Raw genomic sequence first — 47,499 nt, forward strand, 5'->3', positions numbered from 1 at the left:
GCCACCGGCCGGGGCAGCGGGTGGACGAGGCACAGCGGCGCACCGCGACGCCCGGCCTCGGCCGCGGCCCAGTCGGCGACGGCCGACGCGCCGGTCGATCCGTCGATCACGACCATCACGGGCAGCACCGCGGCGTCCACGGCGCCGACCCCCATCAGGCCGGGACGCCGAGCCGGACCTGGGCGTCGACCACGCCCGGCACACCTTTGACCAGGTGTTCGAGCAGCGCGGCCATCGCCGTGTCGGGGAGGCTGCCGGTCAGCGTGATCCGCCCGTCGTCGGCCTGCGCCTCGAGACCGGAGGCGTCCGCCGGGCGGAGGGCCGCGATCAGTTCGAAGCGGACCTGGCCGACCAGTTCCCCGTCCTCGCGCAGGTGGACCTTGAGCAGGTCCCCACGGCTGACGATGCCGACCAGGCAGTCCTCGGCGTCGACGACCGGCAGGCGCTTGAGGTGCATCCGGGCCATCGAGCGGCCGGCCTCGGCGATCGGGCTGTCCGGGTGGACGGTCACGGCGGGCGTGGTCATCATGGCGCCGGCGGTCATGCCCTGGAAGGTCCCGGGTTCGCGGTCCTGGGCGGTGAGCAGGTCGGCCTCGGAGACGACGCCGATCACCCTGCCGTCGCCGGTCAGCACCGGTACTGCGCTGACCTGCCACTGCTGCAGGGTGTCGGTGATCTCCCGGAAGTCGGCGTCCCGTCCCACCGCGACGACCGCGTGGGTCATCACGTCGCCGACGGTGCTCCAGGTGCTGTTCATGGCGTGGTCCTTTCGGGGGGCGGCGCGGCGGTCTCGTCGTGCAGGGTGCTCCGGGAGACCGGGCCGAGCAGGTCGGCGAGGTGCTGCAGGACGTCGAGGAAGAGGTCGTCGACGGTGATGACGCCGACCGGCTCGCCGTCCCGCAGTACGGGCAGGCGGCGCACGCCGGTGCGGCGGAACGCCCGGTAGGCGGCGGTGAGTTCGTCGTCGGCGTCGACGGTCAGCGGCGGGGCCGACATCAGCCTGGCCACCGACCTGTGCGGGTCCGCGTCCCCGGCCAGCACTCGGACGACGAGGTCGCGGTCGGTGAGGACGCCGAGCAGGGCCCGGCTGTCCGCCACCAGGACGCAGCCGATCGCCCGGTCGGCCATCAGCCGCGCGGCCTCGGCGGCGGTGCTGTCGGGCGCCACGGTCACTGGGGGCGAGATCATGAGGTCCGAGACGCGCACGGGTCGACCTCCCTCACCGCGACGGTCACCTCGGGCGGGTGGGCCGGCATGGGGTGGACCGTGCGGTGCGATGGCACATCGAGCAGCCCGGTCGCCCGCTCCTTCGGCAGCCGGGGGGCGATGACGGGGACGTCGGCCAAAGCGATCCGCGCGGGCCGGTCGGTCGCCATCCGGTGGTCCACCGTCACCCGCAACCCTTCGGGGTCGATGCTGTGCCGGGTCAGGTGCCGGCCCGCGCAGTGGGCGACGCAGCTGGCGACGGATGCGGTGAACAGTTCGAGCGGAGTCGGCGCCGTGTCGACCCCGCCGTCCGCCACCGGCTGGTCGACGGTGAGCACGTGGCCGCGGACGGAGACGGCGTACCGGTCGCCGCGCAGGTGGACCGCCCCGGTGTGTCGGGGTCCGTGCGGGCCTTCTGCGGCGGCCGCTTCGCGGAGCCGGGCCGCGGCCACGTCCCTGGCCTCAGCGCACGTCAGCGCCGCCCGTCCAACGCCCCCGAGGTCGAGCACCACCGGGCCCGGGTCGGCGGGGTCTGGGCGGGTGACGAGGACCGGTCCTCCGGACGCGGTGTTCATCGGGCGGGTCGGGGTCGCCATGACGATTCTCCGTGCTCCGCGCGGCGGCAGCGGGCGCGCGCTCCTGTTCCCAGGACAGCCCGTCCTGCGCGTGGCGGCCAGGGCCGACCGGATGTGACCCACCGGGGCCGTGGGTACCCCGTGGACAGGGCCGTTCGGCCCTGAGCGCCTTCCGGTCTGCGGTGGAACGCTGGCAAGGGGCCGCCCTTCGGCCGAGGAGGCACCATGTCGACGGCCAGGATCACCGACTTGTACGAGGTGACGATGGCTCACTCCTACCTCCGGGAGAGCATGACCGCCCCGGCGACGTTCAGCCTGTTCGTCCGGAACCTTCCGCCCGGGCGTGGCTTCCTCGTCGCCGCCGGGATCGAATCGGCTCTGGAATACCTTGCGGGCTTCCGCGTGGACGAGGAGGACGTGCGGGCGTTCGCCGCTGCGCTCGGCCGGCCGACTGCGGACCTGGCGCCGCTGTGCGGGCTGCGGTTCAGCGGCGAGGTGTGGGCGGTGCCCGAGGGGCGGATCGTGCTGGCCGGCGAGCCGTTGCTGGAGGTGACCGCGCCGCTGCCCGAAGCGCAATTGGTCGAGTCCTACCTGCTCAACCAGGTGTGCCACCAGACGGCGGTGGCGAGCAAGGCGGCCCGCTGCGTCATCGCCGCGGCAGGGCGGCCGGTCGTGGACTTCTCGCTGCGGCGCACCCACGGCCTGCAGGCGGGGGACCACGCCGCCCGGCTCGGCGGCCTGGTGGGCTTCGCGGGAACGAGCAACGTGGCCGCGGCCGGCAGGTACGGCTTGCGGGCGGTCGGCACCATGGCCCACTCGTACATCGAGGCGTTCGGCGACGAGGCAACGGCCTTCCGGGCCTTCGCCCGGGCGCACCCGGGGCCGGTGACCTTCCTGGTCGATACCTACGACACGCGGGCGGGGGTGACCACGGCCGCCCAGGTGCTGCGGGAACTCGACCTGCACGAGGGTTGCGCAGTCCGCCTGGACAGCGGTGACTTCCTGGAACTGTCCGTGGCTTCGCGACGGATCCTCGACGCCGCCGGGTTGCCGGATGTAAAGATCACGGTCAGTGGCGGCCTCGACGAATACGGCATCGCCGACCTGCTCACCGCAGGGGCACCGATCGACGTCTTCGCCGTCGGCACCCGTGTGGGTGTGGCAGCGGACGCCCCGTACCTGGACGCCGCCTACAAACTGGTCTCCTACGATGGCCAGCCGATGATGAAGCTCTCCGCGGGCAAGGCCACGGCGCCCGGTGCCAAGCAGGTCTTCCGCGGCCGGAACTTCTCCGACACGGTCGCTCTGAGGACGGAGACCGCTCCGCCGGGGACCGTCCCCGTGCTGCGCATAGTGATGACGGGCGGACAGCGGTTGGACGGGCCATATGCCCTTGAGGCGGCCCGGTCGGCGTTCGAATCCGACCTGGCTGCTCTCCCCGCGACCGCCCGGTATATCGCCGACCCGCGGCCGCCGACGACGGCGTGGTCCGACGGACTCGTCCGACTCACCAACGATGTCCGGCAGCGCATTGAGTCCGGCCAGCGGAGCACGAACAACGCGACCGCGGCGCTGCCCGGCCGCCGTGGCTGAGGCCGGTGGGCACTGCCAGGAGTGCGTACCGGCCCCGGCGGCGGGGCCGGTCGGCCCTCCCGGGCCGGCTGTCGCCGGCCGTAGCGTGGCAGCGAGACCCTGACCGCTCACGGGTGGAGGAAGCCATGCAACCCGCCGCACGCCGTCCGATCGTGCTGGGCGTCGACGCCCCGGCTCCTACTCCTATGGCCGTGGCCTGGGCCGCGGACGAGGCCGACCGTGCAGGCCGGACACTGCGACTGGTCCACGCCGTCTCTCCGCCGCCGTTCGGGTTCACCGGCGCCGAGTGGGTCGGCAGTCTGAAGGAGCAGCACCGGGAGGGCGGCGTGGTCCTCGACAGGGCGGCCCTGCTGGCCCGTGAACGCCACCCGGACCTGGAGATCACGTCCGACACGGTCGAGGGGGTCACGGATCAGGTCCTGTGCGAGGAGTCCCGGCACGCCGAGCTGGTGGTCGTCGGGTCGCGGCGCCTCAGCCATGTCGAGGAGTGGCTGAGCGCGTCGTCGGTCACCGTTCCGCTGAGCGCCCAGGCACGGTGCCCGGTCGTCGTGGTCGGCGCGCCGGAACACGTGACCGAGCAGCCGCCGTACGTGGTGGTGGGGGTGGACGGCAGCCGGTCGTCGGCGGCGGCCGTGGACTTCGCGTTCGACCTGGCGGCCCGCCGCGGGGCCCGGCTGCGGGCCGTGTGGGTGTGGCAGCGGCCCGTGATCTGGCCGGCCGACGACCACGACGCCGTGCAGACCCTCCGCCGGCAGCTGTCCGAGACCACGGCCGGACGGGGCGGTGACCATCCCGACGTCCGGGTGACCCACGACGTGCTGGTCGGGCACCCGGTCGAACAGTTGGCCGCCGCCTCGGCCCACGCCCTGGCCGTGGTGGTCGGCCGGCGGGGCCACGGGGGGTTCACCGGCATGCGCCTCGGCTCCGTCCCGCACGGGCTGCTGCACCACGCGCACTGCCCGGTCGTCACCGTCCCGCCGCCCGCCGACCACCGCCGCTGACGTGTCCGGCGAACGGACCGGGACCCTCCGGCCGCCTCGGGAGGACACCGGGGCGCCGGGGCCGGACCCGCGCGAGCCGGTCAAACTCCTCTTCCGCGACCTGCGGACCTCGCCGGACGGCCTGGCCGAGCGGGAGGCAAGCCGCAGGCTGACCGTCCACGGGCCGAACGCCCTGGCCCGGCGGGGCGGACGGCGCTGGCCCGGCGAGCTGGTGCAGCAGTTCACCCACCCGCTGGCCGTCCTGCTCGCACTGGCAGCCGTGCTCGCCCTGGTGAGCGGCGCCCCGGCACTGGCGGTGGCGATCGCCGCGGTGATCGTGCTGAACGCCCTGCTCGCCTTCGTGCAGGAACGGCAGGCCGAGCAGGCGGTGGAGGCACTGGCGGACTTCCTTCCGGACCGCGCCACCGTGGTCCGCGGCGGCGTGCGCAGCGAGGTCCCGGCCACGGATCTCGTGCCGGGCGACGTCCTGGTGGTCGAGGAGGGCGACCGGGTGTCCGCCGACGCCAGGCTGGTCTCGGGCGGCGTGGAGGTCGACCTCTCGGCGCTGACCGGCGAGTCCGTCCCGGTCTTCCGCTCCGCGGAGACGCTCGACGTCACCGGTCCGCTGCTGGACGCCCGCGACCTGGTGTTCTCCGGCTCGGCGTGCACCGGCGGGCAGGCCGTGGCGGTGGTGACGGCCACCGGCATGCACACCGAGCTCGGGCGCATCGCGGCCCTGAGCCAGCGCACCCGCCGCGAGGAGAGCCCGCTGGAGCACCAGGTCAAGCGGGTCGCCCGGCTGATCGCGGTGATCGCGGTGGGTGTCGGGCTCGCCTTCCTGCCGATGGGCCTGGCGGCCGGCCTCTCGTTGACCGCCGCGGTGACCTTCGCCGTCGGCCTGCTGGTCGCCAACGTGCCCGAGGGCCTGCTGCCGACCATCACGCTCGCCCTCGCCTCCGGTGTCCGCGACCTGGCCCGGCGCGGGGCGGTCGTCAAACGGCTGTCCGCGGTGGAGACCCTCGGGTCGACCACCGTCGTCTGCACCGACAAGACCGGCACCCTGACCGAGAACCGGATGCGGGTCACCACTGTGTGGACACCGGCCGGCGAGACGCAGGCGGACGGCCGGGCGGACGGCACCGGGATGCGCGACCTCGCCGAAGCGGCCGCGATCTGCACCACCGCCGACCCGGACACCGCACACGGCGATCCGACCGAGCTGGCCCTGCTCGACCTCGCCGACCGCCTCGGCGTGCCCTGCCGGGTCGGGCCCCGGGACGGCGGCCGGCTGGCCCTGTTCCGGTTCGACCCCCGGCTGAAGCTGATGACCACGGCCGACCGGCGCGGCGGCGGCACGGTGCTTCACACCAAGGGGGCACCGGAGGAGGTCCTCGCCCATGCCGCGTCCCTGCGCGACCACGGGGTCGAACGGGCCATGACCGCCGGGGACCGCGCGACCGTGGTGCACGAGGTCGGCCGGCTCGCGGCACGCGGCCTGCGGGTGCTGGCGGTCGCGGTGAAACCGCTCGATCACGGGCTGCCGCCGCCGGGGCGCCGGGAGGACGCCGAACGGGACCTGTGCCTGCTCGGCCTGGTCGCGATGGCGGACCCGCCCCGGCCGGAGGTCGCCGACGCGATCGCCCGGGCCCACCGCGCCGGCATCACCGTGCACGTCGTCACGGGCGACAACGGGCTCACCGCCGCGGCCGTCGCCGAACAGGTCGGCATCGGCCACCGCGGTATGCGGATCGTCACCGGCACCGAACTCGACGCCCTGGGCGACGACCGGCTCGACGCGCTGCTCGCCCGGGGCGAGGAGGTGGTGTTCGCCCGGACCTCGCCCGAGGCCAAGCTGCGGATCGCCGACGCCCTGCGCGCCGAGGGCAACACCGTGGCCATGACCGGGGACGGCGTCAACGACGCGCCCGCGCTGCGCCGGGCCGACATCGGCGTCGCCATGGGCCGGTCCGGCACCGAGGTCGCCCGCGAGTCGGCCACCATGGTGCTCACGGACGACGACTTCGCCACCATCGTCGCCGCCGTCGAGGAGGGACGGCGTACCTACGACAACATCCGCAAGTTCATCGTCTACATCTTCGCGCACGCCGTGCCCGAGGTTGTTCCCTTCCTGGTCTTCGCCCTGGCCGGAGGCGCCGTGCCGCTGCCGCTGACGGTGATGCAGATCCTCGCGGTCGACCTCGGCACCGACACCCTGCCCGCACTCGCCCTCGGCCGGGAACGCGCCGAACCGGGCCTGATGGACCGTCCGCCACGGCCTCGGGACGAGAAGGTGATCCGGCCCGCCATGCTGGCCAGGGCCTGGGGATTCCTCGGCTTGATCTCCGCCGCGCTCGTCATGGGCGGCTACTTCCTCACCCTGACCGCCGGCGGCTGGCACCCGGGCGATCCCACCGGCCCCGGCAGCCCTCTCCACCACCTGTACCAGCAGGCCACCACCGTCGCCTGGCTGGGCATCGTGGCCTGCCAGATCGGCACCGCCTTCGCCGCCCGCACCGACCGGGCCTCGCTGCGGTCGATCGGGCTGTTCAGCAACCGCCAGTTGCTCGGCGGCATCGCCTTCTCCCTGGCGTTCGCGGCCACGATCGTCTACGTCCCCGCACTGCACGGCCTGTTCGGCACGGCCGCCCTCGGCCCGGCACAGCTGGCCGTGCTGCTCCCCTTCCCGCTGGTGGTCTGGGGTGCGGACGAGCTCCGCAGGGCCGCCGTCCGCCGCAGGGCGGGCGCCGCGACCGTTCCGTCCGCGGTGCTGCCTTCGCCGCCCGTACCGGCGGGTGAGGAGACCGGCCACCATCCGCTGCCGGTGCTGCTCGCCCGGCACGGCTGGAGCGCCCACCGGCTGATCCACGCCCTGGGCGTCGGGGAGCACGCAGCGGCCGACATCGTGGCGCACGCCCAGCGCATCGGCGCGGGGCACGGGCGCCTTCCCGGAGGCGACCCGCACCGTCCCGGCTGACCGGGAACTGTGGGCCGGTTGGCCCACCGGTCCGGGGCACAGGGCCCTGGGAGCCGGCACCGGCCGGACGGATGGTGGAAGCACCGGCCCCCGCCGAAGGCTTCCGAGGAGGTGGCAGCCGTGCCTCAGACCAGGATCGCGAGGCGTCCCGGCCCCCCGTCCCGTCCGCTTCCGCCGCTCGGCCTGCGCACGCCGTCGGGCCGCCGGTTGCCCTACTGAATCCGTCCGGGGAGAGAAGCCATGCGCCGAGTGATCTGGTTCGCCAGCCTCGAACGGGGCGATGTCGGCCTGGTGGGCGGCAAGAACGCCTCCCTGGGCGAGCTGGTCGCGCACCTCGGGCCGGCCGGCGTCCGCGTTCCCGACGGCTTCGCGACGACGGCCGACGCCTTCCGCGAGTTCCTGGCACAGGGCAGTCTGCGGGACGAAATCGCCGCGCAGCTCGACCGGCTCCGAGCCGGTGATCCGCTCGCCGACGTGGGCGCCGCCGTGCGGACGGCGATCCTGGCGACGCCCCTGCCCGACACGCTGGCCGACGAGCTCGCGGACGGCTACGCGCGGCTGGGCCGCGAGGCCGGCAGGGCCGATCCGGACGTGGCCGTGCGCAGCAGCGCCACTGCCGAGGACCTGCCGGAGGCGAGCTTCGCCGGGCAGCAGGAGACCTTCCTCAACGTCCGTGGGCGCGAGGCCCTGCTGGACGCCTGCCGGCGCTGCTTCGCGTCGTTGTTCACCGACCGGGCGATCGACTACCGCGAGCGGCTCGGGTTCGACCACCTCGCCGTGGCCCTGTCGGTGGGCGTGCAGCTGATGGTCCGCTCGGACCTCGGCGGATCGGGCGTGATGTTCACTCTGGACCCGGAGAGCGGGTTTCCCGGTGCGGTGGTGGTGAGTGCCGCATGGGGGCTCGGGGAGACGGTGGTCAGCGGCCGGGTCGATCCCGATGAGTACCTGGTGTTCAAGCCGCTGCTGAAGGACCCGGGGCTCGACCCGGTGCTGCAGAGCGTGTGCGGGCCCAAGCGGCACAAGTCGGTGTACGGCGAGGAGGGCCTCACCCGGATCGTCGAGACCTCGGAGGAGGAGCGTGCCGCTCTGGTGCTGGACCGCGCGGAGGTGCGGCGGCTGGCCGAGTGGGCGGTCGCCGTCGAGGGGCACTACGGCTGCCCGATGGACCTGGAGTGGGCGAAGGACGGCCGCAGCGGCGAGCTGTTCGTCGTGCAGGCCCGGCCGGAGACCGTGCAGTCCCGGCGCAGTGGGGCCGTGCTGCGGCGGTACCGGCTGACCGGCACCGGGCAGCGGCTGGTCGATGGCATCGCCGTGGGTGAGGCGATCGGTGCCGGCCCGGTCAGCCGGTTGCGCAGCCCGGTCGAGATCGACCTCTTCCCCGCCGGGGCCGTCCTGGTCACCGCGATCACCGACCCCGACTGGGAGCCGCTGATGAAGAAGGCGTCGGCGATCGTCACCGACCACGGGGGACGCACCTCGCACGCGGCGATCGTCAGCCGTGAACTCGGCGTGCCGGCCGTGGTGGGCACCGGTCGGGCGACCGAGGTCCTGGCCGACGGGCTGCCGGTCACCGTCTCCTGCGCGGAGGGTGCCGAGGGCCATGTCTACCGGGGGAACGTCGACTTCGAGGAATCGGAGACCGACCTCGACTCGCTGCCCGCCACCCGCACCAAAATCATGCTGAACCTGGCCGACCCGGCAGCGGCATTCCGCTGGTGGCGTCTGCCCGCGGACGGGGTGGGGCTCGCACGGACCGAATTCCTGGTGGCCCATCAGATCCGTGTCCACCCGATGGCACTGCTCCACCCCGAGCGGCTGTCCGACGAGGACCGGCGGCAGGTGGACACGCTGGCCGACGGATACCCCGACCACGCCGACTACTTCGTCGACCGGCTGGCCCAGGGTGTGGCGAGGATCGCCGCCTCCCGCTGGCCGGACCCGGTGGTCGTGCGCACCAGCGACTTCAAGACCAACGAGTACGCGCGGCTGGTAGGCGGCGCACCGTTCGAGCCCGTGGAGGCCAACCCGATGATCGGGTGGCGCGGTGCGAGCCGCTACTACGACGACCGCTACCGGGAGGGCTTCGCCCTCGAGTGCCGGGCCCTGCGCCGGGTCCGCGACGAGACGGGGCTGACCAACCTGGTGGTCATGATCCCCTTCTGCCGCACCCCCGAGGAGGCCGACCGCGTGCTCGCCGTCATGGCGGACAACGGCCTCCACCGGGGCCGCAACGGGCTCCGGGTCTTCGTGATGGCCGAGATCCCGGCGAACATCCTGCTCGCCGAGGAGTTCGCCGAACGGTTCGACGGCTTCTCCATCGGCAGCAACGACCTCACCCAGCTCACCCTCGGCGTCGACCGCGACTCCGACCTGCTCGCCCACCTCTTCGACGAGAGCAACCCGGCGGTCACCCGCAGCATCGCGACACTGATCGCCACCGCCCACGCGGCCGGCCGCCATGTCGGCCTCTGCGGCCAACGCCCCAGCAACGACCCCGCGTTCACCCGCTTCCTGGTCGACGTCGGCATCGACTCGATCTCGGTCACCCCGGACAGCTTCGCCGCCGTCAAGCAGCAGGTCGCGGCGGCGGAGCACGGCCGGCACCGCACGGAGTGAGGACCGCCGTGAACACCGCACCGAACACCCCGAGCCCTGCGCCCCGGCCGGGCCTGCTCACTTTCCTCGGCGGCGTCAGCACCGTCACCGGCAGCAAGTTCCTGGTCGAGACCGACCACGCACGGCTCATGGTCGACTGCGGGCTCTTCCAGGGCCTCGCCGAACTGCGCCGCCGCAACCGCCGTCCGCTGCCGCTCGACCCGGCCGACGTCGACGCCGTCGTGCTGACCCACGCCCACCTCGACCACTGCGGCTACCTGCCCCGACTGGTCCGCGACGGCTTCCGCGGCCCCGTCCTGACCACCCCGGACACCGCACGGCTCGCCGAACTGATCCTCCGCGACAGCGCCCACCTGCTCCGCGAGGACGCCGACCACGCGAACGAGCACGGCTGGTCCAAGCACCACCCCGCCGAACCGCTGTACGACGAGAAGGACGTCGAGAACACCCTGCGCATGTTCGACCCCGTCCCGCAGGACACGGACGTCGAGATCACGGCCGGTACCGTCCTGCACCTGCACCGGGCCGGGCACATCCTCGGCTCCGCCTGGGCCCACCTCACCCTGGAGGACGGCCACACCCTCGCCGCCAGCGGCGACCTCGGCCGCCCGGTCCACCCCCTGCTGCGCCCGCCGGAGCCCTTCAGCGGGGCGGACGTGCTGCTGATGGAGTCGACCTACGGCAACCGCCGCCACGAGGAGACCGCCGCCCGCGAATGGTTCGCCCGCGCGGTCGAGCGCGTCCTGATCGGCTGACGGGGGGCGGGACCGGCGCGGCCGAGCAGCAGGGGCGCCGCCGGGTGCGGCCATGGGCTGGAACACCATGCCGGCCGTCCGCTCGCCGAAGCGGGCGCGGAAGTCCCGGTAGCACTCCCGTGCCCGGGTCTCGCTGCCGATGCCGAGGCGGACGGCGCCCTCGGCACTCTTGTGCACCTGGGGTCGAGCCAGCCTCCGCCGGGGTGGGCGGCGAGGAACGCGTCGACCCGTCGGCGGGCGCCCGCTGTGTCGGCGGCCGGCGGGGCCACCGGGGCGGAGGGCGGTTCGGCCAGCCACCCCGCGCCGTACCGGGCGTGGGCGAGGGCCCGTGCGGCGGCGGCCGGGTCCGAGTAGGACGGGAGCTGTCCACCGTCCGCGCAGGTCCGGTACTGGACGGGCACCTCCTGGTCCAGCAGGACAGCCGCGACCGGCAGGTGTCGGCGGCCCGGGCCGTCCAGCAGCGCGCGGAGCGGCCGGTCGGCGTCCTCCTGGCAGGCTCCGAGGGCCAGGACCTTGGCCCGACCGGGTCCGCACAGCCGGTCGGCGACCATCCCGGCAGCCCGGCGGCTCGTACCGAGGAACCTCATCCGGCGGCTCTCCTCGGACATCCCGTGCTCGTGCAGGTCCAGGACAGCGGCGCGGTCGCCGGCCTCGACGACCCTCACGAGGACGGCTGTCCCGTCGGCGAGCAATGCCTCGGCCGCGGACACCGGCGGTTCGGTGACGGACATGGCGACTCCCTCCACCGCCCTCCGGCGCGGGTGGCACGGCCAGGGCCGATGGGCCCGGCGGCCGGTCCGACCGGGCAGGGCCCGGGCACGGTGACTGCCTGACGCTGGCGTGCTAGGGCTTGCCGGGCCGGTCGGTGCGGCCGGACCAGAGCGGTTCGACGAGCTTCCAGTCGTCCTCCCAGGTGTCGGCGGTCCGGTGGTCGAGCACGCCGCGGCGCAGGACGAAGGCGGCGGTGGACACGGTGCCCGCGGCGGCCAGCGCCATCAGGCCGTAGCTGGCTGCCGACACGGCCAACTGACTGTCGGCCGGGGCCGGTTCGGCGACTGCTCCGGCGTCGTCCACCCAGATCGGCACCTTCGTGCCCTGTGGTGTGCCGCTCGGCACCGCGACGGTGCCCGTCCGGTCCGCGCCAGCGACCGTCCAGGTGGCCGGGGCGCCGACCGTGTCGAGCGGGCGGCCCGGGATGTCCGCGGCCGCCGCGAGGGTCGTGGCCGTTGCCGGGTGGCGGTGCACGGCCATCCGGCGGGCGTCGGCGCGCATGTCATGCAGCAGGACCTGGGCGGTCACCAGGGCAGCAGCGACCGACAGCACGGCGAGCAGGACGGCGCCGACGAGCAGTCGGCTGCGGGCGCGGTCGGCCCTGCGGCAGAGCGGGTTGTGGTCGAGGCCGACGGCCCGGCGGAGGTGGCGGCGGACCGAACGGCCTGTCTCGGGCGGGCCGGGCCCGGTGGATGCGGCGGGCATGGCACGCCTCCTCTGTCTCCTGGCGGAGCGCCGTCTTGACGGACTGTCAGCCGTCGGCCGGGGCGGCCTCGTCCGCACGGAGTTCGGCGCCGATCTCCCGGGCCCAGCGCCGGATGTGCTCGGAGCTCCGGAAGTCGCCGCCCTTGTCGTGCCGGACCATGCTGCGGGCGACGAAGCCGGGCGTTTCGGCGGTCACGCTGCCGCCGAAGGTGACGTGCCCGCGCGCGTGCAGGCGCTCCATCTCGTCGGCCACCTGGGCGACCGGCGGGATCTCGTGCTGTTCCGCGGAGCTGTCGACCGGCCCGCTGCTGAACAGCCAGACGGGCCGCCGCGCCAGCTCGTCCGCGTGGCGGTGGGCGCAGCGGAGCGCGTCGTGCTGCCAGTGGTTCATGTAGATCGCGCTGCCGAGGACGACGGCGTCGAAGTCCGCCACGGTAGTGACCTCGGCGGCGGGGAGGACCTCAGTCGTGAAGCCTTCCTCGTCGAGCACCCGGCCGATCTCCCTGGCGATGCCGGCCGTTGCGCCGTGCTTGGTTCCGTAGGCCACGAGGACTCGCTGCTTCGTCATGGTGCGCCTCCCGCGGAATCGGCTCCCGGAGCGAGCCCGGTTCGGCTTGCGCTTCCAGCTTCGTCCCGGCCCGGACGCTGGCGACAGGGCCTGGTGTCCCGATCCGAGGGCCGAACGGTCCCTGCTGGTCGGCGACGCACGGGCGTGTGATGGAGGGACCGGATGAATCGGACGAGGAGTGGCGGCGTGCAGATCTTTGTCGGTTACGCGAGTACGCACGGTTCGACGCGTCACATTGCCGAGCGGATCGCCGGTCGTCTGCAGTCGTACGGCCACCGCACGGTCCTCGGCCCGCTGGAGCCGGCCGCCGGTCTCCCGGACTGCGACGCGGCGGTACTGGGCAGCGCCGTCCACGACGGCAGGTGGCTGCCCGAGGCGGTCGAGTTCGTCCGGCGGGGTGCCAGGGCGCTCGCCGGGCGGCCGGTCCGGCTGTTCAGTGTGAGTCTCGTCGGGGAGCGGAGCAGCGCCTTCCCTCCGGTCGTGGCCCGGTGCCTGCGGCGGCTCAGGGCGCGTTCCGGCCCGGAGCTACCTGCCGATCTCCTGGCCGCGGTCGCACCCGGCGGCCGGCACGACTTCGCGGGGACGGTGGCGCCGGAGCACTGGCCGGCGACCGGTCGGCTGGTCTTCCGGCTGATGGGCGGACGTTACGGCGAGTGCACGGACTGGGACGAGGTGGACGCATGGGCGGCGGCCGTCGCGGCGGAGTTCGGGGCCACGTCGGACAGCTGAACGCGGTCGATCGGACGGTCAGTCCGGGAGGCGGACGGCGAGGGCGGGCCTGATTCGCGCGGCGCGACGGGCCGGGCCCGCGGCGGTCAGGAGGGAGGCGGCGAGGGTGAGGGCGGCGAGTACCCCGATCTGGGCCCACTCGACGGGGAAGCCGCCGTCGAGGCCGGTGAAGGCGGAGCTCTTCTGGTACATCAGCCAGGTGGTGAGCACGCCGATGGTGCGCCGGCTGGGCGAGCAGGCCGTCCGCACTTCGGCGCCGCGCGGCCGGTCACCGGGTCGGTGAGGACGAGGGTGTCACCGGGGGCGTAGAACCGGCCGCTGGGGCCGTCGGTGTGGCCGAAGAAGTTGTCCAGCACGACGTAGCCGGGATGGGTGGCGAGGGCGTTCCAGACGGCCCTGTCGTCGGGCAGGCCGGGCAGCCGGTCGCGGAAGGCGATGCCGCTCGTCGCGCAGTCGGGCTCCCCGACGACGGCGGTCGCTGGGTGGGACGGTTCATCAGGCGGCGCAGCGGCCGCAGCACGGCGTGCTGGTTCTCGCTGACCAGGACCACGGCGGAGAAGGCGGCGAGGATACCGAGGATGACGTAGACCGCAATGGGACGGGGTGTCGAAGGTCCCGCAGGGCGGCCACTTCGACGGTACCGGCCTGGTAGACCTAGCGGACACCGGTGGCGGCCAGCAGCGGCTGCGGTGCGTCGCTCGTCCGGGTGGCCATGGCCGTCTCCTCCGTGCGGGCGGTCCCCAGCCTCGTGCGGGCTCCGGCCGGTCCCTAGCGCCGACCGGCCGCGATGCCCGGGCGGACGGATCTCAGGTCGCCGGGGCCGTTCGGCCCGGGCGTGGGGCCCGACCGGCCCTGGTGGCACCGGCGGACTCCTGCTGGTGTGGACCCGAGGAGGGGCCCGGGCGCGCCCGGGAGGTTCGAGGACACGCCGGGGCTGTGCGAGGACGGAGGCCCGTCATGAAGGCCGACATCGGGGATCGGGTCATCGTGAACGCCACCCGGCCCGGCGCCGCACGGCGTGACGGGGAGATCGTGGCCCTGCACCATCCGGACGGCAGCCCGCCCTGGGACGTGTGCTGGTCGGAGACCGGCCGGGTGTCCATGTTCTTCCCCGGCCCGGACACTCAGCTGCACCACTTCGAGCACCTCGGGCAGGGCGAGCGGGTGGCGGGTGTGCTCCACACCTTCGCCGACTGAGGCCTCCGCCGCGCCAGGTGCGTGCGGCCGGCCGGCCGCGCTTCCGGCGAGTGTGGCCATGCACGGACGCTCGTCTCCGGCGGTCCTGCAACCGGCTCGCGTGGACTGCCGCCCCACCGGCGTCAGGAGGTCCGTGGGGCCGGACTCCGGCCGCCTGGGGTCCCCGGGTCGCACACGCAGGCGTGTCGGCTCCGCGTCAGAGCAGGGCTGCCACGATGCGGTCGGCCCAGCCGGGACCAGCGGTACGACCGGCGAGGTAGTCGGCGCAGAAGACGCCCAGCAGGGCGGAGGCGAGCGACTCGGCGTCCAGGTCAATGGCGGCAGTGCCCGCGGCACGGGCCTGGTCGAGGACGCGTACGAGGCCGGCGCGGCGCGGAATCACCGCGTGTTCACGCAGCAGTTCCAGCAAATCGGGAGTGTGGTCCTCCTCGGCGAGGCAGGTGCCGATCAGGGCCATGCCGCCGGTGCGGGTGAGGACGGCTGCGAGGTCGGCGAGCTGGGCGGCGAGGTCGGCGCGCACGTCACCCGTGGTGTGCGGCGCGGCGCACGGGCGCAGCGTGGCGAGGGCGGCGGCGGCCAGTTCGGTCTTGGTCCTCCAGCGCAGGTGGATGGTGGCCTTGCTCACCCCGGCGGCTCGGGCGACGTTGTCCAGCGTCATCCGGGTGAAGCCATGCCGGGTCAGCAGGGTGAGTGCCGCGGCGAGGATGGCGGTTTCCTTGTCCGGGCAGCGCGGCCGACCGGCGGCGCCCGGACAGCCCTTCCGCGTCTTCTCCATGCGGCCAGCATAGGCGCTTGCAATACCGAACGACTCGGTTTAGATTCAAGTAGGCGCCGGACACCGGACAGCCCGGCAGAAGCGTCCGCCCCCGGAAGGACCCCCACATGCGTTACGCAGTTCTCGGCACCGGCTCCGTCGGCCGGGTCATCGCCGCCAAGCTCGCCTCCCTCGGCCACGAGGTCACGGTCGGCACCCGCGACCCGGAGGCCACCCTCGCCCGGACCGAAACCGATGCCATGGGCACGGCGCCGTTCGCCCAGTGGCACCGGGCCAACCCCGCGGTCCTCCTGGCCACCTACACCGACGCCGCCTCCGGCGCCGACGCCGTCGTCAACGCCACCTCCGGCGCTGGTGCCCTGGAGGCGCTGGCCCTCGCGGGCGCAGAGAACCTCGCCGGCAAGGTGCTGCTGGACATCGCCAACCCGCTCGACTTCTCCCAGGGCATGCCCCCGTCGCTGAACCCGGTCAACACCGACAGCCTCGGCGAGCAGATCCAGCGCGCCTTCCCCGAGGCAGAGGTCGTCAAGACGCTCAACACCATGAACGCCGAGATCATGGTCGACCCGGCCAAGGTCCCCGGCGAGCACCACGTCTTCGTCTCCGGCAACGACGCCGACGCCAAGAAGGCCGTCACCGAACTCCTGGTCTCCATCGGCTGGCCCGCCACCAGCGTCCTGGACCTCGGTGACATCACCACCGCCCGCGGCACCGAGATGCTGCTGCCGATCTGGCTGCGTCTGTGGGGCGCGCTCGGCCACGCCGACTTCAACTTCCACATCGCCGGCGCCCGCACCGGCGCCTGACCGGCGCCGGCACCGGCCGGTCGGCGGGAACCTCCGGCAGCGGCACCCCGAACCGGCGGGCCTCACGGCGGTGCGGCCCACCACTCCCCGCCCTGCACCGCCGAGCAGGACCGGTCCCATGGGCGGCAGGATCCTGCACGGCGTCACGAACGCCGAGGACCTCGGGTTGCCGATCGCCGAAGAGCCCGCGGTCCGCGCCTGCGTCGTCCATGCCGAGGACGGCGTAGTGACGGCCCCGGCTCGATCGGCGGCCGAGGACCCGGCCACCGTCCAGCTCGCCCCGTGAAAGGACGCCCCCGGTGAAGACCGGCATCCACCTCGTCTCGTACGACGTACCCGGCGGCGCCCCGGCCATCGCGCCGGTGCTCGCCGAGACCGCTGCCCTCGCCGAGGACGGCGGCATCGCCACGCTCTCGCTGATGGACCACTACCTGCAGATCGGCGGCATGGGCCTAGGCGAGATCGACGCGCCGATGCTGGAGGGCTACACCACCCTCGGCTATCTCGCCGCGCACACCAGCACCGTCCGGCTCCAGTTGCTGGTCACCGGCACGACCTATCGCCACCCCGGCCTGCTCGCCAAGATCGTCTCCACCCTGGACGTCCTCTCCGGCGGCCGGGCCGCCCTCGGACTCGGCGCAGCCTGGTACGAACGCGAGCACCACGCCCTGGGCGTGCCGTTCCCACCGCTCGCGGAGCGCTTCGAGCGGCTGGAGGAGACCCTGCAGATCGTCCGCCGGATGTGGAGCGACGACAGCAGCCGCTACGAAGGCCGCCACTACCGGCTCGCCGAGACGGTCAACTCGCCGCAGCCCCTGCGCACGCCCCGTCCGCCCGTCATGATCGGCGGAGGCGGGGAGAAGAAGACCCTGCGCCTGGTCGCCAAGTACGCCGACGCCTGGAACCTCCCCGTCCGGCCGGGCGACGGCGTCGAAACCTTCCGCACCAAGCTCGCGGTGCTGCACGACCACTGCAAGCGCGAGGACCGCGACCCGGCCACCATCTCGACCAGTGTCATGTACGTCGGCGGCCCGCCCTCCGACTCCGCCTCCACCGGGACCTTCCTCCGGGAGATGGAGGCCTACGCCGCGATGGGCGTGCAGGAGGTTCACCTCATGCCGTTCGGACCCGACCCCCGCCCCGTCGTCTCCCGGCTCGGCGAGCAGATCGTCCCGCTCCTGGCACCCCTGTGAGAAAGCCGGCACCGCCACCCCGCCCCACCACCGGAGAACCGCACCCCATGCCCACCCGGCGCACCCTGGTCGTCGTCGCCCACCCCGACCTGGCCTCCTCCCGCGTCACGGCCCACCTCGCCGACGCGATAGGCGACCTGGAGCACGTCACCGTCCACAACATCGCCGCCACCTACCCCGACGGCCGGATCGACGTCGCCCGCGAGCAGCAGCTGCTGCGCGAACACGACGTCATCGTCTGGCAGTTCCCCTGGCACTGGTACTCCGTCCCCGCCGTCCTCAAGTCGTGGATCGACCAGGTCCTGGAATTCGGCTTCGCGTACGGCCCCGGCGGCACCGCCCTGCACGGCAAGACCCTCCAGCTCGTCACCTCCGCCGGCGGCCCCGCCCACTCCTACCGCACCGACGGCCACAACCGCTTCACCATCGCCGAGTTGCTGCGCCCGATCGATGCCACCGCGCACCTCACCGGCATGCGCCTGGCCACGCCCCTGGTCCTCTTCGGCGCCCGGACCGCCTCCGACGAGGACCTCTCGCTGCACGCCAAGCAGTACCGCGCCCTGCTCACCCCCTGAACGGGCACCCCAGCGCCTCCGTCCCGAAAGGCGAACTTCGATGAACGGCCCCATGACCGGTAAGACCGTCCTGATCACCGGCGCCACCGCGGGCATCGGCAAGGCCACCGCCCTCGAACTGGCCCGCCGGGGCGCCCAGGTGGCCGTCGTCGGCCGCGACGCGGACAAGACCCGGGCCGTCGCCGACGAGCTGCGGGCCGCCACCGGGAACCCGTCCGTCGATCCGTGGACCGCCGACCTGTCCTCCCAGGCCGAGATCCGGCGCCTGGCCCGGGAGTTCGGCGAGAAGCACACCACGCTCGACGTCCTGGTCAACAACGTCGGCGGCTTCTGGGCCACCCGCCGCACCACCGTCGACGGGATCGAGCACACCTTCGCGCTCAACCATCTCGCCCCGTTCCTGCTGACCGGCCTCCTCCTCGACCGGCTGAAGGCCGCCGGACACGCCCGGATCGTCACGGTCAGCTCCGGCGCCCAGGCCATGGGACGGATCGACTTCGACGACCTCCAGGGCGCACGGCGGTACTCGGGCCAGCGCGCCTACAACCAGTCCAAGCTCGCCAACGTCCTGTTCACCTACGAGCTCGCCCGCCGTCTCGCCGGCACCGGGGTGACCGCCAACGTCCTCCACCCCGGCGTGGTGCGCACCGACTTCGGCAAGGACGACGCCTCGTTCGCCTTCCGGATCCTCACCCCACTGGTACGCCCGTTCATGCTCAGCCCCGCCAGGGGCGCCGCCACTTCGGTGTACCTCGCCGCCTCGCCGGAGGTGGCCGACACCACCGGCTGCTACTTCGCCGACAGCAAGCCCCGGCGCTCCAGCAAGGTCTCGTACGACACCGCTCTTGCGGCCCGCCTGTGGCAGGTCAGCGCCGAACTCACCGCCCACACCTCCTCGGCTGCCGTCTGACACGACCCGCGCGGCGAACGGCTCGTCCCGCTCGCGCCCCGGCCCCGCCGGGCCCGGCGCGCGTCCGCCGACCACCGTCGCGGGGCGGTGAGGCGCGGTGCTGCGCGTAGCGTCGGTCAGAGCGTCGGGGGCCGCAGTCCCGCCAGGGTCAGCTCGACCGCGTCCACGGCCCAGTTCGTGCGGTCGGTGCGGCCGGCCATGTAATCCGCGTAGAACGGACCCAGCAGTGCCGAGACCGCGGCCTCCAGGTCGGTGTCGTGGCGGATCTCGCGGCGGTCGCGGGCCTGTTCCAGCAGCCCGCGCAGCAGAGCGCGGCGCGGCAGCACGGTGCGCTCGCGCAGCATCGCCAGCAACTCCGGGGTGTGGGCCTCCTCGGCCAGGCAGGTCCCGATCAGCGCCATTCCCCGCACCTGCCGCACGGTGGCGGCGAAGTCCTCCAGTACGGCCACCAGGTCCGCCCTGGTGTCACCGGTGGCCGGCGGTGCCTCCGCCATCCGGGCCGACTCCAGGGCGGCCGTGACCAGGTTCCCCTTGCTCTTCCACCGCAGGTGGATCGTCGACTTGCTCACCCCGGCCGCCGCGGCCACCTGGTCCAGCGTCATCCGCACGAAACCCTGCGACGCCAGCAGTTCGAGCGCCGCCCGCAGGATCGCCGCGTCCTTCTCCGCAGACCGCGGACGTCCCGCGCTCTTCACCTCGCCCATCCCCGCAGGATAGCCAATCCCGTCCCGAACCGTTCGGTGCCGGTTATGCGCCGGCCGGCAGCGCCGCGGTCAACCGGCAGTCACCTGCGTTCCGGACCCCGCAGACCGTGGAGCAGGCGGTCGACGTGCCGGTCGACCAGTGCGGGATCGAGCGGGGCGTGGTGGTGCACGACGCCGAAGAGCTGAGCCGCGAATGCGGAGAGGTCCTCGCGCACGTCGCCCGTGTTCTGGGCCTCCAGGTGCGCTTCGAGGAGCTCACCGGCGACCGGACGGCCGAGGCGCTGCGCGGCATCGGCCACCTGCCTGAGATGCTCGTGCCGTCCGTGCTGGAAGCACTCGGGCCCGACACCGCGGTCCTGCCGGTCACCGGGGACGTCGAACGGCTCACCGGCCACCCGGCCCGTACGTTCCGCCAGTGGGTCCACGACAACGCCGACCGGTTCTGATCCGGGCCCACGCCTGCAGCCTGCCTCCGGTCGCCCCGGCAGCCGACTTCCCACCGCAGCTGACGCAGCCGGGCCGTCCGGCCCCGGGCCGGTCTCGACACATCCGCCGCTGAACGCCGAGAGGCGCCCCTCGGGGTGCCTCCCGGCGCCGCTCGTTCCGGCCCGCGAGTTCCGCGGGCGGGGTCAGTTCTTCCTGAAGACGGTCACCGCGAGGCTCTCGCAGGCCGTGTCGCCGGCGGAGGTGCTGCCGGTGGTGTCGAGGACCTTCGTCCAGGTGCCCGCGGGCAGGCCGACGTTGTAGGTGCTGCCGGTGGGGTTGTAGACCACGACGGTGTCCTAGCTCGTGGGCGCGGCACCGTTGGAGCTGAGGCGGCCGACCACCACGGACCCGTCGACCTGGGCGGAAATCTGGTTGTGGACGGCGTCCAGTCGGTGAGGCGCAGGGCCGGGGAGGCCTTTCTGAGCGCGATGGCGTCCTTGTAGTAGCGGAAGATGCCGGCGTTGGCGGTTGTCGCCCCAGTGGACGGCGTTGACGGCGTCAGAGGCGTTGTAGGAGTTCTTCGCCGTGGTGTAGTCGCCGCCCACGACCTTGGAGCGGAGGAACTCGTCGCCTTCGGCGATGACGGGGATGCCCTGGGAGGTGAGGACCATGCCGACGGCGAAGCGGTCGATGCGTCCTGCCGTACCGGCGGCCCCGCCACTCGCCCCGGAGTAGGTGATCTTGTCGTAAAGGTTCAGGTTGTCGTGGATGGAGGCATGGTTGAGGGTCTGCTCGGGGTCGAAGGCGTACGCCGGGCTCCACAGGTTGGACAGCGGCGCGGTGCTCTTGACGTCGGTCGGTGAGCCGCGCATACCGAAGGCGATGGCGCCGGGATTGCCCGAACCGCCCATGTAGGCCATGACGTTGCCATCGGTGCCGCCACGGATGGCGTCGCGGTACACGCCGTTGAACACGCCGAAGTGCGCCGGTGCGAGGGCCGGGACGTTGCCGTAGCGGACCTTCTGCGCCTCCTGGGGGTCGGCGGAGGCGCTCCACGGCTCGCCGTAGAGAAGGAGGTTGCGGTCCGGGTACATGGTGTTGAGGTGGTTCGCCCAGGTGGAGACGTTGTTGTAGTAGTGGACGCCCACCAGATCGAAGCGGAAGCCGTCGACGTTGTAGTCGCGGACCCAGTGCTCCAGCGAGTCCTGGATCATGCGGGCGACCATCGGGTTGCCGTCGTCGATCGAGTTGCCGGTTCCGGACAGGTCGCCGGCCGTGTAGTACTTGCCGGTGATGCCGTTGAAGACGCTCTTGCTGTAGGTGTGGTTGTAGACCACGTCCATGATCACCCGGATTCCGTTCTTGTGGAATTCGTTGACCATGTCCTGGAACTCCCGGATCCGGTCCTCGGGCAGTGTGTACTGCGAGTACTGGTCCTCGGGCACGTTGTAGTCGACCGGGTCGTAGCCCCAGTTGGGGACGGTGCTGCCGAAGTCGTAGGAGGGCATGATCTGGACGGCCGTGACGCCCAGTTCCTTGAGGTGGTCGATACCGGTCCTGGCACCGTTGTTGGTGGTTCCGGTTTGGACCAGACCGAGGAACTTGCCCCGCTTCGCCGCATCCACCCCGGAGCTGGCGTCGATGGTGAAGTCACGCACGCTGAGCTCGTAGACGAGCGAGTCCTCGCGGTTCGCCAGGGCGGGGCGCGGGGCCCAGCTGCCACCGGTGGGCAGGATCGCGGCGCTGTCGACAACGACGCCCCGGGTCGTACCGGGGTTGACCATCTGGGCGTACGGATCGCGTACGGCGGCACCGCCGACGGGGAACTGGTAGGCACGGTCCTTCAGGTCGCCGGCGACCTGCGCCTGGTAGACGCCCGAGTATCCGGGAAGGTTCACCGGGCTCAGCGGGTAGGTGGCGCCCGCGACGTTCACGGTGAATCGGAGTTGTCGGGCGACCGGCCGGCGGCAGGGCCACCCGGCCCCGACCCGAGGGCCGCGGGACGGGGATCGGCCCGCAGGGGGACGTCACCGGCCCCGGTGCACCGCGTGACCGTGCACCGTCTCTGCCGGAAGGCCGACGGCTTGCCGGGTCCGGTCGCGAACGGCCGGCCACCGGATCGCAGAGGAACCGCAGGCCCCCCGGCGCCGGCCGGCTCGTGGCTGATCGATCGGATGCACCCGGCCCACCCGACGAGGACCGCTCGGCCCTGCCCACGGCGGTACCCCGGCCTTTACGGTTCTCATGGGGGGTGGGAAACGACTCGGGTTGGAGGAGCAATGACCGGCTCTCGGCAGTCCCGCCCGGTCGTCGTCGGCGTGGACCAAAGGGACAGCGCCCAGCCGGCGCTGGTCTGGGCGGCCGACGAAGCCGAGCGTCGCGGAGTGCAGCTGCGGCTGGCGTACGCCACCGCGCCGAACCACCACAGGTCGCACCGTGCCGTTGGCTCGGGGCGCCGGAAGGCCGGGCGCCGGGTGCTCGACGAGGCTGCCGCCCTCGTCTCGGGCGGACACCCCGGCATCGACCTCGTGACCGTCCTTGCCGAGGGTCACCCGGCCCAGGTGCTGTGCCACGAGTCGCACGACGCATGCCTGGTCGTCCTCGGTTCGCGGCGGCTGAGCCGTCTGGAGGAGTTCCTCAGCACGAACTCGGTTGCCGTCCCGGTCAGCGCCCAGGCGGCCTGCCCGGTGGTCGTGGTGCTGGGGCCCGAGAACAGCACCGAGCAACCGCCGTACTTCGTCGCCGGTGTCGACGGCAGCCCGGCCTCCCGCGCCGCTCTGGCGTACGCATTCGCCGCCGCCGCGGCCCGCGGCGCGGGCCTACGGACGCTGTGGGTCTGGCAGCCGTCGCTGCTGGAGTCCACGGACGAAGTCGTCGTGCTCCAGAAGTGCCGTCGGTTGCTGCACGATGCAGTGGCCGAGCAGGCGGAGAACTTCCCGGACACCACCGTGACCCGGCAGGTCGTACGCGGCCATCCGGTGGAGGAACTGGCCGAGGCCTCCGAGAAGGCGCTGGCGCTCGTCGTCGGACGGCGCGGCCGCGGCGGGTTCACCGGGATGCGGCTCGGCTCCGTCCCCCACGGCCTGCTGCACCGCGCCCATTGCCCGGTCACCACCGTGCCCGGTCCCGACACGGACTGAACACGTCGCCAGCCGATCCGTCGGACGCGCCGACCTTCCGGATGCGACGTCCGGGCGTGCCATTGACTCCTCCGTGCCGGCGAGGAGCCGGTTCGCCCCGACCGTGCCCTCGGACGGTGCCCGGCCGTGCTTGGGCCCTCCGCCGGGACGATGGGGCCGGTCGGCACCAGTCAGAGTCGGGGCGACGGACGAAGAATGGAGGAGGACCGCACTGGCAGGAGCGTTGCCGTGCGTATGCGAAGCCGAGGAGGTGGTAGTCCGTGCAAGCGCTGATCGTCTACGAAAGCATGTACGGCAACACCCGCGAGGTCGCGGAGGCGATCGCCGAGGGCATCCGTGAAGCCCGCCCGGATGCCGCCGTGGAGTGTCAGCCCGTCGCCCGGACAACGGTCCACCGCACCGGCACCGTCGACCTCTTGGTGGTCGGCGGCCCCACCCATGTTCACGGGATGTCGAACGCGCTGAGCCGCCGCGTCGCCGTCTCGGTCGAAGCACGGAAGGAAGGCCGCATCGAAGAGACCCACGAGGCGGCTACCACCGCGGCCGGCCCCGGCCTGCGCAAATGGTTCCACGAGCTGCCCGACGCCGAGCCCGGCACCCCAGCGGCCGCCTTCGACACCCGCATGGACGGCAAGCAGGCCGGCGGCGCGGCGGCCGGCATCGCCCAGCGGCTCACAGACCACCGCTACGACCTCAGGGCCGAGCCCGAGGGCTTCTTCGTCGAGGAGGCCGACGGGCCCCTTCGCAGCGGCGAACTCGCCCGTGCGAGGGCCTGGGGCGCCGCGCTCCTCTGACCACGCGTCCGATATTCCGTCCGCCCCGTTCGGCGACACCGAGCAGAGTACGTCCGGCGGCGAGAGAACCGACGCTGCGGCGGGACCCGGCAGTGGACATCAGGCCGTTTCGGCCGAGGAGGAACGATGTCGAGGGCCAGGATCACCGACCTGCAGGAGGTGACGATGGCTCGCTCCTACCACCGGAAGCGCATGACCGGCCGGCGACGTTCAGCCTGTTCGTCCGCGAGTTCCCGCCAAGCCGCAGTTTCCTCGTCGCGGACGGGATCGAGTCGGCCCTGGAGTACCTGGCGGGGCTCGGGGTCGACGAGGACGACGTACGGGCGGCTGTCGGCACCATGGCCCACTCGCCCGTCGAGGCGTCCGGCGACGAGGTAGCGGCCTTCCGGGCGTTCGCCAAGGCGCATCCCGCACCGGTGATCTTCCTGGTCGACACGTTTCACACGCCTACGGGGGTGGCCACGGCCGCGCGAGTGCTTCAGGAGCTGGGCCTGCACGAGGGCTGCGCGGTCCGTCTGGACAGCGGCGACCTGCTGGAGCTGTCCGTGGCCGCGCGACGGATCGTCGACGCCGCCGGGCTGCCGGATGTGCGGACGCCGCCTGCAAACTGATGGCCTGTGCCGGGCGGCCGATGATGAGGCTCTCGACCGGCAAGGTGACCGCTCCCGGCGCCAAGCCGGTCTTCCGCGGACCGGCTTTCTCCGACACGCTCGCGCTCCGGGAGGAGACCGCCCAGCCCGGTGCCGAGCCACTGCTTCGCCGGATGATGGCGGACGGTCGGCGGGTCGGCGCGCCGCGTACCCTCGGCTCGGCCCGCATGGCCTTCGAGGCGGACGTGGCCGCTCTCCCCGCCTCCGCCAGGCGCATCGCCGATCCGTGGCCGCCGACCGCCACCTGGTCCGACCGGCTCGTCCGGCTCACCGGCGGCACCCGGCGCCGGATCGAGGCAGGGCTGCACGGCGCGGACGCCGCGTCGCCCGGTCGGCGGCTGACCTCCGTCGACCCGGGGCGGGCTCGTGCGCACCGGCACCGGCGGGCGGACGGCTGCCGGCCTGCGCGAGCGCGCCGGCGCGGTGACGGTACGGCGACTCCCTCCGTCGGGCCATGACGACCCGCACGGCCCTGCCGCATCAGGTCCGGTAGGCCCTCCCGGCCGCCGGCCCCGCGTCGGAGCATGGAGGTGAGTGATCAAGCCCTGCCGCACCGGAGGCCGCCGTGTCCATGAGTTACGGCGGACAGCACCCGGGCGGCACCGCGCTCCGCACATCCGGACGCACAGCGACGTGACCGAGCCATGCAGGCAGTGATCGTCTACGAGAGCATGTACGGCAACACCCGGCAGATCGCCGAGGGTGTGCACGAAGCCGCGCCGGACGCGCAGGTCAGTTGCCTGCCGGTCTCCGGGGCGACCGCCGACGTCACCCGGTCGGCCGACCTGCTGGTGGTCGGCGGCCCCACCCACATGCACGGGATGTCCTCGGGTCTCAGCCGCGGCCTGGCCCGCGGCACCCGGGCGCAGAAGGACCCGGGCCTGCGGACCTGGTTCCACCACCTGTCGGACACCGAGAACAGCACGCACGCCGCCGCGTTCGACACCCGCGCCGACTTCCGCATGAGCGGCGGCGCCACGGACGGGATCGCCCAACGGCTGGCCCACCACCACTACGACGTGTTGGCCGAGCCCGAGGGGTTCATCGTCGAGGACGCCGAAGGCCCGCTGCGGGCCGGGGAACTCGACCGGGCCAGGACATGGGGGGGCCGGGCTGGTCTGATCCACCTGCCGGGGACGCTCCGTCCCGACCGTCCGCCGGTCCGGGATTCCCCGGTCCGGGCACCCGGCTGCACCACCTCGATCAGCGCCGGCAGGCGACCGAGGTCGGAGCCCTCCGGCTCGGTCAGGTGCGCTCGGCCAGGAGGGAGGCGCTCCCGGCGAGTGTGGCCATCCGCGGGTAGTCGTCCTCGTCGATCCGGCAGCCCGCGCGCGAGGACAGCCGTTCCACCAGCGTCAGGAAGTCCATGGAGTCGAGTTCGAGTTCCTGCCTGAGGTCGGCCCGTGCGTCCGTCGCGGTGAGGTCCGCGTCCGGAACGATCTCGAGGAGGACTTCCTTGACGAGTTCCGCGGCCTGGTCCTGGTTCACAGTTCCTCCGGTTGCTGGAGCAGTCGGTCGAGGGCCGACAGGTAGCGGGCGCCGGTGGCCCCGTCGCTGGCCCGGTGGTCGGCCGACAGGGTGGCCGTGACCACGGGTCGGACACCGAGCATGCCGTCCGCAGCCCAGGGGCGCTCGACGACCTTGCCCAGGCCGACCAGGGCGACCTGGGGCGGATAGATCACCCCGAAGACCGCCTCCACCCCTTGGTCGCCGAGGCTGGTCACGGTGATGGACGGGTCGGAGGTCTCGGACCCGCGCAGCCGGCCGGCCCTGGCCCGTGCGACCAGGTCGCGCAGACGTGCCATGAGCTCGGGCAGCGGCAGATCGGCGGCGTCGCGGATGGCGGGCGCGATCAGCCCGCCACCGCGCAGAGAGACGGCCACGCCGAGGTGGACGGCGGGCGCGGGGGTGAATCCGTCGGTCCACCAGCCGTTGAGCTGCGGTACCTCGCGGGCGGCGACCGCTGCAGCCTTGAGCATCAGTGCGGCCGGCACCAGCCTGTCGGAGACCGGCAGTCGTCGGTTCCGGTCACGCAGCCAGCGCACGGCCTCCGCGAGGTCGACCGTGGTCGACAGGTAGTAGTGCGGGATCTCCCGCTTGGACCGGTCCATCAGGGCGCCGACGGCCTGCCGCATCGCCTCGGCCCGTACGCCGGCCGTCCGCGGCGGCTCGGCGACCGCCCGCGGCTCCTCCGTCTCCGCCGGGTGCAGCGCGGCGCGGACATCGGCCGCGCGGACGACACCGTCCACGCCGCTGCCCCGTACCAGGGTCAGATCGAGTCCCGCCTCTTCGGCGATCCGCCGGGCCATCGGCGTGGCCCGGATCCGCATACTGGCGCCTTCGGCCGCGGTGGGCGGGCCCGGCTCCGACGGCGCGTGATGGTGGGACCGGGCTCGCGACGGACCGGCGGCCGCCGGTTCTTCCGGGTGCTCGGCGGACGTGTGCGGCGCGGCCTCCACGTCCGCCTTGGTGACCCGCCCGCCGGGCCCGGTCCCGTGGACGGCTGCCAGGTCGACACCGCCTGCCTCGGCCAGTCGTCGGACCAGCGGGGTGGCGACCGGCTGTGCGTGCTGTTCCGTCGGCTGCACGCCCGTCCCGGGGGACGGCGCCCCGGCCGGTGCGCCCGCGACGGCGGTGTCCGTGTCGGCGGCGGTGTCCGCGGCCGCGGCGATGACGGCCAGCGGCGCTCCGACCGGCACGACCGTCCCGGGCTCGACCAGGAGCTTCTCGACGGTTCCGGTCTCGAAGCACTCCACTTCGATGGCGGCCTTGGCAGTGTCCACCACGGCCACGATGTCACCGCGGTCGACCCGGTCCCCGGGACGGACGAGCCACTCCAGCAGGGTGCCCTCGGTCATGTCGGCCCCCAGGGCGGGCATGGTGAACTCGGCCATGTCAGCCGACCGCCCGTCGGACCGCCGCGAGGATGCCCGCGACCTGGGGCAGCGCCGCCTCCTCCAGCTGGTGCGCGTAGGGCACCGGCACCTCGGCCGCGCAGATCCGCTCCACCGGCGCGTCCAGGTCGTAGAAGGCCTGCTCTGTGATCCGGGCCGCGATCTCGGCCGAGAGACCGCCGGTCCGCCAGCCCTCGTCGACGACCACCGCCCGGTGCGTGCGCCGTACGGAGCCGATGAGGGTGTCGTCGTCGAGCGGCCGGAGCGTGCGCAGATCGATGACCTCGGCGTCGATCCCGTCCGCGGCGAGCCGCTCCGCGGCCTCCAGCACCTTGCCCAGCGAACCGCCGTAGGTGATGAGGCTGACGGCCGTGCCGGAGCGCCGGACGGCCGCGCTGTCCAGGTCGGCGGGTGCGCCGTCGGGGTCGGGCGATCCGGAGGCGTTGTAGAGCGAGCCGTGTTCGAAGATCACGACGGGATCGGGGTCGGCCAGTGCCGGGGCCAGCACGTGCCGGGCGTCGGCGACCGTCGCGGGTGCGAGGACGCGGATGCCGGGAATGTGCGCGTACCAGCCCTCCAGACTGTGCGAGTGCTGGGCGGCGAGCTGGCGCCCGGCGCCGGTGGTCATGCGGATCACCAGCGGGACGGCCACCTGGCCGCCGGACATGTGCAACAGCGTGGCGGCGTTGTTGAGGATCTGGTCCAGCGCCAGCAGGCTGAAGTTGACGGTCATGATCTCGACGATCGGCCGCATCCCCGCGATGGCGGCACCGATGCCCGCGCCGACGAACGCGGACTCCGACAGTGGCGTGTCCCGGACGCGGTCCGGTCCGAACTCGTCGAGCAGACCCAGGCTCACCCCGAAGGCACCGCCGTACCGTCCGACGTCCTCACCCATGAGGAAGACCCGGTCGTCGGCGGCCAGCGCCTCGCGCATGGCCTCGCGGAGCGCCTCGCGGTACGTGACGTTCCCGACAGCACCTCCGGCCGGTGTCACGATGCCTCCCGGGGGCTGTGCACGAAGCGCAGGAGGTCCTCCACCGGCTCCGGGCCGCCCCGGCGGGCCTCGTCGAGGGCCCGGTCGAGTTCTTCCGCGACGTCCTTCTCCAGGAGTGCGAGCGCGTCGTCGTCGAAGCCGTCCTCGGCCTGCATCCGGCGGGCGAGTGCGGTGATCGGGTCGCGGTGCTTCCACTGTTCGACCTCGGCCTTGTCGCGGTAGAGGTCGGGGTCGTACATCGAGTGGGCGCGGAAGCGGTAGGTGCGCAGTTCGAGGAAACAGGGGCCGTGGCCCTCGCGGACGAGCTCGGCCGCGCGGCGCGTCGCGCGCTCAACGGCGAGTACGTCCATGCCGTCCACCGCCCAGGCGACCATGCCGTAGGAGGCAGCGCGGGCCGCGAGGTCGATCTGGGCGTGTTCCCTGGTCAGCGGGGTGCCCATCGCGTAGAGGTTGTTCTCGCAGACGAGCAGCAGGGGCAGCTCCCACAGGGCGGCCAGGTTGGCGGTCTCGTGGAACTCGCCCTCGGCGAAGGCGCCGTCGCCGAAGAGGCAGCAGGCCAGTTGCCCGTTCCCGCGGAGCCTGTCGGCGAGGGCCAGTCCGGCCGCCACGGGCAGGCCGCCCGCGACGATGCCGTGGCCTCCGTAGAACCGCCGGCCGGTGTCGAACAGGTGCATCGACCCGCCCCTGCCACGGCTGCACCCGGTGACCCGACCGAGCATCTCGGCGAGGACGGCCTCGGCCGGAATGCCGCGCGCCAGGGCGTGGCCGTGCTCGCGATAGGTGGTCACCACGGCGTCGTCCGGCGTCAGAGCGCCAAGAACGCCGGCGGAGACGGCCTCCTCGCCGATGCACAGGTGGACGAAGCCGCGGATCTCCCCGGCGCTGTAGAGCTGCACGCAGAGCTCTTCGAAGCGGCGGATCCGCACCATGTCGCGCAGCAGTTCCTGCCGGTGCGCCGTCCGTCCGCCGGTCTGCTCGGCGAAGCGGCGGGCATGCGCGCGCTTGCGGGCCGTCATCGTGTCTCCTCCAAGGTGGAGAGGTCGCCCTCCGGGAGACCGAGTTCGCGGGCCCGCAGGAGCCGCCGCATCACCTTTCCGCTGCGGGTCTTGGGCAGATGCTGGTCGAAGGCGATCTCGCGCGGGGCGATGGCGGGGCCGAGCCGTCGCCGGGCGAAGGCCGTGATGTCGCGGACGAGCGCCGGCTCCGGCTCGAATCCGGGTTTGAGCGAGACGAAGGCCTTGACGACCTCTCCCGCGACGGGGTCGGGGCGCCCGATCACGCCGGCCTCGGCCACGGCCGGGTGTTCCATGAGTGTGCTCTCGACCTCGAAGGGCCCGATGAGGTGTCCGGCGGACTTGATCACGTCGTCGGCCCGCCCGACGAACCAGAAGTACCCGTCGGCGTCCCGCCGTGCCACGTCACCGGTGAGGTACCAGCCGTCTGCGAAGCAGGACCGGTAGCGGTCGTCGGCGTTCAGGTAGCCGCGGAACATCGACGGCCAGCCGGGGCGCAGGGCGAGCTCGCCCTCGGCCCCCGGCTCGTCCAGGACTGTCACATGCCCGTCGGCGACGGCCGCCCGGCCGTCGGGCCCGCGCACCAGTACTCCCGCTTCGACGCCCGGGAGCGGCCGTCCCATGGACCCGGGCCGCACCTCACCGCCCGCGACGTTGGCGATCATGATGCAGCCGGTCTCGGTCTGCCACCAGTTGTCGTGGATGGGCATGCCGAGGACCTCCACTCCCCAGCGCACCGCCTCCGGGTTGAGCGGCTCGCCCACGCTCGCGATGAACCGCAGCGACGACAGATCGAAGGAGCGCGGCAGTCCGGGCGGGGCACCGCGCGGCGAGACCCGCATCAGCATCCGGATCGCCGTGGGCGCGGTGTACCAGACGTTCACCCGTTCCCGGGCGAGGATTCCGTACCAGCGCCGGGCCTCGTACTCCCCGGCGTCGACGACGGCGGTGACGCCGTGGGTGAGAGGGGCGATGATCCCGTAGGACATGCCGGTGACCCACCCCGGGTCGGCCGTACACCAGAACACGTCGTCCGGGCGGAGGTCGAGGGCGAGCGCGGCCGTGGCGTGGTGGGCGACCACTGCCTCGTGGACGTGGACCGCGCCCTTGGGGGTGCCGGTGGTGCCGCTGGTGAAGTGGAGCAGCGCCATGTCCTGCGGGTCGGTGTCCGGGATGGTGAAGTCGTCGGACGCGCCGGACGTCAGCGTGTCGAAGGGCACCGTCCCGGGGAAGGCTACGGTGGTCGGGCCGACGATCAGGACGTGTTCCAGCCGCGGCAGGTGCTCGCGGCTGCCGGCCACCTTGCGGCGGTAGAGGTCCTCGGTGGTGACCAGCACCCGCACGTCGCCGAGCCGCAGCCGTTCCTCGACCGGAACCGGCCCGAAGGCCGGGAACAGGGGGCAGAACACCGAGGTGTTCTTCAGCGTGCCGAGCACCGACGCGTACAGCTCGGGACATCGGTGCAGCAACGAGGCCACCCGGTCGCCCCGGCCGACGCCGAGTGCCTGCAGGCCGCCGGCGAAACGGTTGCTGAGCCGGGCGAGTTCGCCGTAGGTGATCTCGGTGGCGGTGCCGTCGGCCGCGATGCAGCGGAGTGCGGCCCTGCCTCCCCGGCCGGCAGCGACATGGCGGTCGACGGCCTCGTACGCGATGTTCAGTCCGCGTCCGCCGGGCAGCCCGTCGAGCCGGTCCCGGGCTCGGCGCCAGTGCTCCGCACGGGCCCGGGCGCCGTCGGCGACCGGTACGCCCGGAGCCCATTCCGGACCGTCAGCATGCACGTCGGCTCCTCATGACCGGGGCCTCCCGTTACGGGGCCCGGACGGCGGCTCCGCGCGCTCTCCGGGCCTGCATCTCCATCGTGCGATGAACGGGAGGCCGTCGCGCGGCGGAAGGCGGGGCCTCCCGGCGCGGCCCGATCACAGCCGGACGACCACGAGCACCGTGTCGTCGGTGGCGCCGCCGGGTGACAGCAGGTCGGCCAGCACGGCGTCGGCCAGAGCCTCCGGCGGGTCCGCCGGCCGGGCCGCAAGGGCGCGGGCGAGACGGTCGAGGCCGATGTCGATGTCCTCGCGGCGCCGCTCGATCAGACCGTCGGTGTACAGGACGAGGGTGTCACCCTCCTCGAAGGGGACGGTGGCCTGCGGACGGGAGACGTGTTCCGGCCGGGCGCCGAGCGGAGGATCGGTGGCCCGGTCGAGGAATTCGAAGGAGCCGTCGGAGCGCAGCAGCACCGGCGGCGGGTGGCCCGCGCTGCTGTAGGTGATCGTGCCGACGGCGTGGTCGACGAAGGCGGTCGCGGCCGTCGTGTTCTCCGCGCCGTCGACGGAGCGCGAGTAGAGGCCGAGCACCTCCAGGGACTGGGCCGGACCCTCGGTGACCCGGGAGGCGGCGCTGAGGGCGCTGCGGAGCTGTCCCATGACACCGGCCGCGGCGAGCCCGTGCCCGACGACGTCGCCGACGGCGACCGCCGTGCGGTACCGGGGCAGGGCGACCAGGTCGTACCAGTCGCCGCACACGTTGAGCGTGCCCACCGCGGGCCGGTACTGACCGCCGCACTCACCCGGTCGAGCGGTGCGGGGGTCGGCAGCATTGCCGCCTGCAGTGCGAGGGCGACCTCGCGCTCGCGGGCGTGGGCCTCGCGCAGACGCTCGTTCAGCTCCTGGAGTTCGCGGGCCCTGGTGTAGAGCTCGGCCTCGAGGATGCGGGCACGGTTCCCTTCGGGAAGACCGTGGGCCTTGATGAGTTCGGTGATCTCCTCGACCCGGTGCACCAAGAGCACCACCCGGCCGTCGGGCCCGAGCACAGGGGCGTTGACGGGGCTCCAGTAGCGCTCCTGCCACTCGCCCGGCCGCTCCAGGCTCTCGACGTCGTACCGCTGGAGGGCCATGGTGTCGCGTTCACCGGTCTCCAGGACCCGGTAGGAGGGACGCCGCCAGGTTTCGGGCCCCGGTGGCCTCCGGGTCGTTCGGGTTGTCGGGGAACACGTCGAACAGGTACCGGCCGAGGAGCTGGTCGTGTGTCCGGCCGGAGAGGTGCAGGAACTCCTCGTTGGCGTCCGCGTACCCAGGTCGGGGGTGAGCAGGGCGACCATTCCGGGCAGGGCTCGGAAGACCGTCTGGTAGTCGATCACCTGTCATTCCCGGGATCCGGGTGGCGGACGGGGCGGACGACGACCACGGGGCATCGGGCGTGGTGGACGCAGTGCTGTCCGATCGATCCGAGCAGTGCCTCGGTGAAGCCGCCGTGGCCGCGGTTACCGACGACGAGGAGCTCGGCGTCGCGGGAGGCGTCCAGGAGGGCGGAGGCAGGGTGGCCCTGGACGACGTGCTGCCGGATCATTTCCGGTTCTTCGGGCAGGTCCCCGCTGGCCTCGGCCACGGTCTCCGCCAGGCAGCGGCGTGCGGTGTCCTCGAAGTCGAAGCCCCCCAGGATCGTGGCGGGCATCCCGTAGCCGGCCGGGTAGTCCCAGGCGATCAGCGCATCGACCGTGCCGCCGACGAGCCGGGCCTGGCGGATGGCCCAGCGCAGGGCCTCCCCGGCGGCTTCCGAGTCGTCCACTCCCACCACGATCCGAGGCGTCCCACCTGCTCCGCCGGCCACTGTGCACCTCCGAGTTCGCCTTGTATTCGCGACCGCTGTCCGCGAGTTGCACCCGGCCTCCGTCCGGGCCCATCGGTGGCGAAACGGTGGTGACGCGGGCTGCACCTCCTGCCCGCGTCACCACCGCCCGCGTGCAGGTCCGACGGTGCAGGCCGTCCTCCACGCTACGTGGGCCGGCGGGCCACCCCCGTGCCGGAAACTCCTTCGTCCGGGCCACGTGGCCCAGCGGCATCACCCGCGCGGGCGGTCGGGCTGGCGGGCCGGTGCGAAGATCCGTCATGTCGCGGGGCCTCGTACGCCGCTCCGTCCCTTCCGCCACCGGGACCACCAGTGGCGTCGGGGCCCAGTCCGGGCCGCGCCGGGCGGCTCGGGCCTCTTCGCGCCGATGTCCGTCTGCGGTGGCCCGCCGAGGGTGGCCGGCGGGTGCGGGGCGTGGAGGGCGGCCAGGCTGCGGTAGAGCGTCTGCTCCTCCTCGGAGGGGTGCTCCGGGATGCGGACGGTCACCGCCACCCGGAGGCTGCCGCGGCCCTGGCCGTCGGGGCGGGGCAGGCCCAGGCCGGGAACGTCGAGAACCGCCCCGGGCTGGGTACCGGCGGGCACGGTCAGGGGGACGGGGCCGTCCGGCGCGGGGACGGTCAACGTCGTGCCGAGGACGGCCTGGTGCACGGGAATCTCCAGCCCGTGCCACAGGTCCGCGCCCTGGCGGGTGAAGCGCGGATCGGCGGCTGTCCGCACGGTGACGTACACGTCCCCCGGCCGCCCCCGCGCCTCCGGCGGCGGCATACCCCGGCCGGGCAGCCGGAAGATCGTTCCCTCCGCGGTGCCAGCCGGGATCCGGAAGCTGACGGGGTCGCTCACGGCGGCCCTGCCGGAACCGGCGCAGGTGCTGCACGGATCCCGGACCACGGTGCCCCGGCCGCCGCAGGTCCGACAGGTCGTCACCTGCTGCAGGACGGTGCTGCCGCGGCGGCGCTCGCTGACCTGCTGCCCGCTGCCGCGGCAGCGGGGGCACTGCTGCGGGGCACCGTGTGCGGCGCCCGTCCCGCCGCAGTCGGGGCAGGCGGCGGGACGGCGGACGGTCACTGTCTCGGTGGATCCGGTCATCACGGCCGAGAGCGGCACGGTCAGGTCGAGTTCGACGTCCGCTCCGCGTGCGGGGGTGCGCCCGGCGCCGCTGTCGAACGAGGCCGCGAACGGATCCTCGAACGGGCGGCCGAAGATGCCGCCGCCCCGGCCGAACACGGTCCCGCCGGACCCGCCGAACAGGTCGCCGAGGTCGAGCCCTGCCAGCAGGTCCTCGACGGACACCGCCGCCGGCCGAGCCGTGCCCCGCTCGTCGTACTCGGCCCGCCGCTCCGGGTCCGACAGCACGCCGTAGGCCTCCGCGACCTCCTTGAACCGGTCCTGCGCGCCGGGCTCGGTGCTGAGGTCAGGGTGGTACCGGCGGGCGAGGTCCCGGAAGGCTCGCTTCAGCCTCTTCGGGTCCGCGTCGCGGGGCACGCCGAGGATGTCGTAGTAGTCACCGGCTGGCGCCATGGCTCCAGCCTCGCTCCCCGGTGGTCGGCCCGTGAGGGCCGACCGGCCCATCCGGTCCGGCAGACGGACCTCCTTGCGGGCACGGGCCGCCGGTGCCCGGCTACCCCCGCCGTGTGGTCGAATCGGACCGGGCGGCGGCGAAGGCCACCAAGCCAGCGGTGACGGCCGCACCGAGGCCGGGCCACGACACCGGCTCTGTACCCAGTACGTCCTGCAGGGCGGGCAGGTACAGCGCCGCCAGGCCGAGCACCGCCGAGGCGGCGACGGCCAGGGGCAGGAAGGGATTGGCCCGGGTGAACAGCCGCTCGCGCAGTCCGAGGACCACGCCGAGCTGCGCGGCGAGCAGCGTCAGGAAGAGGACGCTCTGCCACGCGCCGCCGCGGTCCTGCGACCACACGCCGGCGGCGAGGCTGACCGCCGTCACCAGGACGCCGAGGCGCAGCACGCCCTGCCACAGCCCGGCGCCCAGGACGTGCTCGTGCGGGGGCCTTGGGGGCCGGCGCATGGTTTGTGCGGCGACCGGCTCGGCTCCGACGGCCACTCCGGTTAGTCCGTGGGTGAGCAGGTTGATCCAGAGGATCTGGCCGGCCCGCAGCGGTAGCGGCAGTCCCATCACGGGGCCGAGCAGCATGACGAGGATCTCGGCCGCGCCGCCCGACATGGCGTACAGCAGGAAGCGGCGGATGTTGTCGTAGACCCGCCGGCCCTCCTCGATTGCGGAGACCACGGTGGCGAGTTCGTCGTCCGCCAGCACCAGGTCGGCGGCCTGCCGCGCGACCTCGCTGCCGCGGCGGCCCATGGCGACGCCGATGTCTGCCTGTTGCAGGGCGGGGCCGTCGTTGACGCCGTCGCCGGTCATTGCCGTGACGGCGCCGTGCTCGCGCCAGGTGTCGATGATGTCGAGTTTCTGCTGCGGGTCGGTGCGGGCGAACACCCGCACCGAGGTGAGGTCGGGGTGGACACCGGCGGCGAGGTCGGCGCCGGTGACGACGTCCACCGCACCGCCCGGGTCGGGGGACGTCAGTCCGACACGGGCGGCGAGTGCCCGGGCGGTGGCCGGATGGTCTCCGGTGACGAGAACGGGGGTGATGCCGGCCCGGCGGCAGGCCCGGATCGTGGCGGCGGCTGCCGGCTTGGGCGGGTCGCTGAGCGCGGCGAGCCCCAGCAGGTGCAGGCCCGCCTCGGTGGTGACTGCCCTGCTCTCCCGGGTGGCGGCGGCCACGGCGAGCACCCGGTAGCCGTCTGCGGCCAGCCGGGCGGCCGCTTTGCGGGCCTGCTCGAGGCGGTCCGGGCCGTCCACGAGGACGGCGGGGTCCAGGACGGCTTCGGGTGCGCCCTTCAGACAGACCTCCACCCGGCCGTCCGGCGCCCGATGGACCGTGGTCATCCGTTTTCGGACGCTGTCGAAAGGGAGCTCGTCGATCCTGGGGCGCTCCGCCGCGAGTTCCGCGAGATCGAGTCCTGCCTTGGTCGCCGCGGCCAGCAGCGCGGCTTCCGTCGGGTCGCCGAGGGCCGTCCACTCGTCGGCGCCGGCAGCCGGTGCCTGCAGGGATGCGTCATTGCACAGTGCGGCGGCTCTCAGCAGGGCAGCCGCCCGGTCGTGACTCCTGGGGCCGGCCGTCCGGATCTCGCCCGCGGGCCGGTAGCCGGTCCCGGTGATCGTCGCGTCCCACCCCGGGCCCCACAACCGCTCGGCCACCATGCGGCCCTCAGTCAGGGTGCCGGTCTTGTCCGTCGCGAGGACGGTGACCGAACCGAGCGTTTCGACGGCGGGGAGTCTGCGGACGACGGCGTGCCGGGCGGCCATCCGGCGCGCGCCGAGTGCCAGGGCCAGGGTGACGACCGCTGGCAGCGACTCGGGGACGGCTGCGACCGCGAGGCTGATCGCGGTGACGGCCATCGTCTCCAGGCCCTGGCCGCGCAGCAGGCCCACCGCGAACACCACCGCGCAGAGAGCCAGGGTCACGGCGGCGAGCACCCGGCCGAGCCCGGCCAGTCGGCGCTGCAGCGGTGTGCGCTGCGGTCTCGGGTGTAGGGAGGCCGCGATCCTGCCCAGGGTGCTGTCCGCGCCGGTGGCGGTGACGGTGGCGACGGCCCGGCCGCGGACCACCACCGTCCCGGCGCTGAGGCCAGCGCTTCGTTCGGTGTCCTTGTCCACCGGCACGGATTCGCCGGTCAGGACGGACTCGTCCACCAGCAGTGCCGATGCCTCTGCGACCACGGCGTCGGCGGGGACGATGTCTCCCTCGCCCAGCAGGACGAGATCGCCGGGCACGATCCCGGTCGAGGCCACCTCCTGTTCACGGCCGTCCCTGACCACGCGTGTTCTCGGCGTGCAGAGTGCGGACAGGGCGGCGACCGCACGGTCGGCGCGGACCTCCTGGACCACGCCGACGGCCGTGTTGACGACCACGACCAGCCCGATGACGACCGTGTCAGCGTGGTCGCCGGTGGCCAGGGTCAGTACCGCTGCGGCCAGCAGCACCAGGATGAGCGGATCACGTAGCTGCGCGGCGATGCGGAACCAGAGCGGGGTCCCGGTCGGGGGTGCCACCTCGTTCGGGCCGTGCTCCGCCAGCAGCGCGTCGGCCTGCTCCTGTGTCAGTCCGACATGATGCTCCACGGCTGCCGTCATCGGGGCACACCTCCTGCCCGGTCCGGATCGGCGCCAGTGGCAGGGAAAGTCCGGCGAACCGCTCCGTCGCCGTATGGGCTGCGGCCTTCCCGGCACGCTGGACAGCGAAGCCGGGCACGGCCTGTCCAGCCGCCCGTGTTCCGGCCAGCGATTCCCATGATGGTGCTCGGCGGTCGCCCTCGGGAGGGCCGGGCGGCCCTGCCCGAGGCGACGAGCGGCCCGCTGGCAATAGCGGCGCGGTAACGCTGAGAGGGCCCACGTGCGGGTACGGGCGGCGTCGCCGGGTGGGATGTCCGCCGCGGTGAGAATCGGTGCCAGGGGCCCTTCGGCCCCTGGGTCACCCCCACCCTGAACCCGCGCGGCGGGGATGGGGTGGGGGCCCACACTGAACCCGAAACAAGGCGCCTGGATCACAGGTCCACGAGCGCCCGCTCGGCCCACTCAACCCGGAGCGTCCCCCGAATGGTCAGCGCGCGCAGACCAGTGCGGAGCCACGTATCGACGCTCCGTACCTGACTCTGCACTACAACTCGTGTGGCAATGTGGATTCAGCCGTCCTTGGCGATCTCGATCTTCCGGGGGTGCCGCTCGACCTGCCCCATCGGGGCCTTCACCGTCAGAATCCCGTTGTCGTAGGTGGCAGTGATCTCCTGTTCCTCGGCGCCTTCCGGCAGTTGGACGCTGCGGGTGAAAGCTCCATAGCGGAACTCGGTGCGCTGCTTGCCCCTCTTCTCCTCACGGCGCTCCGCGTGAACAGTCAGCACGCCGCCCTCCACCGTGATCTCGACATCCTTGTCGGGGTCGATCCCGGGCAGTTCCGCCCTGACCACGTACGCGCCGTCCTCCTCGCACTCCTCCACCCGGATCACGTGCGGGTCCATGCCCGTCCGCATCTCCATCGGGAAGTCCTCGAACCACTCCGAGAACATCGGCCACCACGACGGCCGCCTGTGCAGCAGCTCGCCCGCCATCACCATCACCTCGCTCACACGGGCCTACCCCCCTTCTCGTCCATGGTCCCGCTGCACCGGCGGCACCGCGACGGCACACTGCGGGGCGGCTGTGCAGCCAGGCACGACCCGCACGAAGGCAGACCGACGAAAGCGACTTGGGCATCCGCGGGCCGACCCAAGTGCGTCCGATGGCCAGCCTCTTCGTGGAGCCGGCCTCTGACCAGATCCCTGACGGGCCTTGCTACGGGCCCGGCGGGAGCGGGTGGGGCCACGACGTCCGGCGTCCAAGCCGATCGAGCCGGTACACGAGACGACTGCGCAGCAGGTCGACGGCGTCCGCCACCGTCTCCGCCGCGACGCGCACCCGCGCCGTCCTCCCGGCGACATCCAAGATCACCCGGGCCACCGCGGACAGCTCCGCCTTTCTGCCCCGTGACTGCACGAGCTCCACCTGCACCGACAGCACGGGAGCCCGGGCATGCCGAGCCGCAGCTTCCACCACCGCGCGAGCATGGTCCACGGCCGCCGGCGGCACCTTTCCGCGGACCACCACCTCAACAGCGGCCACGGGCCGCTCAGGCTCGCTGTTCACCGATCCGTGCGCTGCAGCCATGAGGACGAACTCCCCACCAAATCCAGGCCGTCGCGGGGCCGGTACGCCACGGGCTGGACGCGGGTCATGCCCCGCGTCATCACCCTCTCCCAGCAGCCCCTCTGCCACAAGACCCGCGCTCCGGGAACAGCCCGGTGATGCCCCTCAAACCTGGCAGAGGCAAGGGGGCCGAACATCTGCGGCCTCCTGCGCTGCTGCTTCACCCGCGACGAGCCGTTGCCCAACCCTGTCCCAAGCGCGGGGAAACAGCCGATGGCGAAGGCCTCACCCGCGCAAGGGCGCGTCCCATCTCCCCGGAGCGGCACGCGATGCGGCCGACGCCCTACTGCTCGAGCTCGCCGGGCTCCACCGGATGGATCCTCGTCCGGGTCTCTCCGCAGCGGCAACGGAACTGCTCGACGAGGTCGCCCTCCGTGCTGACACCCACCTCTCGGGACAGCAGCACATGCACGTGGTCACCCATGGCGGTCATCTCCTGGCTTCGCGAATCAATAGGTCCCCCATCGTCCGTAAGCGACCGGCCGGGTGGAAGACCCGTCCCAGAACGTGGGCCGGACGGTGGCCGCGGTGGGCCTCAGGGCCCGGCAGGCCACCAGTGACTCGTGGCCGACCAGCGGGTGCAGGTCACCGGCTTCGGCACGCTGGAGAAGGTGGAGCGCGCCGGCCGCTACGCCCGCAACCCGCAGACCGGCGAGCGCGTGCGGGTCAAGAAGACCAGCGTGGCGCGGTTCCGCCCCGGGGGCGCTCGTGCTGGTCGGGACCTTGATCGATAGCGGGTGATCGTCCGTCAGCGGTGGACCTCGGTGTTCGTCAGCACGAGGAGGGCCCGCAGCAGCATGGTCGCGTGCCGGGCGTCCATGCGAACCTTGGTGAGGATCCGCCAGTTCTTCAGGTCGGCGAAGCCAGCTCGTTGGCCGCGCGCTCGCGGCTGACCAGCCGGTTTACCTCCTTCCGGGCGGCGGTCAGTGGATGGCCGCGTGTCGCCCGTCGGCCGGTGACGGTCACCGGGTCATCAGGGTCGTTGTCCAGGCCGACGAAGCCGAGGTCGGCCAGGCCGCCCAGGCCGGCGTCTCTCAGGTGAGGCAGCGGCAGCTATACGAGACACGGCCTCCCGGAACGTCCCACGCATCTCCCGCCGCGGGAAGCACCCAGCCACCCCGCCCATCAGATCCCCGAACCGGTCCCGGAACCCGACCGGGCGCTATCGTGGCCGAGGCCGCCGTATCATGACAGTTCTTCACACCTCGTCATGATCACGGCGGCCACCGACATCCCAGCAGAGCCGGCACCCCAGCTGACCAGCATCGACCCCACCAAGGTCACGAACTACAGCTGCCGTGTACAGCTGACGCCCGCTGTGCGGCCGACCGTGCAGCGAGGGGAGGTGGCGGGGCGTTGAGCTGGGGCTCCACGTTTCGATGAGTGGCTTCCGGAGCCACGTGCTCTTGTCGGACGGGTATGCGGCAGTTTCGGTGTGGCATCCCCTTCCTCGCCCTCCGACCTGCGGATGCGCGCGAGGAGAGATACAAGTAAGAGAGGGGGCCGACGCGACGATACGAGGTTTTCGCCGCCCTGGCGTCTCTGCTTAGTCTCCCCAGCCTCCGAGAGCCCCAGGGCAGGATGGGCGATGAATGGACAATGGAGAATGTCGGCCCCCTCCGAAACGGCCCCGATCAGTTCCCGGATCAGGTCACTTCGGCTACGGCAGTGGTCGACGCGCGGGGGATCGTGACGGGGTGGAGTTCCGGTGCACAGCGGTTGCTCGGGTACTCATATAAGGACGTCATAGGGTGCCCCGCGGCACGTCTGCTCGGCGGGAACGCAGACGCCAATGTGCTTTTCTCCGCAGTTCTCGAGGGACGCGGCGGGCCGACCCCGCTGCGGCACCAAGACGGCCACTACATGGATGCCGAGTTGCAGGCCTACGCGTCACTCGACCGCGAGGGCACCACACAGTGGCTCATCGTGGGCACGCCGCAGCAGCCACGTCCACACAAGGACGAGGCGACGACGGAGGAAGCGTTCGCGCAGTGCCACCTGCCTGTGATGATCTACGACGCTGAGTTGCGGGCCTTGCGAGGGAGCGCCGGTGCGGCCCGCGAACTGGGCCTCGCGGAGGAGCAGATGCGTGGTCGGCGGGTCACCGACATCCTGCCTCCCCACATCTGCACCACGGTCGAAGAGGGCATGCGCCGGGTGCTCGAGACGGGAGAGCCGGAGCGGTTCCAGGTGCATGGCCGCCCGCGCCGCGGAGCCCGCGACAGATACTGGGCCGTCTCCGTCTCCCCCCTGAGAAACCTGGAAGGACAGGTGCGACACGTGCAGCTCCTCGCGCTCGATGTCACCGAACAGCACCGGGCCCGGGAACGGCTCGCCCTGCTGAACGACGTCAGCGCACAGGTGGGCAGCACCCTCGACGTGATGCGCACGGCCCAGGAGATGGCCGACGTGGCGGTGGGACGGCTCGCCGACTTCATCAGCATCGACCTGCTGGACGGGCTGTTCCGCGGCATCGAGCCCAGGCCGTCCGCCACCGGCTCCGTCGCACTGCGCCGCGCCGCGCAGGGGTCCATCCTCCCCGGCACCCCCGAGTCGATGATCCAGCCGGGCGAGGTGGACTACTACCCGGAATCCTCGCCCCCCGCCCGCTGCCTGAACACGGGCCGGTCGTCGCTACACCGCACCCTGGACGAAGCCATCGAGAGCTGGCAGGTCGCCGACCCCGAGCGCGCGGGGAAGGTCCGCGACTTCGGGATACATTCGATCATGGTCATCCCGCTGCGCGCCCGTGACATCACGCTCGGCGTGGCCGTACTCGTCCGCCACCGCCGCCGGGACTCATTCGACGAGGATGATCTGCTCCTTGCCGAGGAGATCGCCGCCCGCGCTGCCGTGGCCGTGGACAACGCCCGACGCTTCACCCGCGAGCGAGCCACCGCTCTGGCCCTGCAACGAAGCCTGTTGCCACAGCGGCTCCCTGCCCAGGAAGCCGTGGAGGTGGCCTACCGCTACCTCCCGGCCCGGTCCCGGGCAGGGCTGGGCGGCGACTGGTTCGATGTGATCCCGCTGTCGGGCGCACGGGTCGCATTGGTCGTCGGAGACGTGGTGGGCCATGGTCTGCGCGCTTCCGCCACCATGGGGCGACTACGGACCGCGGTACGCACTCTGGCGGACGTCGATCTGCCCCCCGAGGAGCTCCTCGTCCATCTCGACGACCTTGTCACCCACCTCAGGGCGGAGGAGGACACGACGGATCCCGAGGCTGAGATCGTCACCGATCTCATCGCCACATGTCTGTATCTGGTCTACGACCCGGTCTCGCGCCGCTACGCCGCCGCAGGCGCGGGCCACCCCCCGCCCGCCGTGGTCACGCCCGACGGCAAGCCGGAGTTCATTGATCTTCCTGCCGGCCCGCCGCTGGGAGTCGGCGGGCTGCCTTTCGAAGCGGTCGAACGGGAAGTGCCCCCAGGCAGCCTCCTCGTGCTGTACACGGACGGCCTCGTCGAGGTCCCCGAACACGACCTCGGCAAGGGCATGGCGCTACTGCGTCGGCGGCTGGAGCGCCCTGCTCACTCGCTGGAGGCCACCTGTGACTACCTGTTCCAGAAGCTGCTCCCCGCACAGCCGGCGGATGATGTCGCACTGCTCGTCGCCCGCACCCGGGCTTTCGACGCGGGTCAGGTGGCCACCTGGGATCTGCCTTCCGACCCGGCCGCCGTGGCCGACGCCCGCGACAAGGCCTCCCGCCGCCTCGCGGACTGGGGCCTGCACGAGGTGGTGTTTACCGCCGAACTGGTGGTGAGTGAACTGGTCACCAACGCGATCCGGTACGGCACCCCTCCCATTCAGCTGCGCCTGATCCGCGACACCGTACTCATCTGCGAGGTCTCTGATGGCAGCAGCACCGCCCCGCACATGAGGCGAGCGCGCATGTTCGACGAAGGCGGGCGCGGGCTACTGCTCGTCGCTCAGTTCGCTGAGCGCTGGGGAACACGGAACCGGGCCGGTGGGAAGTCGATCTGGGCGGAGATCGGCATTCAGAACGATCGATCCTGACGGTGCCCGGCCGCCTGCGGCCACAACCAACCCCCTGCGCCTGCCAACAGGCCTGAGCTTGACTCTGTCGGGGATCTTGGACGGTCGGGCTCAGGTGCCAACGGTTCGCCAGGACTTCGGCCGGGGGATGTTGTTCTCGTCCAGGAAGGTCTGGAAGGCGGCCGGCGGTCTCGGTGACGGGGCTTCCTCGCGCCACACCTGCACCTCGCAGGACAGCAGTATGCCGGGCGCCGGGCTGCACCGGACGTGGCCCCGTCCCGTGCTGCTCGCCGGGGCGAGGGCCACGTCGTGGAGGGACCGTACACCGCGCCACCGACAGGCCCGCCCGGCCCGGGCGGGGCGGGCCCGGGACGGCGTGGTGCAGCCGGGTGGCCGGGCGCGGCCGGGCGGGTGACCCTTGCGGGATGTCTGCGGGTCCCGGGCAGCGGGGTGTGCCAACGGTGGAGGGCGGTGCCCCGGGGTACCGGCCGCCCGACCGCCGACCTCTCGGGGAGTGACTTCGTCGTGTCCATCGCCCACCGGATCCTGCAGTTACTCCTCGCCCTCGCCTGCGCTGCCGGGTTGTGGACCGCCTTCGCCGGCCCCGTGCAGGCTGCCCCCTCGTATACCGCGTCCGCCGCGGCGGGCATGGTCTCCGGGGCAGCGCCGGCCGCCGGACAGGGCGTCGACTGGGACAAGGTCGCGGCCTGCGAGAGCGGTGGCCGCTGGCACGCCAACACCGGCAACGGCTACTACGGCGGCCTCCAGTTCGGCTGGTCCACGTGGCGGGCCAACGGCGGCCTCGCCTACGCACCGCGCCCCGACCTCGCCAGCCGCGAGCAGCAGATCGCCATCGCCGAACGGCTCGCCGCCCGCCGGGGACTTGCCCCGTGGCCGGTCTGCGGTGCCCGCGCCGGCCGACCCGGCACCCACCACACGGTGCCCGCGCAGCACCCCGCCGCTCGGCAGCCGGCCGCCTCGCAGTCGGCCGCCGGCCAGAAAGCAGCGGCCGAGCCGGACACTGCCAACAAACCCGACCCGGTCGACTCGGTGACGGTCGTGGTCCAGGACGGCGACACCCTCGACGGCATCGCGCAAACCCTGCAGCTGCCCGGCGGCTGGCCAGCCCTCTACGAGGCGAACCACGACACGATCGGCAGCAACCCCGACCTCATCCTCATCGGGCAGACCCTCCTCCTTCCCTGACAGCCCCCGGGGCTCCCGCCCGCGGCCCGCACAGCGGGCCCGGCCCCCCTGCGAGGCAAGGTGACGGCCGGGCCCGACCGGATGCGACGGCTACACCGCCTGCGACACCGACGCTAACGAACCCGATCACCGGCCGCAGCTCAAGAACGACGGAGGCCCTGGTGCCGATCGCGGACCGCGGCACGATCCGCGAACTGCCCATTGGCGCTGTCACAGAGGCCGGGGCGAGACGCCGTGACCGCCTGGTGGCCGACCGGCGAGGTGCCGGGATCCGTCGCGGGCCGTAGCGTGTAGGCGGAACGACCAGCGGGTCCAACGAACCGTGACCGCCCCTTCGGGAGGCTCACATGCTCGTGCTCATGCTGTTCATGCCCCCGGCGCTTCTCGGTGCCCTCCTGCTGCTCGGACGGTTCGAGGAACGCCTCACCGACCGCATCACCGCACCACCGCCCGACGAGCCGGTGCCTTCACTGCATGAGAGTCCGGAGGCCGGCGAACCGGCGCCGACCCCGGCCGACCCCGGCCACTGAGCCCCGCCGGCAGTGCCGCCCGCCCAGCCGCACATCGTCGTTGGCCTCCTGCCGGTCTTCGCCGAACCCGCCGAGTCGGTCCGCTGAGCCCGGCCAGCGAGAACGGCTGAGGTGGCCGACGGTCACCGCGCCCCGGGTTCTGATCAGGTGCGAAGGCCGCCGCCCTGCGGGTAGCAGGGCAGCGGTGTCCGGCGGGTGCGGGCCGCCGGTCGGAGGCGGCCGATGTGCACGGTCGGCCGCCCCGGCGGGCGATGTCCTGCCGGCCCGGCGCCGTCGGAGGTGTATGTGCCGGGCGGACGAGAGCAGGAACTCGCCACGCGCCATGGTCGGGGCGCTCGCCCGGGTTCAACGACGCAGGCCCCCCGAGGGCACGAGGACGGCGGCGCGGCCGGCCGGCACTCACCGGCGCTCGGCGACACAAAACCTCTGGGAAGCGTCACCAGCAGGTGTCTGGATGCCCGGATGAACGACGACGCCGCCCCCAGCAAGGCCGACCAGGTCCGTCTCTACCTCGAAACCCTGCAGGCCCGCATGGACCCCGACCAGTTCCGGGTCCTGCGCCACCTCGTCAGCGGCTCCTTCTCCGTCCTCGCCGCACCCGACGGGGAAGGCCACCTCGACCTCGGCGACGAGGACAAGGTCCACCTCACCCCGGACGTCACCAACGAACTCCTCGTCGCCTTGGCCATCGCCGCCACCGGCACCATGGAGCACCACGTCGTCGACCTCGGCGACGGCGCGGCAACCATCATGGACGCCGACGCCGCGAACGACCCCGAAGCCATCCAGGAGATGCGCGACTGGGCCGCACAACAACGCCGCGAACGGGAGCGCACCGACGCCGTCCTGCGCGGCATCGCCGACGCCTCCGACCCCTGATGCCGCTGGCCGTCCAGGTACGGCGGGGCAGGGTCGCTTGCCCGTCGGTGTCGCGTCCCGGCGGAGGTCACGGTGGCGGGCAACGGCCTTTCTGTCACCTCCGTCCTCGTCCTGGCGCTGACGGAGAACGGACGGCTGGCCGAGGCCCGGTCCCTGGCGGAGCAAACCCTCGCCGACCTTGGCGACCTCCCCGCCGGCCCGCAGCGCATGCTGCTGACGCTCCACCTCGGCCGCTACCACTGGCTGGCGGGGCGCCCGGCCTCGGCCCGCCGCTGGTACGCCGAGGTGGCCCGCTCCGCCAGACCGCACACCGTGATCGGCCGCACCCTGGCGGTGTGCGGGGTGGCGGCGTCCGCCGCGCTGCTTGGCGACGCGCCCGCCGCCAAGGCGGCGCTGGAGGAGCACGCCGCCATGGAGCTCCCCGTGCACGTGCCCGAGGAGCGGCTCGGTGCCGCATGGCTGCACGCCGCCCGCGGAGAACTGGCCCGCGCCCGGGAGGTACTCGAAGCGGCCGCAGGCGACGCCGCGGCGGGGGCCAGGCCGGAATGGAAGTGGCTCTCCTCACCGACCTCGCCAGGCTGTGCGGGGCGAAGGAGGCCGCGGTGCGGATCGCCGAACTCGCGCCGCTGTGCGACGGCGCGTTCGGCTCCGCCCGCGCCGGGTTCGTCACCGCCCTCGCCGAGGAGGACCCGGATCAGCTGCTCGCCGTAACCGGGGAGCTGACGGACCTCGGAGCGCACCTGCTGGCCGCCGAGGCGGCCAACGCCGCCGCGGTCCTCCTGGCCAGGGCCGGCCGCCCGCGCCGCTCCGCAGCCGCTGCCGCCCGCTCAGCGGCGAACGCGCAACGCTGCGAGGGCGCCCGCTCGCCCGCCCTCACCCTGGCCACGGCGACCGCACCGCTCACTGGCCGCGAGCGGGAAGTCGCCCTCCTCGCCGCCAAGGGGGTGCCCACCAAGGACATCGCCACGCAGCCACGCCTTTCCGACCGCACGGTCGACAACCACCTCCAGCGGGTGTACGCCAAGCTCGGTATCGCGGGCCGACGGCAACTGGCCGAGCGTCTGGACGGCTGACGCGGCGTCACGTTTACCTGTTCCCGCCCGACATGTACCGCGGGACGCTCCGCAGCCTCTCGCTCGGTACCGCTGCCGTGCGCCTGACGCGCTGTTGCGGAATTCCGCTCTGTGCTGCGCCGAAGCACCTGGATAGGGTGCCCGTGTCATCGCGACTCGACGAGATGGCCCAGCAGGCCGGGGTCAGCGATGAAGGTCTCGGGAGTGTGGTCAGGCGGAACGTCGATGGGGAGGCTGGCTGCGATGTCGATCAGGACCGCCCCTTTCCCCTCGAGTCGGTTCATGGCACCAGCGGCCGCGTGGCCGCCGCCCGGGCCCGATCACGGCTGACCGTCGGGGCGGCTGGTGCGGCACCGTCTCCGAACAGGACGGTTTCGGTGCGAGGCACGCTGACGTCGGTGGTGGCCGGTGTCGGCTCCGGCGCGGCTACCGAGATGACGGGGCGGCCAACAGGATCTCGTAGACGACAGAGGGGTGGCCGGGGGAAAGGACGGTGAGGGCCAGAACTGGCAGGGGCCCAGTTCAAAGCGGCCGAGCCGGCGGCGACCGACCGGTCCAGCCCCGAGGACATATGGCGTCGGCCCGGGCCCCGTACGCGGGGCCCGGGCCTTGGGTCGCCCCACTGCTGGTGTCAGGTCAGCTGTAGGGCAGTCGCAGGACAGTGAGGTTGCCGGTGCCGAGGGCGCTGGGGTTGGTGCCGAGGGCGTTCCAGATCTCGGCCCTGACGGTGCCGCCGGTCAGGTTGCATGCGGCGCCGGTGACGGATTCGAGGCCGGTGGTCTGGGTGTAGTGCTCCCAGCCGGCGACGGGGTCGGTGGCGTAGTAGTGGTAGGTCTCGACGCGGTCCCAGGAGCCGTCGCCGGTGCAGTCGTAGGAGAGACGGAGCTGGGTGG

General features: G+C 72.9%; 46 protein-coding genes and 4 pseudogenes. 24 read left to right on the forward strand and 26 right to left on the reverse strand.

Annotated elements, in window-relative coordinates; genetic code table 11:
* The 4 genes from AB0P35_RS32780 to AB0P35_RS32795 all read right to left on the reverse strand — a co-directional run.
* On the reverse strand, nucleotides 1-155 hold a 155-nt coding region (locus AB0P35_RS32780), incomplete at its 3' end, for a universal stress protein (protein WP_363518277.1).
* Entirely contained in the window at nucleotides 155-757 is a 603-nt protein-coding gene (locus AB0P35_RS32785) for a CBS domain-containing protein (protein ID WP_363518189.1), read from the reverse strand. The genes AB0P35_RS32780 and AB0P35_RS32785, both read right to left, overlap by 1 nt.
* Nucleotides 754-1,206, reverse strand: a complete 453-nt coding sequence (locus AB0P35_RS32790; protein WP_363518191.1) for a CBS domain-containing protein — start codon at nucleotides 1,204-1,206, stop codon at nucleotides 754-756. Before AB0P35_RS32790 ends, AB0P35_RS32785 begins: the two co-directional genes overlap by 4 nt.
* The gene (locus AB0P35_RS32795; RefSeq protein ID WP_363518193.1) at nucleotides 1,185-1,802 is read right to left on the reverse strand and encodes an OsmC family protein; all 618 of its coding nucleotides are present in this window, start codon (nucleotides 1,800-1,802) and stop codon (nucleotides 1,185-1,187) included. The genes AB0P35_RS32790 and AB0P35_RS32795 overlap by 22 nt, the downstream gene beginning before the upstream one ends.
* Nucleotides 1,803-2,006: 204 nt before the next feature.
* Here AB0P35_RS32795 and AB0P35_RS32800 point away from each other — a divergent pair, with 204 nt between their 5' ends.
* The 5 genes from AB0P35_RS32800 to AB0P35_RS32820 all read left to right on the forward strand — a co-directional run bounded on the left by AB0P35_RS32800 (nucleotide 2,007) and on the right by AB0P35_RS32820 (nucleotide 10,699).
* Nucleotides 2,007-3,374, forward strand: coding sequence for a nicotinate phosphoribosyltransferase (locus AB0P35_RS32800; RefSeq protein ID WP_363518195.1), 1,368 nt, complete (start codon nucleotides 2,007-2,009; stop codon nucleotides 3,372-3,374).
* Nucleotides 3,375-3,499: 125 nt separating this feature from the next.
* Nucleotides 3,500-4,375, forward strand: coding sequence for a universal stress protein (locus AB0P35_RS32805; protein WP_363518197.1), 876 nt, complete (start codon nucleotides 3,500-3,502; stop codon nucleotides 4,373-4,375).
* 1 nt (nucleotide 4,376) lies between these two features.
* The gene (locus AB0P35_RS32810; RefSeq protein ID WP_363518199.1) at nucleotides 4,377-7,328 is read left to right on the forward strand and encodes a cation-transporting P-type ATPase; all 2,952 of its coding nucleotides are present in this window, start codon (nucleotides 4,377-4,379) and stop codon (nucleotides 7,326-7,328) included.
* A gap of 240 nt (nucleotides 7,329-7,568) precedes the next feature.
* Nucleotides 7,569-9,944: a phosphoenolpyruvate synthase gene (gene ppsA, locus AB0P35_RS32815; protein WP_363518201.1), complete on the forward strand. Its 2,376-nt coding sequence runs from the start codon at nucleotides 7,569-7,571 to the stop codon at nucleotides 9,942-9,944.
* Nucleotides 9,945-9,952: 8 nt separating this feature from the next.
* Nucleotides 9,953-10,699: an MBL fold metallo-hydrolase gene (locus tag AB0P35_RS32820; RefSeq protein WP_363518203.1), complete on the forward strand. Its 747-nt coding sequence runs from the start codon at nucleotides 9,953-9,955 to the stop codon at nucleotides 10,697-10,699.
* Here AB0P35_RS32820 and AB0P35_RS32825 read toward each other — a convergent pair.
* The 3 genes from AB0P35_RS32825 to AB0P35_RS32835 all read right to left on the reverse strand — a co-directional run bounded on the left by AB0P35_RS32825 (nucleotide 10,621) and on the right by AB0P35_RS32835 (nucleotide 12,743).
* The gene (locus AB0P35_RS32825; RefSeq protein ID WP_363518205.1) at nucleotides 10,621-11,430 is read right to left on the reverse strand and encodes a hypothetical protein; all 810 of its coding nucleotides are present in this window, start codon (nucleotides 11,428-11,430) and stop codon (nucleotides 10,621-10,623) included. The two genes, AB0P35_RS32820 and AB0P35_RS32825, sit on opposite strands and share 79 nt — an antisense overlap.
* 112 nt (nucleotides 11,431-11,542) lie before the next feature.
* Nucleotides 11,543-12,175, reverse strand: coding sequence for a hypothetical protein (locus AB0P35_RS32830; protein ID WP_363518207.1), 633 nt, complete (start codon nucleotides 12,173-12,175; stop codon nucleotides 11,543-11,545).
* Between the two features lie 46 nt (nucleotides 12,176-12,221).
* Nucleotides 12,222-12,743 (reverse strand): flavodoxin domain-containing protein, encoded by a 522-nt coding sequence (locus tag AB0P35_RS32835; protein WP_363518209.1) that lies wholly within the window; start codon nucleotides 12,741-12,743, stop codon nucleotides 12,222-12,224.
* Between the two features lie 186 nt (nucleotides 12,744-12,929).
* Between AB0P35_RS32835 and AB0P35_RS32840 the strand changes: the two genes are divergently transcribed.
* Nucleotides 12,930-13,472 carry a flavodoxin domain-containing protein gene (locus AB0P35_RS32840; protein ID WP_363518211.1) on the forward strand — a complete coding sequence of 181 codons (543 nt, stop codon included), beginning with the start codon at nucleotides 12,930-12,932 and terminating at the stop codon, nucleotides 13,470-13,472.
* 18 nt (nucleotides 13,473-13,490) lie between these two features.
* Here the strand turns inward: AB0P35_RS32840 and AB0P35_RS32845 are convergent, their stop codons facing one another.
* Nucleotides 13,491-13,682, reverse strand: coding sequence for a hypothetical protein (locus AB0P35_RS32845; protein WP_363518213.1), 192 nt, complete (start codon nucleotides 13,680-13,682; stop codon nucleotides 13,491-13,493).
* Between the two features lie 747 nt (nucleotides 13,683-14,429).
* Between AB0P35_RS32845 and AB0P35_RS32850 the strand changes: the two genes are divergently transcribed.
* Nucleotides 14,430-14,669 (forward strand): DUF1918 domain-containing protein, encoded by a 240-nt coding sequence (locus AB0P35_RS32850; protein WP_363518215.1) that lies wholly within the window; start codon nucleotides 14,430-14,432, stop codon nucleotides 14,667-14,669.
* 196 nt (nucleotides 14,670-14,865) lie between these two features.
* Here the strand turns inward: AB0P35_RS32850 and AB0P35_RS32855 are convergent, their stop codons facing one another.
* The gene (locus tag AB0P35_RS32855; protein ID WP_363518217.1) at nucleotides 14,866-15,444 is read right to left on the reverse strand and encodes a TetR/AcrR family transcriptional regulator; all 579 of its coding nucleotides are present in this window, start codon (nucleotides 15,442-15,444) and stop codon (nucleotides 14,866-14,868) included.
* Between the two features lie 107 nt (nucleotides 15,445-15,551).
* On the opposite strand from AB0P35_RS32855, the gene AB0P35_RS32860 reads away from it, so the two are divergent.
* The 5 genes from AB0P35_RS32860 to AB0P35_RS32880 all read left to right on the forward strand — a co-directional run bounded on the left by AB0P35_RS32860 (nucleotide 15,552) and on the right by AB0P35_RS32880 (nucleotide 18,928).
* On the forward strand, nucleotides 15,552-16,250 hold the full coding sequence (locus tag AB0P35_RS32860; RefSeq protein ID WP_363518219.1) for an NAD(P)-binding domain-containing protein: 699 nt from the start codon (nucleotides 15,552-15,554) through the stop codon (nucleotides 16,248-16,250).
* Nucleotides 16,251-16,368: 118 nt separating this feature from the next.
* On the forward strand, nucleotides 16,369-16,536 hold the full coding sequence (locus AB0P35_RS32865) for a hypothetical protein (protein WP_363518221.1): 168 nt from the start codon (nucleotides 16,369-16,371) through the stop codon (nucleotides 16,534-16,536).
* Nucleotides 16,537-16,549: 13 nt separating this feature from the next.
* Nucleotides 16,550-17,443 (forward strand): LLM class F420-dependent oxidoreductase, encoded by an 894-nt coding sequence (locus AB0P35_RS32870; RefSeq protein ID WP_363518223.1) that lies wholly within the window; start codon nucleotides 16,550-16,552, stop codon nucleotides 17,441-17,443.
* A 47-nt stretch (nucleotides 17,444-17,490) separates the two neighbouring features.
* A complete protein-coding gene (locus tag AB0P35_RS32875) occupies nucleotides 17,491-18,018 on the forward strand; it encodes an NAD(P)H-dependent oxidoreductase (protein WP_363518225.1) in 528 nt (175 codons plus the stop codon).
* Nucleotides 18,019-18,070: 52 nt separating this feature from the next.
* Nucleotides 18,071-18,928 carry an SDR family oxidoreductase gene (locus AB0P35_RS32880; RefSeq protein ID WP_363518227.1) on the forward strand — a complete coding sequence of 286 codons (858 nt, stop codon included), beginning with the start codon at nucleotides 18,071-18,073 and terminating at the stop codon, nucleotides 18,926-18,928.
* Between the two features lie 116 nt (nucleotides 18,929-19,044).
* On the opposite strand, the gene AB0P35_RS32885 is transcribed toward AB0P35_RS32880, so the two are convergent.
* Nucleotides 19,045-19,632: a TetR/AcrR family transcriptional regulator gene (locus tag AB0P35_RS32885; RefSeq protein WP_363518229.1), complete on the reverse strand. Its 588-nt coding sequence runs from the start codon at nucleotides 19,630-19,632 to the stop codon at nucleotides 19,045-19,047.
* A 107-nt stretch (nucleotides 19,633-19,739) separates the two neighbouring features.
* On the opposite strand from AB0P35_RS32885, the gene AB0P35_RS32890 reads away from it, so the two are divergent.
* Nucleotides 19,740-20,078, forward strand: coding sequence for a hypothetical protein (locus AB0P35_RS32890; protein ID WP_363518231.1), 339 nt, complete (start codon nucleotides 19,740-19,742; stop codon nucleotides 20,076-20,078).
* Between the two features lie 183 nt (nucleotides 20,079-20,261).
* On the opposite strand, the gene AB0P35_RS32895 is transcribed toward AB0P35_RS32890, so the two are convergent.
* Together AB0P35_RS32895 and AB0P35_RS32900 are read right to left on the reverse strand one after the other, a co-directional pair.
* Nucleotides 20,262-20,405 (reverse strand): hypothetical protein, encoded by a 144-nt coding sequence (locus AB0P35_RS32895; protein WP_363518233.1) that lies wholly within the window; start codon nucleotides 20,403-20,405, stop codon nucleotides 20,262-20,264.
* Between the two features lie 9 nt (nucleotides 20,406-20,414).
* Nucleotides 20,415-21,992 carry an alpha-amylase family glycosyl hydrolase gene (locus AB0P35_RS32900; protein ID WP_363518235.1) on the reverse strand — a complete coding sequence of 526 codons (1,578 nt, stop codon included), beginning with the start codon at nucleotides 21,990-21,992 and terminating at the stop codon, nucleotides 20,415-20,417.
* 345 nt (nucleotides 21,993-22,337) lie between these two features.
* Here AB0P35_RS32900 and AB0P35_RS32905 point away from each other — a divergent pair, with 345 nt between their 5' ends.
* The 4 genes from AB0P35_RS32905 (at nucleotide 22,338) to AB0P35_RS32920 (ending at nucleotide 25,100) form a co-directional block, all read left to right on the forward strand.
* Complete coding sequence (locus AB0P35_RS32905; RefSeq protein ID WP_363518237.1) at nucleotides 22,338-23,198, forward strand: universal stress protein; 861 nt, start codon at nucleotides 22,338-22,340, stop codon at nucleotides 23,196-23,198.
* A gap of 260 nt (nucleotides 23,199-23,458) precedes the next feature.
* The gene (locus AB0P35_RS32910; RefSeq protein ID WP_363518239.1) at nucleotides 23,459-23,992 is read left to right on the forward strand and encodes a flavodoxin domain-containing protein; all 534 of its coding nucleotides are present in this window, start codon (nucleotides 23,459-23,461) and stop codon (nucleotides 23,990-23,992) included.
* Nucleotides 23,993-24,084: 92 nt separating this feature from the next.
* Complete coding sequence (locus tag AB0P35_RS32915) at nucleotides 24,085-24,603, forward strand: hypothetical protein (protein WP_363518241.1); 519 nt, start codon at nucleotides 24,085-24,087, stop codon at nucleotides 24,601-24,603.
* A gap of 20 nt (nucleotides 24,604-24,623) precedes the next feature.
* Nucleotides 24,624-25,100 carry a hypothetical protein gene (locus AB0P35_RS32920; protein ID WP_363518243.1) on the forward strand — a complete coding sequence of 159 codons (477 nt, stop codon included), beginning with the start codon at nucleotides 24,624-24,626 and terminating at the stop codon, nucleotides 25,098-25,100.
* A 787-nt stretch (nucleotides 25,101-25,887) separates the two neighbouring features.
* Here AB0P35_RS32920 and AB0P35_RS32925 read toward each other — a convergent pair.
* The 12 genes and pseudogenes from AB0P35_RS32925 to AB0P35_RS32980 form a co-directional block, all read right to left on the reverse strand.
* A complete protein-coding gene (locus AB0P35_RS32925; RefSeq protein WP_363518245.1) occupies nucleotides 25,888-26,130 on the reverse strand; it encodes a phosphopantetheine-binding protein in 243 nt (80 codons plus the stop codon).
* Nucleotides 26,127-27,536 carry a dihydrolipoamide acetyltransferase family protein gene (locus tag AB0P35_RS32930; protein ID WP_363518247.1) on the reverse strand — a complete coding sequence of 470 codons (1,410 nt, stop codon included), beginning with the start codon at nucleotides 27,534-27,536 and terminating at the stop codon, nucleotides 26,127-26,129. The genes AB0P35_RS32925 and AB0P35_RS32930 overlap by 4 nt, the downstream gene beginning before the upstream one ends.
* Before the next feature lies 1 nt (nucleotide 27,537).
* Nucleotides 27,538-28,533: an alpha-ketoacid dehydrogenase subunit beta gene (locus tag AB0P35_RS32935; protein WP_363518249.1), complete on the reverse strand. Its 996-nt coding sequence runs from the start codon at nucleotides 28,531-28,533 to the stop codon at nucleotides 27,538-27,540.
* On the reverse strand, nucleotides 28,530-29,549 hold the full coding sequence (gene pdhA, locus AB0P35_RS32940) for a pyruvate dehydrogenase (acetyl-transferring) E1 component subunit alpha (protein WP_363518251.1): 1,020 nt from the start codon (nucleotides 29,547-29,549) through the stop codon (nucleotides 28,530-28,532). Before pdhA ends, AB0P35_RS32935 begins: the two co-directional genes overlap by 4 nt.
* On the reverse strand, nucleotides 29,546-31,324 hold the full coding sequence (gene acsA, locus AB0P35_RS32945; RefSeq protein WP_363518253.1) for an acetate--CoA ligase: 1,779 nt from the start codon (nucleotides 31,322-31,324) through the stop codon (nucleotides 29,546-29,548). Before acsA ends, pdhA begins: the two co-directional genes overlap by 4 nt.
* A 138-nt stretch (nucleotides 31,325-31,462) precedes the next feature.
* A pseudogene (locus AB0P35_RS32950) lies at nucleotides 31,463-32,637 on the reverse strand (SpoIIE family protein phosphatase).
* Between the two features lie 35 nt (nucleotides 32,638-32,672).
* On the reverse strand, nucleotides 32,673-33,146 hold the full coding sequence (locus AB0P35_RS32955) for a universal stress protein (protein WP_363518255.1): 474 nt from the start codon (nucleotides 33,144-33,146) through the stop codon (nucleotides 32,673-32,675).
* Nucleotides 33,147-33,422: 276 nt separating this feature from the next.
* Entirely contained in the window at nucleotides 33,423-34,682 is a 1,260-nt protein-coding gene (locus AB0P35_RS32960; protein WP_363518257.1) for a DnaJ C-terminal domain-containing protein, read from the reverse strand.
* A 100-nt stretch (nucleotides 34,683-34,782) separates the two neighbouring features.
* Nucleotides 34,783-37,317, reverse strand: coding sequence for a cation-transporting P-type ATPase (locus AB0P35_RS32965; RefSeq protein WP_363518259.1), 2,535 nt, complete (start codon nucleotides 37,315-37,317; stop codon nucleotides 34,783-34,785).
* A gap of 548 nt (nucleotides 37,318-37,865) precedes the next feature.
* Nucleotides 37,866-38,306 carry an Hsp20/alpha crystallin family protein gene (locus AB0P35_RS32970; RefSeq protein ID WP_363518261.1) on the reverse strand — a complete coding sequence of 147 codons (441 nt, stop codon included), beginning with the start codon at nucleotides 38,304-38,306 and terminating at the stop codon, nucleotides 37,866-37,868.
* 205 nt (nucleotides 38,307-38,511) lie between these two features.
* On the reverse strand, nucleotides 38,512-38,883 hold the full coding sequence (locus AB0P35_RS32975; RefSeq protein WP_363518263.1) for a hypothetical protein: 372 nt from the start codon (nucleotides 38,881-38,883) through the stop codon (nucleotides 38,512-38,514).
* A 322-nt stretch (nucleotides 38,884-39,205) separates the two neighbouring features.
* The gene (locus tag AB0P35_RS32980; protein ID WP_363518265.1) at nucleotides 39,206-39,346 is read right to left on the reverse strand and encodes a hypothetical protein; all 141 of its coding nucleotides are present in this window, start codon (nucleotides 39,344-39,346) and stop codon (nucleotides 39,206-39,208) included.
* A 130-nt stretch (nucleotides 39,347-39,476) separates the two neighbouring features.
* Here AB0P35_RS32980 and AB0P35_RS32985 point away from each other — a divergent pair.
* The 6 genes and pseudogenes from AB0P35_RS32985 to AB0P35_RS33010 all read left to right on the forward strand — a co-directional run.
* Nucleotides 39,477-39,647: pseudogene (locus AB0P35_RS32985) on the forward strand (HU family DNA-binding protein); the annotation flags it as partial.
* Between the two features lie 874 nt (nucleotides 39,648-40,521).
* Nucleotides 40,522-42,939: a SpoIIE family protein phosphatase gene (locus AB0P35_RS32990; RefSeq protein ID WP_363518267.1), complete on the forward strand. Its 2,418-nt coding sequence runs from the start codon at nucleotides 40,522-40,524 to the stop codon at nucleotides 42,937-42,939.
* 504 nt (nucleotides 42,940-43,443) lie between these two features.
* A complete protein-coding gene (locus AB0P35_RS32995) occupies nucleotides 43,444-44,124 on the forward strand; it encodes a transglycosylase family protein (RefSeq protein WP_363518269.1) in 681 nt (226 codons plus the stop codon).
* A gap of 347 nt (nucleotides 44,125-44,471) precedes the next feature.
* Nucleotides 44,472-44,654: a hypothetical protein gene (locus AB0P35_RS33000; protein ID WP_363518271.1), complete on the forward strand. Its 183-nt coding sequence runs from the start codon at nucleotides 44,472-44,474 to the stop codon at nucleotides 44,652-44,654.
* Between the two features lie 462 nt (nucleotides 44,655-45,116).
* Nucleotides 45,117-45,533, forward strand: coding sequence for a hypothetical protein (locus AB0P35_RS33005; RefSeq protein WP_363518273.1), 417 nt, complete (start codon nucleotides 45,117-45,119; stop codon nucleotides 45,531-45,533).
* A gap of 207 nt (nucleotides 45,534-45,740) precedes the next feature.
* Nucleotides 45,741-45,785 (forward strand): annotated as a pseudogene (locus AB0P35_RS33010) (hypothetical protein); the annotation flags it as partial.
* Here AB0P35_RS33010 and AB0P35_RS33015 read toward each other — a convergent pair.
* On the reverse strand, nucleotides 45,767-45,946 hold the full coding sequence (locus AB0P35_RS33015) for a hypothetical protein (RefSeq protein ID WP_363518279.1): 180 nt from the start codon (nucleotides 45,944-45,946) through the stop codon (nucleotides 45,767-45,769). The pseudogene AB0P35_RS33010 and the gene AB0P35_RS33015 sit on opposite strands and share 19 nt — an antisense overlap.
* Nucleotides 45,947-46,084: 138 nt before the next feature.
* Between AB0P35_RS33015 and AB0P35_RS33020 the strand changes: the two genes are divergently transcribed.
* Complete coding sequence (locus AB0P35_RS33020) at nucleotides 46,085-46,606, forward strand: helix-turn-helix transcriptional regulator (RefSeq protein WP_363518275.1); 522 nt, start codon at nucleotides 46,085-46,087, stop codon at nucleotides 46,604-46,606.
* A 636-nt stretch (nucleotides 46,607-47,242) separates the two neighbouring features.
* Here AB0P35_RS33020 and AB0P35_RS33025 read toward each other — a convergent pair.
* Nucleotides 47,243-47,499: pseudogene (locus AB0P35_RS33025) on the reverse strand (1,3-beta-glucanase); the annotation flags it as partial.

The sequence above is a fragment of the Kitasatospora sp. NPDC085879 genome, from assembly GCF_040686255.1.
Classification (GTDB): Bacteria; Actinomycetota; Actinomycetes; order Streptomycetales; family Streptomycetaceae; genus Kitasatospora.

Coding starts and splice junctions, on each gene's coding strand:
- AB0P35_RS32905 (WP_363518237.1), top strand. CDS start 22,338: ATGACCGGCTCTCGGCAGTCCCGCCCGGTCGTCGTCGGCGTGGACCAA.
- AB0P35_RS32920 (WP_363518243.1), top strand. CDS start 24,624: ATGATGAGGCTCTCGACCGGCAAGGTGACCGCTCCCGGCGCCAAGCCG.
- AB0P35_RS32875 (WP_363518225.1), top strand. CDS start 17,491: ATGCCCACCCGGCGCACCCTGGTCGTCGTCGCCCACCCCGACCTGGCC.
- AB0P35_RS32965 (WP_363518259.1), bottom strand. CDS start 37,317: ATGACGGCAGCCGTGGAGCATCATGTCGGACTGACACAGGAGCAGGCC.
- AB0P35_RS33015 (WP_363518279.1), bottom strand. CDS start 45,946: ATGGCGGCGTGCTCCTCCAGCGCCGCCTTGGCGGCGGGCGCGTCGCCA.
- AB0P35_RS32785 (WP_363518189.1), bottom strand. CDS start 757: ATGAACAGCACCTGGAGCACCGTCGGCGACGTGATGACCCACGCGGTC.
- AB0P35_RS32805 (WP_363518197.1), top strand. CDS start 3,500: ATGCAACCCGCCGCACGCCGTCCGATCGTGCTGGGCGTCGACGCCCCG.
- AB0P35_RS32800 (WP_363518195.1), top strand. CDS start 2,007: ATGTCGACGGCCAGGATCACCGACTTGTACGAGGTGACGATGGCTCAC.
- AB0P35_RS33005 (WP_363518273.1), top strand. CDS start 45,117: ATGAACGACGACGCCGCCCCCAGCAAGGCCGACCAGGTCCGTCTCTAC.
- AB0P35_RS32975 (WP_363518263.1), bottom strand. CDS start 38,883: ATGGCTGCAGCGCACGGATCGGTGAACAGCGAGCCTGAGCGGCCCGTG.
- AB0P35_RS32865 (WP_363518221.1), top strand. CDS start 16,369: ATGGGCGGCAGGATCCTGCACGGCGTCACGAACGCCGAGGACCTCGGG.
- AB0P35_RS32795 (WP_363518193.1), bottom strand. CDS start 1,802: ATGGCGACCCCGACCCGCCCGATGAACACCGCGTCCGGAGGACCGGTC.
- AB0P35_RS32850 (WP_363518215.1), top strand. CDS start 14,430: ATGAAGGCCGACATCGGGGATCGGGTCATCGTGAACGCCACCCGGCCC.
- AB0P35_RS32855 (WP_363518217.1), bottom strand. CDS start 15,444: ATGGAGAAGACGCGGAAGGGCTGTCCGGGCGCCGCCGGTCGGCCGCGC.
- AB0P35_RS33000 (WP_363518271.1), top strand. CDS start 44,472: ATGCTCGTGCTCATGCTGTTCATGCCCCCGGCGCTTCTCGGTGCCCTC.
- AB0P35_RS32825 (WP_363518205.1), bottom strand. CDS start 11,430: ATGTCCGTCACCGAACCGCCGGTGTCCGCGGCCGAGGCATTGCTCGCC.
- pdhA (WP_363518251.1), bottom strand. CDS start 29,549: ATGACGGCCCGCAAGCGCGCGCATGCCCGCCGCTTCGCCGAGCAGACC.
- AB0P35_RS32880 (WP_363518227.1), top strand. CDS start 18,071: ATGACCGGTAAGACCGTCCTGATCACCGGCGCCACCGCGGGCATCGGC.
- ppsA (WP_363518201.1), top strand. CDS start 7,569: ATGCGCCGAGTGATCTGGTTCGCCAGCCTCGAACGGGGCGATGTCGGC.
- AB0P35_RS32980 (WP_363518265.1), bottom strand. CDS start 39,346: ATGGGTGACCACGTGCATGTGCTGCTGTCCCGAGAGGTGGGTGTCAGC.
- AB0P35_RS32960 (WP_363518257.1), bottom strand. CDS start 34,682: ATGGCGCCAGCCGGTGACTACTACGACATCCTCGGCGTGCCCCGCGAC.
- AB0P35_RS32860 (WP_363518219.1), top strand. CDS start 15,552: ATGCGTTACGCAGTTCTCGGCACCGGCTCCGTCGGCCGGGTCATCGCC.
- AB0P35_RS32990 (WP_363518267.1), top strand. CDS start 40,522: ATGGAGAATGTCGGCCCCCTCCGAAACGGCCCCGATCAGTTCCCGGAT.
- AB0P35_RS32835 (WP_363518209.1), bottom strand. CDS start 12,743: ATGACGAAGCAGCGAGTCCTCGTGGCCTACGGAACCAAGCACGGCGCA.
- AB0P35_RS32930 (WP_363518247.1), bottom strand. CDS start 27,536: ATGGCCGAGTTCACCATGCCCGCCCTGGGGGCCGACATGACCGAGGGC.
- AB0P35_RS32830 (WP_363518207.1), bottom strand. CDS start 12,175: ATGCCCGCCGCATCCACCGGGCCCGGCCCGCCCGAGACAGGCCGTTCG.
- AB0P35_RS32885 (WP_363518229.1), bottom strand. CDS start 19,632: ATGGGCGAGGTGAAGAGCGCGGGACGTCCGCGGTCTGCGGAGAAGGAC.